The 56,680-nt window shown below is 71.6% G+C and carries 55 protein-coding genes and 1 tRNA gene (1 of these 56 cut by a window edge); 18 read left to right on the top strand and 38 right to left on the bottom strand.

Annotated features, from left to right (window positions below; translation table 11 throughout):
• Positions 1-492: 492 nt before the first annotated feature.
• The 15 genes from tyrS to infC form a co-directional block, all read right to left on the bottom strand.
• Positions 493-1,809, bottom strand: a complete 1,317-nt coding sequence (gene tyrS, locus ACLBWP_RS17995) for a tyrosine--tRNA ligase (protein WP_447656208.1) — start codon at positions 1,807-1,809, stop codon at positions 493-495.
• A 109-nt stretch (positions 1,810-1,918) separates the two neighbouring features.
• Positions 1,919-2,578, bottom strand: coding sequence for a DNA-3-methyladenine glycosylase (locus ACLBWP_RS18000; protein WP_447656209.1), 660 nt, complete (start codon positions 2,576-2,578; stop codon positions 1,919-1,921).
• The gene (argH, locus tag ACLBWP_RS18005) at positions 2,575-4,044 is read right to left on the bottom strand and encodes an argininosuccinate lyase (protein ID WP_447656210.1); all 1,470 of its coding nucleotides are present in this window, start codon (positions 4,042-4,044) and stop codon (positions 2,575-2,577) included. Before argH ends, ACLBWP_RS18000 begins: the two co-directional genes overlap by 4 nt.
• 139 nt (positions 4,045-4,183) lie before the next feature.
• Positions 4,184-5,380: an argininosuccinate synthase gene (locus ACLBWP_RS18010; protein ID WP_243562810.1), complete on the bottom strand. Its 1,197-nt coding sequence runs from the start codon at positions 5,378-5,380 to the stop codon at positions 4,184-4,186.
• 26 nt (positions 5,381-5,406) lie between these two features.
• Positions 5,407-6,333 (bottom strand): ornithine carbamoyltransferase, encoded by a 927-nt coding sequence (gene argF, locus ACLBWP_RS18015; RefSeq protein ID WP_447656211.1) that lies wholly within the window; start codon positions 6,331-6,333, stop codon positions 5,407-5,409.
• Positions 6,330-7,556 (bottom strand): acetylornithine transaminase, encoded by a 1,227-nt coding sequence (locus tag ACLBWP_RS18020; RefSeq protein ID WP_447656212.1) that lies wholly within the window; start codon positions 7,554-7,556, stop codon positions 6,330-6,332. Before ACLBWP_RS18020 ends, argF begins: the two co-directional genes overlap by 4 nt.
• A complete protein-coding gene (gene argB / locus ACLBWP_RS18025) occupies positions 7,553-8,593 on the bottom strand; it encodes an acetylglutamate kinase (RefSeq protein WP_447656213.1) in 1,041 nt (346 codons plus the stop codon). Before argB ends, ACLBWP_RS18020 begins: the two co-directional genes overlap by 4 nt.
• The gene (gene argJ / locus ACLBWP_RS18030; RefSeq protein WP_243562992.1) at positions 8,593-9,744 is read right to left on the bottom strand and encodes a bifunctional glutamate N-acetyltransferase/amino-acid acetyltransferase ArgJ; all 1,152 of its coding nucleotides are present in this window, start codon (positions 9,742-9,744) and stop codon (positions 8,593-8,595) included. The genes argB and argJ overlap by 1 nt, the downstream gene beginning before the upstream one ends.
• Positions 9,745-9,806: 62 nt before the next feature.
• Entirely contained in the window at positions 9,807-10,904 is a 1,098-nt protein-coding gene (locus tag ACLBWP_RS18035) for an N-acetyl-gamma-glutamyl-phosphate reductase (RefSeq protein ID WP_447656214.1), read from the bottom strand.
• A 74-nt stretch (positions 10,905-10,978) separates the two neighbouring features.
• A complete protein-coding gene (pheT, locus tag ACLBWP_RS18040) occupies positions 10,979-13,471 on the bottom strand; it encodes a phenylalanine--tRNA ligase subunit beta (RefSeq protein ID WP_447656215.1) in 2,493 nt (830 codons plus the stop codon).
• Positions 13,471-14,511, bottom strand: a complete 1,041-nt coding sequence (gene pheS / locus ACLBWP_RS18045) for a phenylalanine--tRNA ligase subunit alpha (protein ID WP_447656216.1) — start codon at positions 14,509-14,511, stop codon at positions 13,471-13,473. The genes pheT and pheS overlap by 1 nt, the downstream gene beginning before the upstream one ends.
• Before the next feature lie 90 nt (positions 14,512-14,601).
• The gene (locus ACLBWP_RS18050; RefSeq protein ID WP_243562816.1) at positions 14,602-15,450 is read right to left on the bottom strand and encodes a TrmH family RNA methyltransferase; all 849 of its coding nucleotides are present in this window, start codon (positions 15,448-15,450) and stop codon (positions 14,602-14,604) included.
• A gap of 95 nt (positions 15,451-15,545) precedes the next feature.
• Complete coding sequence (gene rplT, locus ACLBWP_RS18055) at positions 15,546-15,932, bottom strand: 50S ribosomal protein L20 (protein ID WP_243562817.1); 387 nt, start codon at positions 15,930-15,932, stop codon at positions 15,546-15,548.
• 28 nt (positions 15,933-15,960) lie between these two features.
• Complete coding sequence (gene rpmI / locus ACLBWP_RS18060; RefSeq protein ID WP_017887976.1) at positions 15,961-16,155, bottom strand: 50S ribosomal protein L35; 195 nt, start codon at positions 16,153-16,155, stop codon at positions 15,961-15,963.
• A gap of 61 nt (positions 16,156-16,216) precedes the next feature.
• Positions 16,217-16,888 (bottom strand): translation initiation factor IF-3, encoded by a 672-nt coding sequence (gene infC, locus ACLBWP_RS18065; protein ID WP_447656217.1) that lies wholly within the window; start codon positions 16,886-16,888, stop codon positions 16,217-16,219.
• Between the two features lie 284 nt (positions 16,889-17,172).
• Between infC and ACLBWP_RS18070 the strand changes: the two genes are divergently transcribed.
• Positions 17,173-17,538 (top strand): DUF1844 domain-containing protein, encoded by a 366-nt coding sequence (locus ACLBWP_RS18070; protein ID WP_243562819.1) that lies wholly within the window; start codon positions 17,173-17,175, stop codon positions 17,536-17,538.
• A 127-nt stretch (positions 17,539-17,665) separates the two neighbouring features.
• Here the strand turns inward: ACLBWP_RS18070 and ACLBWP_RS18075 are convergent, their stop codons facing one another.
• Positions 17,666-18,967 (bottom strand): maltokinase N-terminal cap-like domain-containing protein, encoded by a 1,302-nt coding sequence (locus ACLBWP_RS18075; RefSeq protein ID WP_447656218.1) that lies wholly within the window; start codon positions 18,965-18,967, stop codon positions 17,666-17,668.
• 136 nt (positions 18,968-19,103) lie between these two features.
• On the opposite strand from ACLBWP_RS18075, the gene ACLBWP_RS18080 reads away from it, so the two are divergent.
• The 3 genes from ACLBWP_RS18080 (at position 19,104) to ACLBWP_RS18090 (ending at position 23,418) form a co-directional block, all read left to right on the top strand.
• Positions 19,104-20,192 (top strand): MaoC/PaaZ C-terminal domain-containing protein, encoded by a 1,089-nt coding sequence (locus ACLBWP_RS18080; protein ID WP_447656219.1) that lies wholly within the window; start codon positions 19,104-19,106, stop codon positions 20,190-20,192.
• A 72-nt stretch (positions 20,193-20,264) separates the two neighbouring features.
• Positions 20,265-22,136, top strand: coding sequence for a glycoside hydrolase family 2 protein (locus ACLBWP_RS18085; protein ID WP_447656220.1), 1,872 nt, complete (start codon positions 20,265-20,267; stop codon positions 22,134-22,136).
• A 64-nt stretch (positions 22,137-22,200) separates the two neighbouring features.
• Positions 22,201-23,418 (top strand): mannosyltransferase family protein, encoded by a 1,218-nt coding sequence (locus ACLBWP_RS18090; RefSeq protein ID WP_447656221.1) that lies wholly within the window; start codon positions 22,201-22,203, stop codon positions 23,416-23,418.
• Between the two features lie 231 nt (positions 23,419-23,649).
• Here the strand turns inward: ACLBWP_RS18090 and ACLBWP_RS18095 are convergent, their stop codons facing one another.
• The 6 genes from ACLBWP_RS18095 to galU all read right to left on the bottom strand — a co-directional run bounded on the left by ACLBWP_RS18095 (position 23,650) and on the right by galU (position 28,303).
• Positions 23,650-24,702, bottom strand: coding sequence for an amidase domain-containing protein (locus ACLBWP_RS18095; protein ID WP_447656222.1), 1,053 nt, complete (start codon positions 24,700-24,702; stop codon positions 23,650-23,652).
• 54 nt (positions 24,703-24,756) lie between these two features.
• Positions 24,757-25,167: a VOC family protein gene (locus ACLBWP_RS18100; RefSeq protein ID WP_447656223.1), complete on the bottom strand. Its 411-nt coding sequence runs from the start codon at positions 25,165-25,167 to the stop codon at positions 24,757-24,759.
• A gap of 150 nt (positions 25,168-25,317) precedes the next feature.
• Positions 25,318-25,393 (bottom strand) — tRNA-Ala (locus ACLBWP_RS18105).
• Positions 25,394-25,444: 51 nt separating this feature from the next.
• Positions 25,445-26,557 carry a hypothetical protein gene (locus tag ACLBWP_RS18110; RefSeq protein ID WP_447656224.1) on the bottom strand — a complete coding sequence of 371 codons (1,113 nt, stop codon included), beginning with the start codon at positions 26,555-26,557 and terminating at the stop codon, positions 25,445-25,447.
• Positions 26,558-26,664: 107 nt separating this feature from the next.
• Positions 26,665-27,324, bottom strand: coding sequence for a GNAT family N-acetyltransferase (locus tag ACLBWP_RS18115; protein ID WP_243562827.1), 660 nt, complete (start codon positions 27,322-27,324; stop codon positions 26,665-26,667).
• A gap of 88 nt (positions 27,325-27,412) precedes the next feature.
• Positions 27,413-28,303, bottom strand: a complete 891-nt coding sequence (gene galU, locus ACLBWP_RS18120; protein ID WP_243562828.1) for a UTP--glucose-1-phosphate uridylyltransferase GalU — start codon at positions 28,301-28,303, stop codon at positions 27,413-27,415.
• A 122-nt stretch (positions 28,304-28,425) separates the two neighbouring features.
• Between galU and ACLBWP_RS18125 the strand changes: the two genes are divergently transcribed.
• From ACLBWP_RS18125 to mscL, 3 genes are all read left to right on the top strand, one after another.
• A complete protein-coding gene (locus tag ACLBWP_RS18125; RefSeq protein WP_243562829.1) occupies positions 28,426-29,010 on the top strand; it encodes a 5-formyltetrahydrofolate cyclo-ligase in 585 nt (194 codons plus the stop codon).
• 1 nt (position 29,011) lies between these two features.
• Entirely contained in the window at positions 29,012-29,377 is a 366-nt protein-coding gene (locus ACLBWP_RS18130; protein ID WP_447656225.1) for an FmdB family zinc ribbon protein, read from the top strand.
• A 73-nt stretch (positions 29,378-29,450) separates the two neighbouring features.
• On the top strand, positions 29,451-29,951 hold the full coding sequence (gene mscL, locus ACLBWP_RS18135; protein ID WP_243562831.1) for a large conductance mechanosensitive channel protein MscL: 501 nt from the start codon (positions 29,451-29,453) through the stop codon (positions 29,949-29,951).
• 108 nt (positions 29,952-30,059) lie between these two features.
• Here the strand turns inward: mscL and ACLBWP_RS18140 are convergent, their stop codons facing one another.
• Positions 30,060-30,650, bottom strand: a complete 591-nt coding sequence (locus ACLBWP_RS18140; protein ID WP_447656226.1) for a CDP-alcohol phosphatidyltransferase family protein — start codon at positions 30,648-30,650, stop codon at positions 30,060-30,062.
• A gap of 310 nt (positions 30,651-30,960) precedes the next feature.
• Entirely contained in the window at positions 30,961-34,641 is a 3,681-nt protein-coding gene (locus tag ACLBWP_RS18145; RefSeq protein WP_447656248.1) for an AAA family ATPase, read from the bottom strand.
• A gap of 316 nt (positions 34,642-34,957) precedes the next feature.
• Here ACLBWP_RS18145 and ACLBWP_RS18150 point away from each other — a divergent pair, with 316 nt between their 5' ends.
• The 4 genes from ACLBWP_RS18150 (at position 34,958) to ACLBWP_RS18165 (ending at position 38,714) form a co-directional block, all read left to right on the top strand.
• Complete coding sequence (locus tag ACLBWP_RS18150) at positions 34,958-35,830, top strand: HpcH/HpaI aldolase/citrate lyase family protein (RefSeq protein ID WP_447656227.1); 873 nt, start codon at positions 34,958-34,960, stop codon at positions 35,828-35,830.
• Positions 35,831-35,839: 9 nt separating this feature from the next.
• Positions 35,840-36,286 carry a DUF6264 family protein gene (locus ACLBWP_RS18155; protein WP_447656228.1) on the top strand — a complete coding sequence of 149 codons (447 nt, stop codon included), beginning with the start codon at positions 35,840-35,842 and terminating at the stop codon, positions 36,284-36,286.
• A 265-nt stretch (positions 36,287-36,551) separates the two neighbouring features.
• Positions 36,552-37,802, top strand: coding sequence for an FAD-dependent oxidoreductase (locus tag ACLBWP_RS18160; protein WP_447656229.1), 1,251 nt, complete (start codon positions 36,552-36,554; stop codon positions 37,800-37,802).
• A 33-nt stretch (positions 37,803-37,835) separates the two neighbouring features.
• Positions 37,836-38,714: an aldo/keto reductase gene (locus tag ACLBWP_RS18165; protein WP_447656230.1), complete on the top strand. Its 879-nt coding sequence runs from the start codon at positions 37,836-37,838 to the stop codon at positions 38,712-38,714.
• Positions 38,715-38,787: 73 nt separating this feature from the next.
• On the opposite strand, the gene ACLBWP_RS18170 is transcribed toward ACLBWP_RS18165, so the two are convergent.
• Positions 38,788-39,252 (bottom strand): hypothetical protein, encoded by a 465-nt coding sequence (locus tag ACLBWP_RS18170; protein ID WP_447656231.1) that lies wholly within the window; start codon positions 39,250-39,252, stop codon positions 38,788-38,790.
• Positions 39,253-39,355: 103 nt separating this feature from the next.
• On the opposite strand from ACLBWP_RS18170, the gene ACLBWP_RS18175 reads away from it, so the two are divergent.
• Positions 39,356-40,333, top strand: a complete 978-nt coding sequence (locus tag ACLBWP_RS18175) for an NAD(P)H-quinone oxidoreductase (protein WP_447656232.1) — start codon at positions 39,356-39,358, stop codon at positions 40,331-40,333.
• 125 nt (positions 40,334-40,458) lie between these two features.
• Here ACLBWP_RS18175 and ACLBWP_RS18180 read toward each other — a convergent pair whose 3' ends face one another.
• From ACLBWP_RS18180 to ACLBWP_RS18210, 7 genes are all read right to left on the bottom strand, one after another.
• Entirely contained in the window at positions 40,459-41,208 is a 750-nt protein-coding gene (locus ACLBWP_RS18180) for an amino acid ABC transporter ATP-binding protein (protein WP_447656233.1), read from the bottom strand.
• A complete protein-coding gene (locus ACLBWP_RS18185; RefSeq protein ID WP_447656234.1) occupies positions 41,205-42,065 on the bottom strand; it encodes an amino acid ABC transporter permease in 861 nt (286 codons plus the stop codon). Before ACLBWP_RS18185 ends, ACLBWP_RS18180 begins: the two co-directional genes overlap by 4 nt.
• A 59-nt stretch (positions 42,066-42,124) precedes the next feature.
• On the bottom strand, positions 42,125-42,979 hold the full coding sequence (locus ACLBWP_RS18190; protein WP_447656235.1) for a transporter substrate-binding domain-containing protein: 855 nt from the start codon (positions 42,977-42,979) through the stop codon (positions 42,125-42,127).
• Positions 42,980-43,106: 127 nt separating this feature from the next.
• Positions 43,107-43,583: a cupin domain-containing protein gene (locus tag ACLBWP_RS18195; protein ID WP_447656236.1), complete on the bottom strand. Its 477-nt coding sequence runs from the start codon at positions 43,581-43,583 to the stop codon at positions 43,107-43,109.
• Positions 43,584-43,619: 36 nt separating this feature from the next.
• Positions 43,620-44,912, bottom strand: coding sequence for an amidohydrolase family protein (locus tag ACLBWP_RS18200; RefSeq protein WP_447656237.1), 1,293 nt, complete (start codon positions 44,910-44,912; stop codon positions 43,620-43,622).
• A complete protein-coding gene (locus ACLBWP_RS18205) occupies positions 44,909-46,615 on the bottom strand; it encodes an adenosylhomocysteinase (RefSeq protein ID WP_447656238.1) in 1,707 nt (568 codons plus the stop codon). Before ACLBWP_RS18205 ends, ACLBWP_RS18200 begins: the two co-directional genes overlap by 4 nt.
• Before the next feature lie 20 nt (positions 46,616-46,635).
• Positions 46,636-47,583, bottom strand: a complete 948-nt coding sequence (locus ACLBWP_RS18210) for a PrsW family intramembrane metalloprotease (protein WP_447656239.1) — start codon at positions 47,581-47,583, stop codon at positions 46,636-46,638.
• Between the two features lie 82 nt (positions 47,584-47,665).
• Between ACLBWP_RS18210 and ACLBWP_RS18215 the strand changes: the two genes are divergently transcribed.
• From ACLBWP_RS18215 to ACLBWP_RS18240, 6 genes are all read left to right on the top strand, one after another.
• A complete protein-coding gene (locus ACLBWP_RS18215; RefSeq protein ID WP_447656240.1) occupies positions 47,666-47,929 on the top strand; it encodes a glutaredoxin family protein in 264 nt (87 codons plus the stop codon).
• A 207-nt stretch (positions 47,930-48,136) separates the two neighbouring features.
• On the top strand, positions 48,137-48,994 hold the full coding sequence (locus tag ACLBWP_RS18220; protein ID WP_447656241.1) for an amidohydrolase family protein: 858 nt from the start codon (positions 48,137-48,139) through the stop codon (positions 48,992-48,994).
• Positions 48,995-49,076: 82 nt separating this feature from the next.
• Positions 49,077-49,925, top strand: a complete 849-nt coding sequence (locus ACLBWP_RS18225) for a fumarylacetoacetate hydrolase family protein (protein WP_447656242.1) — start codon at positions 49,077-49,079, stop codon at positions 49,923-49,925.
• Entirely contained in the window at positions 49,925-50,716 is a 792-nt protein-coding gene (locus ACLBWP_RS18230; protein WP_447656243.1) for an SDR family NAD(P)-dependent oxidoreductase, read from the top strand. The genes ACLBWP_RS18225 and ACLBWP_RS18230 overlap by 1 nt, the downstream gene beginning before the upstream one ends.
• An 82-nt stretch (positions 50,717-50,798) precedes the next feature.
• Complete coding sequence (locus tag ACLBWP_RS18235) at positions 50,799-51,476, top strand: FadR/GntR family transcriptional regulator (protein WP_243562849.1); 678 nt, start codon at positions 50,799-50,801, stop codon at positions 51,474-51,476.
• A 113-nt stretch (positions 51,477-51,589) separates the two neighbouring features.
• Positions 51,590-51,865 (top strand): GlsB/YeaQ/YmgE family stress response membrane protein, encoded by a 276-nt coding sequence (locus ACLBWP_RS18240; RefSeq protein ID WP_243562850.1) that lies wholly within the window; start codon positions 51,590-51,592, stop codon positions 51,863-51,865.
• Between the two features lie 102 nt (positions 51,866-51,967).
• Here the strand turns inward: ACLBWP_RS18240 and ACLBWP_RS18245 are convergent, their stop codons facing one another.
• The 6 genes from ACLBWP_RS18245 to ACLBWP_RS18270 all read right to left on the bottom strand — a co-directional run.
• Positions 51,968-52,918 carry an aldo/keto reductase gene (locus ACLBWP_RS18245; RefSeq protein ID WP_447656244.1) on the bottom strand — a complete coding sequence of 317 codons (951 nt, stop codon included), beginning with the start codon at positions 52,916-52,918 and terminating at the stop codon, positions 51,968-51,970.
• Positions 52,915-53,235 (bottom strand): L-rhamnose mutarotase, encoded by a 321-nt coding sequence (locus ACLBWP_RS18250; protein ID WP_447656245.1) that lies wholly within the window; start codon positions 53,233-53,235, stop codon positions 52,915-52,917. Before ACLBWP_RS18250 ends, ACLBWP_RS18245 begins: the two co-directional genes overlap by 4 nt.
• The gene (locus ACLBWP_RS18255; RefSeq protein WP_447656246.1) at positions 53,235-54,560 is read right to left on the bottom strand and encodes an alpha-L-fucosidase; all 1,326 of its coding nucleotides are present in this window, start codon (positions 54,558-54,560) and stop codon (positions 53,235-53,237) included. The genes ACLBWP_RS18250 and ACLBWP_RS18255 overlap by 1 nt, the downstream gene beginning before the upstream one ends.
• A gap of 23 nt (positions 54,561-54,583) precedes the next feature.
• Complete coding sequence (locus ACLBWP_RS18260) at positions 54,584-55,399, bottom strand: carbohydrate ABC transporter permease (RefSeq protein ID WP_243562854.1); 816 nt, start codon at positions 55,397-55,399, stop codon at positions 54,584-54,586.
• Between the two features lie 94 nt (positions 55,400-55,493).
• Complete coding sequence (locus ACLBWP_RS18265; RefSeq protein WP_243562855.1) at positions 55,494-56,468, bottom strand: carbohydrate ABC transporter permease; 975 nt, start codon at positions 56,466-56,468, stop codon at positions 55,494-55,496.
• Between the two features lie 159 nt (positions 56,469-56,627).
• On the bottom strand, positions 56,628-56,680 hold the end of the coding sequence (locus ACLBWP_RS18270) for an ABC transporter substrate-binding protein (protein ID WP_447656247.1). It continues 1,183 nt past the right edge of the window; the window shows 53 of its 1,236 coding nt (coding positions 1,184-1,236); the start codon falls outside the window, past its right edge; the stop codon is at positions 56,628-56,630.

The following is a 56,680-nucleotide window of genomic DNA, read 5'->3' on the forward strand; positions in this document are numbered from 1 at the left end:
TTGGCATTGACAATGTGCACGCTGTTGAGTTCTCAAGGACCAGACGCACTCCCCACTCGACCCCACGAAGAGGTTCCGCCAGAGAGGCATTCGTTCTTGGTTCGACCACCGATGTTCGTCGACCCAGAGTCTGGGTCAGTGGCTCATCCCGAGGGAGAGAACCGGTGGAGTAGTCATCCTAGGCGTCGGAGCCGTCCAGCGCAAGGCTAGAGCTGATCTCCTGTGGAGGATGGTCCCACTTGAGGGCCGACGTGCTCTGGGCTTTCGCTCCAGCCGCTCCGCCGCACCTTTGGGGTGACGAGAGGAAACATTACGGGCGGGGGCCGGGTAGCGCCAACCCATGCCACATCCCGGGCGTGTCGCATCCTGCAACAGGTCCGAGCACGCAGGCATCAGGCCCGAGCGAGCAGGCACCAGGCCCGGGAACGCGACGACGCCCGGCGCCGCGGTGCGTGGGCACTGCGGGAACCGGGCGTCCTGGACGGGGACGGGTCAGCTCGTGAGGGTCACACCGGCCAGGGTCTTCTTGCCTCGGCGCAACACGACCACTCCCCCGGGCAGAGCGATCTCCGCCAGCACGGCGGTCGGGTCGTCGGCGCGGGTGTTGTTCACGTAGACCCCGCCCTGGTCGATCGCGCGACGGGCCTCGCCGAGGGACTTCACCAACGCGGTGTCGACGAGCGCCTTCGCCAGGTCGGCGTCGGGCGTCAGGGTCACCGACCCGGGGAGTTCCGCGACGGCCGCTCGGAGCGTGGGACCGTCGAGCGCCGCCAGGTCGCCGTTGCCGAACAGGGCCGCCGACGCATCGATCGCCGCCTGGGTCGCGGCGACGCCGTGCACGACGGACGTGACCTCGTACGCCAGTGTCCGCTGCGCTTCGCGCCGGAACGGTTCGTCGGCCACCGCCTGTTCGAGCCGTTCGATCTCGGCACGGCTCAGGAACGTGAACTGCCGCAACCGGGCGATCACGTCGGCATCCGTGGTGTTGAGCCAGAACTGGTACATGGCGTACGGCGAGGTCATGTCGGCGTCGAGCCAGATGGCGTTGCCCTCGCTCTTGCCGAACTTCGTGCCGTCCGAGTTCGTGATCAGCGGCGTCCCCATCGCGTGCACCGTGGCACCCTCGGCACGCCGGATCAGCTCGGTGCCCGACGTCAGGTTGCCCCACTGGTCGGAACCACCCGTCTGCAGCGTGCACCCGTACTGCCGGAACAGCTCGCGGTAGTCCATGCCCTGCAGGATCTGGTAGCTGAACTCGGTGTAGCTGATGCCCGAGTCGGAGTTCAGTCGCGCTGCGACCGCGTCCTTCTTGAGCATCGAGTTCACGCGGAAGTACTTGCCGACGTCGCGCAGGAAGTCGATCGCGGACATCGGCGACGTCCAGTCGAGGTTGTTGACCAGCCGCACACCGTTCTCACCGTCGGGACTGAGGAACCGCGACACCTGCTCCTGCAGCCGACTCACCCAGTTGGCGACGGTCTCGCGGGTGTTCAACGTGCGTTCGGCCGTGGGCCGGGGATCGCCGATCAGGCCGGTCGACCCCCCGACGAGCGCCAGGGGCTTGTGGCCGGCGAGCTGCAACCGACGCATGGTCAGCAGCTGCAGCAGGTTGCCGCAGTGCAGCGACGGTGCCGTCGGGTCGAAGCCGCAGTAGTACGTGATCGGGTCACCGTCGAGGGCCTCTTGCAGCGCGGTCTCGTCGGTCGAGACCTGCACCAGACCACGCCAGCGCAGTTCGTCCCACACCGAGGCGAAGGTGGGGTCGTTCTGCTGGCGCGTCAGGACATCGGGATCGGTATCACTGGACACCCGCCAATCGTAGCGGGGACCCGCCGGACCGGAGGCTCCCTGCACGGTGGGCCCCCGCCGCCGGTTCCGGCGCGACGCGCCAGCGGCGGGCCGGCCGTGCCGGCGGGGATCAGTCGAGGGCGCGTGGGTGCCGTCGGTACGCCGACACCGTCGGCTCGTCCCGCAGGGCGAACCGCCACGGGAAGGCGGTGCCGCCGGCGATGCCGGCCACGCCCGTACGCGGCGTGCGCAGGATCGCGGGGTCGGACGCGAGCTCGTCGAGGACCGCAGCCGGTCCGACGGCACGGAGCCGCGCCTCCAGACCGGGTTCCAGGGTGAGTCGGAACGGTCCGGTGCCGTCGACGATCGACGTGCCGTCGTCCTCGCCCAGGACCGCCCCCGCCGCGCTGCCCAGGTTGCCCGGGCCGCGCGCGAGCTGCACGTCGGACCCCCCTTGGCGTCGGGAGCGTGCGAGCTCGATGCCGTCGACCACCTCGGCCCCGCGCAGCAACGATCCCGACGACGTGCCCTGTGGCGCGCTCACCACGTTGATGCAGGTGTGGATGCCGTACGAGCGGTAGGCGTAGAGCGTGCCCGGCGGACCGAACAGGTGGCGGTTGCGCGGGGTCGGCCCGCGGTGGCCGTGCGAGCCCGGGTCGGTCGCGCCGGAGTACGCCTCGACCTCGGTGATGCGCAGCGTGACGCCCCGGCCGGACAGCGTCGCCCCGAGGAGCGCCGGGGCACTGATCGGCGCGGGTTCGGCCAGCACCCGGAGCAACGCGTCGTTCACCGCGTGAAGGGGGCTCCGGCGGCCAGGTCGTGCACGCGCTGGGTCAGGCCGGCGAGCTGTTCGGCGACCCGGTCCGGTGCGGTGCCGCCGACACCGGTGCGGGACGAGACGCTGCCCTCGATCGTCAGGACGGCGCGCACACCGGGCGTCAGGTGCTCGGAGACCGCGGCGTACTCGTCGTCCGTCGGGTCGTCGAGCTCGATGCCGCGCTGTTCGCAGTACTGCACGAGCGCGCCGGAGACCTCGTGCGCGTCGCGGAACGGCACCCCCTGGCGGACGAGCCACTCGGCGACGTCGGTCGCCAGCGAGAACCCCTGGGGCGCCAGCTCGGCCATCCGGTCGGTGTCGAAGGTCAGCGTCGCGATCATGCCCGTGAACGCCGGCAGCAGGACCTCGAGCGTGCCGACGGAGTCGAAGACGGGCTCCTTGTCCTCTTGCAGGTCGCGGTTGTACGCCAGCGGCAGGCCCTTGAGCGTCGCGAGCAGGCCCGTCAGGTTGCCGATCAACCGACCGGACTTGCCCCGCGCGAGCTCGGCGATGTCGGGGTTCTTCTTCTGCGGCATGATGCTCGACCCGGTCGAGAACGCGTCGTGCAGCCGGACGAAGCCGAACTCCTTGGTGTTCCAGAGGATGATCTCCTCGGCCAGACGCGACACGTCGATGCCGATCTGCGCGAGGACGAACGCGAACTCGGCCACGGTGTCGCGGCCGGCCGTGGCGTCGATGGAGTTCTCGGCGGGTCGGGCGAACCCGAGCTCGTGGGCGATGGCCGTCGGGTCGAGTCCGAGCGAGCTGCCGGCCAGGGCACCGGCGCCGTACGGGCTGACGCCGGCGCGACCGGCCCAGTCGCGCAGCCGTTCGAGGTCGCGCACCAGGGGCCAGGCGTGCGCGAGCAGGTGGTGTGCGAGCAGGACCGGCTGCGCGTGCTGCAGGTGCGTGCGGCCGGGCATGATCGCGCCCGGGTGCTCGCTGGCCTGCTGGCTGATGGCGTCGACGAGGTCGATCACGAGGTGTCCGATGCGCCGACCGTGGTCGAGCATGTGCATCCGGCCGAGGGTCGCGATCTGGTCGTTGCGGCTGCGTCCGGCGCGGAGCTTGCCGCCGAGCGCGGGCCCGACGTCGGCGATGAGCAGCCGTTCGAGCGCGCCGTGGACGTCCTCGTCGGTGTCGTCGGGCTGCAGGGTGCCGTCGGCGTGCGCCGCGTCGAGACGGTCGAGGCCCGCGAGCATCTGCTCGAGCTCGTCGACGGTCAGGTAGCCGGCGGTCTGCAGCGCCCGGGCGTGGGCACGCGAGCCGGCCAGGTCGTACGGCGCGAGCTGCCAGTCGAAGTGGGTGGACCGGGACAGGGCGGCGAGCTCGGGGCTCGGCCCGTCGGCGAACCGGGCGCCCCACAGCGCGCCCTGGTTGGTGCCGTCGGTCTTGGTGTGCTGGGGCTCCGGCCGGGAGGCCCCGCTTGCGTCCGTCATGTCGTCCTGCGTCGTGTCGTGGGCGGTCTGGTTCGTGGGTCGCGCGGAGCGTGGGTCGCGCGGAGCGTGGCGGAAGCGGGTCGGGCCTCCGGACCGGTCCGGACGGCGCGACCAGCGGGTCGCGCCGTCCGGGGTCGGCTCAGTTCGCCAGGTCGCGGCGGGCGGAGATCTTGGACGGCAGCGACCAGATCTCGATGAAGCCCTTGGACAGCGACTGGTCGAACGTGTCACCCGTGTCGTAGGTCGCCAGGTCGAAGTCGTACAGCGACTGCTCACTGCGACGGCCGGTGACGGTCGCGCGTCCACCCTGCAGCTGCAGGCGGATGTCGCCCGACACGTACTGCTGGGTGTCGTCGATGAAGGCGTCGAGGCTGCGCTTGAGCCCGCCGAACCACAGGCCGTCGTAGACCAGGTCGGCCCACTCCGACTCGACACCGCGCTTGTAGCGGTTCACGTCACGCTCGAGGGTCAGGCTCTCGAGTTCCTCGTGCGCGGCGATGAGCGCCATGGCGGCCGGGGCCTCGTAGACCTCGCGCGACTTGATGCCGACCAGGCGGTCCTCGACGACGTCGATGCGACCGACGCCGTGCTTGCCGGCCAGGGCGTTCAGTTCCTGCACGATGCGCAGGACGCTGAAGCGCTGCCCGTCGATCGCGACCGGCACGCCCTGCTCGAAGGTGATGGTGACCTCGTCGGCCTCGCGCGGGATCGCCGGGTCCTGCGTGTAGGCGTAGAGGTCCTCGATCGGTGCGTTCCACGGGTCCTCGAGGAACCCGGTCTCGACCGCGCGACCCCAGACGTTCTGGTCGATCGAGTACGGCGACTTCTTGCTCTGCAGGATCGGCAGGTCGTGCTCTTGCGCGTACACGATCGCCTTGTCGCGGGTCAGCGCGAGGTCACGGACCGGAGCGACGCTGGTCAGGTCGGGGGCGATCGCGGCGACCGCTGCTTCGAAGCGGACCTGGTCGTTGCCCTTGCCGGTGCAGCCGTGCGCGACGCTGTCGGCGCCGAGCTGCTTGGCCGTCAGGGCGAGGTGCTTCGCGATGAGCGGACGGCTCAGCGCGGACACCAGCGGGTAGCGCTTCTGGTACAGCGCGTTCGCCTTGAGCGCCGGCACGAGGTAGTCGTCCGCGAACTCGTCCTTGGCGTCGATGACGACCGACTCCACCGCGCCGCAGTCGAGCGCGCGCTGACGGATGGCGTCCATGTCCTCGCCGCCCTGGCCGACGTCCACCGCCAGCGCGACGACGTCCTTGCCGGTGGCGTCCTTCAGCCATCCGATGCCGACGGAGGTGTCGAGGCCTCCGGAGTACGCCAGTACGACGCGATCTGCCATGGGTCTTCTCCTTGGGGTGGTGGTTGTCAGTTGTTGGCGGCGAGGAGCCAGGCGAGCAGTGCCTTCTGGGCGTGCAGACGGTTCTCTGCCTCGTCCCAGATGATGCTGCGCGGGCCGTCGATGACCTCGGCGGTGACCTCGAAGCCCCGGTCGGCGGGCAGGCAGTGCATGAACACGGCGTCGTCGGCGGCGTGCGCCATCATCGCGTCGTCCACGCGGTAGTCCTTGAACGTGTCGAGTCGCTGCTGCTTCTCGGCTTCCTTGCCCATGGACACCCACGTGTCGGTCACGACGACGTCGGCGCCGGCGACCGCGGCCACCGGATCGGTCACGACCAGGACGGACCCGCCCGTCTCGGCGGCACGGTGCTCGGCGTCCGTCACGACCTGGGCCGCGGGGCTGAACGCGACCGGGCTGCCGACCCGGACGTGCATGCCGGCCGTGGCCGCCGCCAGCAGGTAGGACTGCGCCATGTTGCTCGCGCCGTCGCCGACGAAGGCGATGGTCTGACCTGCCAGCGCACCGCGGTGCTCGCGGATGGTGAGCAGGTCGGCCAGCAGCTGGCACGGGTGGAAGTCGTCGGAGAGCGCGTTGACGACCGGGACCGTGGTGCCCTCGGCCATCTCCTCGAGCCCGGCCTGGCCGTAGGTGCGCCAGACGATCGCCGAGACCATCCGTTCGAGCACGCGGGCCGTGTCGGAGGGGGTCTCCTTGCCGCCGAGCTGGCTGTTCGCCGTCGAGATGATGAGCGGGCTGCCGCCCAGGTCGCTGATGCCGACGTGGAAGGACACCCGCGTGCGGGTCGACGACTTGTCGAAGATCACCGCGACGCTCTGCGGGCCGGCCAGCGGCTTCGCGCCCCAGCGGTCGCGCTTCATCTCGACTGCCAGGTCGAGGACGGCGGACTGCTCCGCCTGGGTCAGGTCGTCGTCACGGAGGAAGTGGCGGGTCATGCGGAGGGCTCCTGGTGGGCGTCCTGGACGGAGGCCATGCTCTGGGCGAGGATCGCGAGGAACTCGTCGATCTCGGCGTCGGTCACGATGAGCGGCGGCGCGATGCGCAGGCTCGACTCGTTCGGGGCGTTCACGATCAGGCCACGCTCGAGCGCGGCCGCGGCGATCGCGGCTGCGACCGGGCGGTGCAGTCCCACGCCGATGAGCAGACCGCTGCCGCGCACCTCTTCGACCAGCGGCGAGCCGATCGCGGCGATGCCGATCCGGATGCGCTCGCCCTTGGTGACGGCCGACTCGACGAGCCCGGCGCGCTCGATCTCCTCGAGCACGGCGTTCGCCACGCGGGTGCCGAGCGGGTTGCCGCCGAACGTCGAGCCGTGCTGGCCGGCCGAGAACAGGTCGGAGGCCCAGCCGAACGTGACGAGCGCCGCGATCGGGAACCCGCCGGCGATGCCCTTGGCCACCGTGATGGCGTCCGGGACGACCCCCTGCTGCTGGAACGCGAACCACGATCCGGTGCGTCCGACACCGGTCTGGATCTCGTCGAGGATCAGCAGCGCGTGGTGCGCTTCGGTCAGACGCCGTGCGGCCGCCAGGAAGCCCTCGGGCAGGTCGACCACGCCGGCCTCGCCCTTGATCGGCTCGATGATGATCGCGGCCACGGTGTCGTCGATGGCGTGCTCGAGTGCTGCGATCGAGGTCTCGATGTGCTCGACACCCGGCAGCATCGGCAGGAAGTCCTCTTGCAGCGCGGGCTTGCCGGTGAGCGCGAGCGCACCCATCGTGCGGCCGTGGAACGCCTGCTGCAGCGCGAGGATCTTGGTCTTGCGCCCGTCGGGGCCCCGGTTCAGCCGGGCGAGCTTGAACGCTGCCTCGTTCGCTTCGGCGCCGGAGTTGCCGAAGTACACGCGGCCCGCGTCGCCCGCGCCCGAGATGCGCTTGAGGCGCTCGGCCAGTTCGAGCTGCGGGGGCGTCGCGAAGTAGTTCGAGACGTGCACGAGCTTGGCGGCCTGGTCGGCGATCGCGTCGACCAGGACCGGGTGGGCGTGCCCGAGCGAGTTGACGGCGATGCCCGCCAGGAAGTCGAGGTACTCGTTGCCGTCGACGTCCCAGACGCGGCAGCCCTGGCCGCGCTCGAGCATGATCTTCGGCGGTGTCAGGGATCGCATGAGCGACGCCCCGAACCGGTCGTTCCAGGTTGCGGTCTGCGTCTCGGTGGTCACCGTGCGGTCCCCTTCGTGTCGATGGTGTCAGCGTTTTGCGGGTCGTTCGGGTGCTGGATCGGGCTGGCTGGGCCGCGTCGGCCGATCTCGGCGTGGGTGTTCTGGTTCTCGGTGCGTCGGCTCGGGTCCGGGATCACCTCGGTGCCCGCGCCGCGGAGCGTGAAGACCTCGAGCAGGATCGAGTGCGGGATCCGGCCGTCGATGATCGTGGCGCCGCCGACCCCGCCGACCACGGCGTCGAGGCAGGCGGTCATCTTCGGGATCATCCCCGACTCGAGCGAGGGCAGGAGTGCCCGGAGCTCCTCGACCGCGATCAGGTCGATGATCGAGTCGCGGTCGGGCCAGTTGCGGTACAGCCCGGGCACGTCGGTCAGCATCATGAGCTTCGACGCCCCGAGCGCGATCGCCAGGGCCGCGGCCGCCGCGTCGGCGTTCACGTTGAGCGCCTGGTCCGGGTGGGCGTCATCGACGGCGATGCTCGACACGACGGGGATCTGGTTCGCCCGGATCGCCGCCAGGACCCCGGACGGGTCGACATGGGTGATGTCGCCGACGTGGCCCAGGTCGAAGTGCTCGCCGTCCACGACGACGCCCTTCTTCTCGCCGGTGAACAGCGACCCGCCGTCGCCGGACACCCCGACGCCGATGCCCGAGCCGTGCTCGTTCATCAGGTCGACGATCTCGCGGTTGACCTCGCCGGCCAAGACGTCACGCACGACCGTGATCGCCTCGGTCGTGGTGACGCGGTACCCGCCGCGGAACTCGGACTGGATGCCCTGCTCCTTGAGCGCAGCCGAGATCTGCGGCCCGCCGCCGTGCACCACGACCGGGTGCAGGCCGGCGTAGCGCAGGTAGACCATGTCCTCGGCGAAGGCCCGCTTGAGGTCGTCGTTCACCATCGCGTTGCCGCCGAACTTGACGACGACGATCTTGCCCGAGAACCGCTTCAGCCACGGCAGGGACTCGATGAGAGTCGCGGCCTTGACGGCGGCGAACTCGTGTTCTTCCTGTTTCGACAGGGCGTCTCCGGCGCTCATCAGCTGGAGTACGCGCTGTTCTCGTGGACGTAGTCGTGCGTCAGGTCGTTCGTCAGGATGGTCGCCGCGTACGGCCCCACCCCGAGGTCGATCAGCACGTCTGTGTCACGCGGAGTCAGGTCGACCTGGTCGCTCGGACGGTCGGGGGCGCCGGCGTGGCAGACCCGCACGCCGTTCATCGAGACGTCGACCGCGTACGGGTCGAACTCCGCGTCGGTGGTGCCGATCGCGGCCAGGACCCGACCCCAGTTGGGGTCGTTGCCGAAGACGGCTGCCTTGAACAGGTTGTTGCGCGCGACACTGCGGCCCACGGTGACCGCGTCGTCCTCGGAGGCGGCACCGACCACGTGGATCGCGATGTCGTGGCTGGCACCCTCGGCGTCCTGCTGCAGCTGGCGGGCCAGGTCGGCGCACACGACGGTCAGGGCTTCTTGGAAGTCGCCGACCTCGGGGGTGGTGCCCGAGGCGCCGGACGACATCAGCACGACGGTGTCGTTCGTCGACATGCAGCCGTCCGAGTCGACCCGGTCGAAGGTCACCCGGGTGGCCGCACGGAGTGCCTGGTCGAGTTCGTCGGAGCTGAGCAGCGCGTCGGTGGTGATCACGACGAGCATCGTGGCCAGACCCGGGGCGAGCATGCCCGCGCCCTTGGCCATGCCGCCGACGGTCCAGCCGTCCTCGGTCACCTCGGACTGCTTGGCGCGGGTGTCCGTCGTCATGATCGCGGTCGCAGCGTCCGGTCCGCCGGTGTCCGACAGGGCGTCCGTGGTCAGGGCCACCCCGTGCAGCACGTGGTCGCGGAAGGTCTGGTCACCGACGCCGATGAGTCCGGTGGAGCACACGACGACGTCGCCGGCCCCGATGCCGAGGGACTCGCCCACGGCCTCGGCGGTCAGGTGCGTGGTCTGGAACCCGAACGGCCCGGTGAAGCAGTTGGCCCCGCCCGAGTTCAGGAAGACGGCTCGCGCGACACCGTCACCGACGACCTGGCGCGACCAGATGACGGGATGGGCCTGCGCGCGGTTGCTGGTGAACACCGCAGCGACCGCCGCCTGCGGGCCGTCGTTCACGACGAGCGCCACGTCCGGGGTGCCGCTCGCCTTGAGCCCGGCGGTCGCGCCGGCAGCGCGGAAGCCCGCCGCTGCGGTCACGCCCTGTGTGCCATTGACGGACTGGAGGCTCGTGGGCACGTCGGCCCTGTTCGTTGCGTCGGTCACGGTGCGACTCCGTCCACGCTGAGGCCGAGGGTCTCGGGCAGGCCGAGTGCGATGTTGGCGGACTGCACCGCAGCGCCGCCGGTTCCCTTGGCGAGGTTGTCGAGGGCCGTGATCGCCACGACCCGGCCCGCTGCTTCGTCGACGGCGATGCCGACGAGCGCGGTGTTCGCCCCGATGGTGTCGGCCACCCGGGGGAACTCGCCCTCGGGCAGCAGGTGGACGAAGGGCTCGTCGGCGTAGGCCTGTTCCCAGGCGAGCCGCACGTCGCGCGCGCTGACCCCCGGCGCGAGCTTCGCCGTCGTCGTCGCCAGGATCCCCCGCGCCATCGGGACGAGCACCGGCGTGAACGAGATCGTCACGTCCGAGGCACCCGCGGCCCGCAGGTTCTGCTGGATCTCCGGGACGTGCCGGTGGGTGCCGCCGACCGCGTAGGCGCTGGCGGAGCCCATGACCTCGGCGGCCAGGTACGTCGGCGCGAGCTTCCTGCCGGCACCCGAGGGGCCCACGCTGAGCACGGCGACGATGTCGTCGGACTGCACCAGGCCGGCCTGGATGCCCGGTTGGATGCCGAGTGTGACGGCGGTCACGTTGCACCCGGGCACCGCGATGCGCTTGGTCGTGGCGAGTTCGGCCCGCTGCCGGCTCTGGGCCACGATGTCGTCGACGTCGCGCCACTCGTCGGCGGAACCCGGAGTCGGTGCCGCGTGCAGGAGCTCGGGCAGGCCGTAGGTCCATGCGCCGAACCAGTCGCCCCCGTAGAACGCTTCCCACGCAGCCGGGTCGGTCAGCCGGTGGTCGGCACCGCAGTCGACGACCAGGGTGTCCGCGTCGAGCTCGGCGGTGATCGCCCCGGACTGGCCGTGCGGCAGGGCGAGGAAGACCACGTCGTGCCCGCGCAGCGTGTCCGCCGTGGTCTCGACCAGCGTCAGGTGCGCCAACGAGCGGAGGTGGGGCTGCGTCGCGATGAGCGGCTGCCCGGCGTTCGAGAACGCGGTCACCGTCCGGACGTCGAACTCGGGATGCGCCGACAGGATGCGCAGCAGCTCACCGCCTGCGTAGCCGCTGGCTCCCGCCACGGCGACGGATACGGACATGGGATTCCACCTTTGGTCGGACGATTCGTCGAGGATCGGAGGCGGCGGCCCCGTGCGGTGCTGTCCCAGGGGGATCAGTCGCGCAGGGTCGCCCCGAATCGCTCGCCGGCACGTCGGACGGCGCCGTCACGGGCCACGGAGGCCTCGGCAGCGGTCAGGGTGCGGTCCGTGGCACGGAAGCGCAGCGCGAACGTCAGGGACTTCTGTCCCTCGTCCACGCCGGAGCCCCGGTAGTCATCCACGAGGCGAGCATACTCCAACAGCTCTCCGGCGCCAGAGCGCACCTCGTGCAGCACGTCGCCCGCGGGGACGTCGACCCCGACCACCAGGGACAGGTCCTGCGTGGCCGCGGGGTAGGTGACGATCGGTGCGACGGAGACCGACTCGGGGACGGCGGCGATGACCGCGTCGAGGTCGATCTCGACGACGGCGACCACCCGCGGCAGGTCCGATGCGGCAGCCAGTTCGGGCAGCAGTTCGCCCGCGACACCGACCACCGTGCCGTCGACGAGCAACGCGGCAGCGCGGCCCGGGTGCAGCGACGGGTGCGACGTCTGCGCGACGGTCAGCTCGGTGCCTGCGGCCCACGCGATCGTGCGTGCCACGTCGAGGGCGTCCGCGATGCCGAACGGTTCGGGCAGGACCCCCGGCTGCTTGACGAGACGGTGCCCGAGGAGCAGTGCCGACACGTGGAACGGCTGGGCGGGCAGGGCCGCGTCGAGGCCGGACAGCACCTCGGCGCCCGGGTGCGCGGCACCTGCGGGCACCTGCGCCGTGCCGAGTTCGGCATCGGCGACCGGCAGGAACACCCGCGAGGTCTCGTACACCGCCACGTCGACCAGCCCGCGCGAGGTGTTGCGTCGCGCGACGTCGACCAGGGCCGGCAGGCCGCTGCGGCGGAGCAGGTTCTGCTCGCTGTCCAACGCGTTCGCGAGCACGACGGCCGGCCCGCCAGCCGGGTCGATGCCCGGGTAGGCGGCGGTCGTCATCGCCGAGACGAACGGCGCCGTGACGACCTCGACCAGACCCGCGGCAGCCAGTGCGGCCGCGACACGACGGCGCGCCTGCTGGTGGGCGGTGAGGCCGCGCCCGGGAGGGGCGACCGGCAGCACGCTCGGGATGCGGTGGTACCCGACGATGCGCGCGACCTCTTCGACCAGGGTCGTGTCGTCCGTCAGGTCCGGGCGCCAGGTGGGCGGGGTGACCGTGAGCTGCTCGCCGTCCGCCTGCACCGTGGCGCCGATGGCACGCAGCGTGTCGACCACCTCGGACTCGGTGTACTCGACGCCGACCAGCTCGGCCGGACGCGACAGGCGCATCGACACCGGGGGGCGACCCGTGGTGTCGACGAGCGTGGAGCCGAGGGCGTCCGCCGTGCCGCCAGCGAGCTCGACGAGCAGCTCGACGGCCCGGTCGGCAGCGGCTTCCGCCACCAGCGGGTCCACCCCGCGCTCGAAGCGCTTGGACGCCTCGCTCGGCAGCTTGTGTCGCCGTGCGGTCCGGGCGATCGACACCTGGTCGAAGCCGGCGGCCTCGATCAGGACGTCGGTGGTGCTGGCGGTGATCTCCGTGCGCGCACCGCCCATCACGCCGGCCAGGCCGACGGGACCGTCGTCGTCGGTGATGACGAGGTCTTCCGGGTCGAGCGTGCGGGTGACGTCGTCGAGCGTCGCCAGGGTCTCGCCGGCGGCAGCGCGACGGACACCGAGTCCGCCGGAGACCGTGTCGAGGTCGTACCCGTGCAGCGGCTGGCCGAGCTCGAACATGACGTAGTTGGTGATGTCGACGGGGAGCGAGATCGAGCGGACGCCCACCAGCGACAGGCGCGACACCATCCACGCCGGTGTCGGGCGTGCTGCGTCGATGCCGCGGACCACGCGGGTCACGAAGGTGCTGGACCCCGCGCGACCGCGGATGGGCGCGTCGTCCGTGATGGTCACGTCGAACCCGCTGGCGTCGTGACGGGGCACGCGGTCAGCCGGGTCGTGGAACGACGCACCGGTGGCGTGCGCGTACTCACGCGCGACACCACGCAGGCTCATCGCGTAGCCGCGGTCCGGCGTCACGTTGATCTCGACCGCGGCGTCGTCGAGGCCCAGGAGCGCGATGGCGTCTTGACCGACGTCGGGGTCCATGCCGAGGTCGGCGAACCGCAGGATGCCGTCGTGCTCGTCGCCGAGCCCGAGTTCGCGCGCCGAGGCGATCATGCCGTCGGACACGTGCCCGTAGGTCTTGCGTGCGGCGATCGGGAACGGCCCGGGCAACACGGCGCCGGGCAGCGTCACGACGACCTTGTCGCCGACGTCGAAGTTGTGCGCGCCGCAGACGATGCCGCGGGGTTCGGCTTCGCCGACGTCCACCTGGCACCAGTTGATGGTCTTGCCGTTCTTCTGCGGCTCGGGGACGCGTTCGAGCACCCGACCGACCACGACGGGTCCGGTCAGGTCGAAGGTGTGGACCGCTTCTTCCTCGAAGCCGACCGAGACGAGCGCCGCATGGACGTGCTCGAGCGTGACGTCGTCGGGCAGGTCGACGGATTCGCCGAGCCAGCGGAGTGGGACGCGCATCAGACCACCGTTCCGAACTGCTGCGAGAAGCGGAGGTCGCCCTCGAGGAAGTCACGCATGTCATTCAGGCCGTTGCGGAACTGCAGCGTCCGCTCGATGCCCATGCCGAAGGCGAAGCCCTGGTACTCGTCCGGGTCGATGCCCGCCGACCGCAGGACGTTCGGGTTGACCATGCCGCAGCCACCCCACTCGACCCACCGTGCGCCGCCCTTGGCGTTCGGCTGCCAGACGTCCATCTCGGCGCTGGGCTCGGTGAAGGGGAAGTAGTTCGGGCGGAGCCGGATCTGCGCTTCGGCGCCGAACATCTGGCGCGCGAAGTGCTCGAGCGTGCCGCGCAGGTGCGCCATCGTCAGGCCCTTGTCGATCGCGATGCCCTCGACCTGGGTGAAGACCGGCAGGTGCGTGGCGTCGAGCTCGTCGGCGCGGTAGACCCGGCCCGGTGCGATGACGTAGAGCGGCAGCTCGCGCGACAACAGCGACCGCACCTGCACCGGCGAGGTGTGCGTGCGCATGACCATGTGCCGGTCGACGGGCTCGACGAAGATCGTGTCGGCCATCGCCCGCGCGGGGTGGTCGGGGTCGAAGTTCAGCGCGTCGAAGTTGAACCACTCGTGCTCGAGCTCGGGGCCTTCTGCCACTTCCCATCCCATGCCGACGAAGATGTCGGCGACGGTCTCGTTGAGCAGCGACAGCGGGTGCCGCGAACCGGGCGTCCGGGTGGACGGCAGGGCGGTGACGTCGACGCGCTCGGCGTCGAGTCGGGCGCGTTCTTCGGCCTGGGCGAGCACGGACTCCTGCTCGGCGACCGCACCGTTGACCCGTCCGCGCGCCTGTCCGACGAGCTTGCCCGCCTGCGCCTTCTGCTCTGGCGGAACACTGCGCATCGAGGCGTTCATGCGCGCGAGCGTCGACTGCTCACCCGTGTGCTCGGCCCTGGCCTGCTTGAGCTCGGCGACCGTCGTGGCGGCACGGACGGCGGCGAGGGCCGCGTCGACCGCGTCGGCGACGGCCGATTCGCTGATCTCGAGAGGTTCTGACACGGTACCCAAGCCTACCGGCCCCTGGGATACCGCCGTCCTGTACTGCACGGACGGTGGAGCGACGGCGACCGCGCCCCTGCTGTGGAGGAGTCAGGCCGAGCGGAGCGCGAACGCCGACTCGTACAGACACACCGACGCCGCGGTCGCCAGGTTCATCGACTCGGCCGCGCCGTAGATCGGCACCTTGACCGCGCGGTCGACGGACGCCAGGTCCTCGTCCGTCAGCCCGCGGGCCTCGTTGCCGAACACCCACGCCGTCGGCCCGTCCAGCAGCCCCTCGGCCCGGACCGCCGGCAGGTCGTCGCCCGACACGTCGGCCGCCAGCACCGTGTAGCCCGCGGCCTTGGCCCGCGCGACGGCGTCCTGCAGCGAGACGCCGACGGACACCGGCACGTGGAACAGCGAACCCGTGGTCGACCGGACGACCTTGGGGTTGTAGGGGTCGACGCTCCGCCCGGTCAGGACGACCGCATCGGCGCCGGCGGAGTCGGCGGCACGGATGATCGTGCCGGCGTTGCCCGGGTCGCGCACCTCTTCGAGGATCGCGACCAGTCCCGGCAACGGACGGTTCGTTGCGGGGTCGACCCGGGCCTCCAGGCCGGTTGCACCGGGGTCGGGGAAGACCTGCCGCACCGACGTCGGGAACTGCTGGCAGACGGCGACGACGCCCTGCGGCGTGACCGTGTCGGCCATCGCGGCGAGGACCTGCTCGGTCACGAACCAGGTGTCGACGGGCGCGTCCCCGAGGTCGTAGCGCTCGGCCGCGGTCGGCGTGACGTAGAGCTCGCGCAGCAGTTCGGGCGCGTACGCGATCGCCTCGCGCACGGCCTGGGGCCCTTCGAGCAGGAACAGCCCCGTCTCGGCGCGGACGTCCTTCTTGGACAGGGCAGCAACGGCCTTGACGCGTCCGGCACGGGGGTTCTCGAGGAGATCAGTCACGGCACCAGTGTCGCAGCACGTCGGGGGCTCCGCGTGCCCGCATGCACGAAGCCCCCGTTCCGCGGACGGAACAGGGGCTTCGGTGGACGCGATGACTACGCGGCGGCCTTGGGGGCCGAGGTGTCGGCCGGCAGGGCCTTCTTGGCGGTCTCGACGAGCGCGGCGAAGGTGTCGGCGTTGTTGACCGCGAGGTCGGCCAGGATGCGACGGTCGACCTCGACGCCGGCCAGGTTGAGACCCTGGATCAGGCGGTTGTAGGTCAGGCCGTTGGCACGGGACGCAGCGTTGATGCGCTGGATCCACAGGCGACGGAACTCGCCCTTCTTGGCGTGACGGTCACGGTAGGCATAGACGAGGGAGTGGGTGACCTGCTCCTTCGCCTTGCGGTACAGACGCGAACGCTGGCCGCGGTAGCCCTCGGCGCGCTCGAGGATGACGCGGCGCTTCTTGGCGGCGTTGACCGCTCTCTTCACTCTTGCCATTGCAGTGTTCCTTTACGAATCCGGGGGCTCAGTGGCCGAGGAGCTTCTTGACGTTCTTCGCGTCACCCTTGGAGAGGACCTGGTCCTCGTTGAGGCGGGCCTTGCGCTTGGACGACTTGACCTCGAGGTTGTGACGCATACCGGCCTGCTGCTTCATGATCTTGCCGGTGCCGGTGACCTTGAAGCGCTTCTTCGACCCGGAGTGGGTCTTCTGCTTGGGCATGGTGGTGCCTTTCCGTGGGATGGATGGGGAGCCGCGTCGTTGCGGTGGTGGTCGGGAGGACCTATTCGGCCGCGGACTCGGCGGTGGCCGGTTCCTGCGACTCGGCCGGGGCCGCGTCGTCCGGCTTCGCCTTGGTGGCGTGCTCGGTCGCCCGGCGCTCGGCCTTCTCGGCTGCGCGCTTGGCGTTCTGCTCGCCCTTGACGTCGGACTTGTTCTTGAGCGGAGCGATGATCATCGTCATGTTCCGGCCGTCCTGCGTGGGTCGGGACTCGACGACGCCGAACTCGGCGATCTCCTCCGCGAACTTCTGCAGCAGTCGGACACCCTGTTCCGGACGCGACTGCTCGCGGCCACGGAAGAGGATCATCGCCTTCACCTTGTCGCCACCGAGGAGGAACCCCTCAGCGCGCTTGCGCTTCGTCTCGTAGTCGTGCACGTCGATCTTCAGGCGGAAACGGACCTCTTTCAGGTCGGTGTTCACCTGGTTGCGGCGGGCTTCCTTGGCCTTCTGAGCGGCTTCGTACTTGAACTTGCCGTAGTCCATGATCTTGGCCACGGGCGGCTTCGAGTTCGGCGCGACCTCGACCAGATCCAGCTCGGCTTCCTGCGCGAGGCGCAGTGCGACGGCGATGGGGACAACGCCGACCTGCTCGCCCTGGGGTCCGACAAGACGGACCTCGGGGACGCGGATACGGTCGTTGGTACGGGGATCGGGAATGCGGAGCTCCTTCAATCAGTGGTGGCCGTCCGGGGCGTTTGCCTGGACGACGGCACGAGAGGAGATCTGACGCACGGATCGAGACCCGTTCGGCAGCCGCCCGACTCCTGCTCGTGACTGCAGCAGGACTGTCGGACGCTGACGCCCGACGGAGCGGTGGTGACCCGGTAGCCTGGTGGTTCGTGGCCGCGGGTGGGAGTGACTCCTCTTCGTGATGCTGTCAGGAGTCCGGACCGATCCAGAGGAACGATCAGGGCGCACGGCAGCATCTGCCGCGTCGAGTCTAGCAGAGGAGCACCGTGACCGACACCCCATCCACCGACCCCACGACCGCCGACGCCGTCGACGACGCCGCTCGGGACATCTCCGAGGTGCCCGCGGTCGAGCTGATCAACACCGTCGCGGTGCACCTGCTCAGCGCCGCGGCCGTCAAGGTCGGCCTGGCCGACGACCCCGAGCAGCAGACCGACCTGGACGAGGCGCGCAAGCTGATCACCGCCCTGGCCGGGTTGGTCACCGCTGCGGCGACCGAGATCGGCGACCAGCACGCCCGTCCGCTGCGCGACGGTCTGCGCTCGGTGCAGCTCGCTTTCCGCGAGGCCTCGGCCATCCCCGATGCGCCCGGCGCGGGACCCGGCGAGAAGTACACCGGACCGGTCAACTGACCTGACGGACCGACTGGCGCGGCCCGCTCAGCGGTGACGCGCCAGCGTCACGCGGGCCGCGCCGACCGAGCCTGCGAGGGAGGTGTGGCGGCGTCGCCACGGGCCTCCAGTCCGTCAGGGGTCGGGTCTACCGCGTCGCGAGCCGCTCGACGGCGGCCACCGGGATGCCGACCCAGGTCGGCCGGTTCCGGGCCTCGTAGACGACCTCGTACACGGCCTTGTCGAGCTCGAAGGCGTCGAGCACCGCGCGGTGCGACCGCACGTCCGCCCCGATGCCGCGGGCGTAGCCGTCCAGGAACGCCTCGCGGGCCTCGTGCGCCCAGGCCGCGGCGTCCACGGGGTCGGGGTCGTGGGCCAGCGCGCCGGCGACGTAGTCGAACGAGCGCAGCATGCCGGCGACGTCACGCAGGGGGACGTCGGGCAGCGAGCGCTCGTGCAGGGGGCGGAGCGGTTCGCCCTCGAAGTCGAGGAACACCCAGCCGCGGGGCTCCGGTGCGGAGAGCACCTGCCCGAGGTGCAGGTCGCCGTGGATGCGCTGCAGGTCGGGCCACCGGGCGTCGGCGGCACGCGCGTAGACGGCGCGGACGGCGTCGGCGTGCTCGGCGATCTCCGGGACCTCGGCCGCGGCCGTCTCGAGGCGCTGCAGCATCGTCGTGCGGGCCTGCTCGATCCGCTCGGCGGTGGCGGGTTCGGTCGGCATCGCGCCGGCCAGGGTGACGTGCACCTCGGCGAGCGCCGCACCGAGGCGGTCCGCTCCGGCGGCGAACGAGTCACCGCGGCGGGCGTCCTCGAGCGCGACGCGCCAGGCGTCGTCGAGCCCGGGCAGGAACTCCTGGGCGAACGCCAGGTGGCCGCTGGCGGTGCCGTCCGGGCGGCCGGTGTCGGGCCAGACACCGCGCAGGGCGCCGAAGACACGGGGCACACGGGCTGACCCGGCGGCCGAGAGCGCCTGCTGCGTCGTGACGTCGGGGTTGTCGCCGTGGTGCAGCACGCGGAAGACCTTGACGATGACGGTGCCGTTGTCCTCGGTGTCGCAGATGATCGAGGTGTTGGACTGCTCGCCACGCAGCACCCGGGCGCTGCGGACCGTCCCCATCGGCGCGAGGGACTCCGCACCGTGGTCGATCGCCCCGAGCAGCCACCGCGCGTACGCGGGGTCGTGCGGACCGTCGTACGAGGGCAGCACGTCGGCGTCGGCGTCGTCCGTGGTGATGCGGGCGTGCTCGAGCTCGGGGACGGGCTGCTCGTGCTCGGTGACGGGCACCTGGTACAGCACGGAGCCGGTCGACGCGTCGTCGATGACGAAGCGGGTGAGCACCCGGGCCTCGTCGGTGCGCTCGTCGAGTTCGGCGATCGTGCGGAGGGCGGGGACACCCCCCTTCGATGCGTACCAGCGTTGCCGGGAGATCCACTGCGCGACGTCGGTCATGGATCAGGAGGCTACGCGAGGGCGGAGCGCCGAGTCTCAGGCTCTCCCTCCTCCACAGTCAGTCGAGACCGTCGAGCGGTCCACAGTCCGGCCCGTGCCGCCGTCCCGCCGGATGCCCGAGACGACACTGATCCGCATGGAGACCACCACCCTCGACCCCCTGGCCGACCCACGACGGACCTGGCGGATCCCGGACGACCGGCGACTGCCCGTGCTCGAGCACCACGCCGACGACGTCCGTCGTCTGCCCGCTGTCACGGTCCGCGAGACCCTGTGGGACACACCCGACCGGGCCCTGGCGTTCGCGGGCATCGAGCTGCTGCGGGCGGAGCCGGACGACGACGCCCCCGGCTCCGACGGGTGGAGCGTCGATCGCGGCCAGGGCCCGACGCCGGTCGACGGTCCGCGCGACCGGCCCCCGCGAGACCCGGTCGAGCGGGTGCTGCGCGGGCGGGCGCTCGAGGTCGTCCGGATCCGCGAGACGACGACCACGCTCCTGCGGGCCCACGGGCGCGACGGCCGGTTGCACGCGGAGCTGGCGGACGTCCGCGTGGACGAGGGCGATCCGGGGACGACCATGCTGCGCAGTGCCCGGTGGTGGGCGCTGACCGACGACGGCGCCCCGTCGTCGGTCCTCCGGGCGATCGAGCGTGCGGTCACCGAGGCGGCGGACGACGACGGCCGCGGTCCGGACGACCCGGTCCCGACCCTGGCCCCGGTCAGGCGCCCGGCGCCGACGGATGCATCGGGTCGGTGCGAGGATGAACGCGTGCCGCACTACCTCGAGGACCTCGCCGCCGGACAGACCTTCACGACCCCGGGTCGCACCATCACCGAAGCGGACGTGGTGTCCTTCGCCTCGTGGACGAACGACAACAACCAGGTGCACACCGATGTGGAGTTCGCGTCGCGCACACGCTACGGCCGGCGGATCGTGCACGGCATGCTCGGAGCGTCGCTCTGCGTGGGCCTCATCGCCCGCACCGGGGTGTTCGAGGGCTCGGCGGTGGCCCTGCTCGGCATCGACCAGTGGCGCTTCACGGCTCCGGTGTTCATCGGCGACACCGTGACGTGCCAGGTCGAGGTGCTGTCCACCCGCCTGACCAGCTCCGGCACGACCGGGATCGTCGAGCGGATGGTGACGCTGCGCAACCAGCACGACGAGGTCGTCCAGCACGGCCGGATGGACGTCATGGTGCTGACCCGCGCGGCCGCCATCGCCTGAGGCACAGGTCGGGTCGACGACAATCGACGGCACCCTCTTTACAACGATGTACACAGTTGCCAGCATGGAGGCATGAGCATGCTCGACGGCATCGTCGCCGCCCCCACCAGCACCCCGGACCGGACCCTGCCGCGCGCGAGCCGCCAGGACGGCTCGTACCCCCGCCCCCAGATGCTCCGTCCGGACTGGGCCGACCTGGACGGCACGTGGTCGTTCCGGAACGACGGCGACGACCCGGCCTGGCGCTCGGGCTTCCCCGACGCCCGCGACATCGTCGTGCCGTTCCCGCCCGAGTCGGTCGCGTCGGGCATCGACGAGCCCGGCTTCCACCCGGTGGTCTGGTACTCGCGCACCCTGTCGCGCGCTGACATCGACGCCGCCGGCTCCGGCCCCGCGGCGCCCAGGCTCGTGCTGCACTTCGGTGCGGTCGACTACCGCGCGACGGTCTGGATCGACGGTGTGCTGATCGGCACACACGAGGGCGGCCACACCCCCTTCTCGTTCGACGTGACCCAGGCGCTGACCCTGGGGGCGACCGAGGGGGACCTGCACACGCTGGTCGTCCGCGCCGAGGACGACCCGCACGACCTGACGCAGCCCCGCGGCAAGCAGGACTGGCACGAGGACGCCCACGCGATCTGGTACCGCCGCACGACCGGCATCTGGCAGACCGTCTGGCTCGAAGCCGTCCCGGCGGTGGCGGTCGAGCACCTGCGGTGGACGAACCTCGACCAGGCGACGCTGCGTCTCACCGTCCGTCTGCACGGCGTCCGGACCGGCGGCGAGCGCCTGCGTGTCGAAGCCGTGTGGCACGACGACGACCGGGTCGAGCACCTGGCGACGGTGGAGTCGACGATCGGCGACACCGCGACCGAGTTCGACGTGCTCGTCCCCGTCGCGCGCCAGGCGAACGGGCAGGCGCAGGACGAACTCTTCTGGACGCCCGACACCCCGCGCCTGGTCGATGCGACCGTCACCCTGCTCGGCCCGGGCGGCGCGGTCGTGGACACCGTCGCGTCGTACTTCGGCGTCCGCACGGTCGGCATCGACGGTCCGCGGTTCCTGCTGAACGGTCACGCGCAGGACGTCCGGAGTGTGCTCAACCAGGGCTACTGGCCGGACTCGCACCTGGCGGCGCCCTCGCGACAGGCGCTCCGGCGCGAGGTCGAGCTCATCAAGGAACTCGGGTTCAACGCCGCGCGGAACCACCAGAAGATCGAGGACCCGCGATTCCTGTACTGGGCCGACCGCCTGGGACTGATGGTGTGGGGCGAGACTGCGGGCGCGTACGAGTTCTCGCCCCGCGCGGTGCACCGGCTGATGCGCGAGTGGATGGATGCCGTCGAGCGTGACGCCTCGCACCCGTCGATCATCACCTGGGTCCCGGTGAACGAGAGCTGGGGTGTGCAGGAGATCCGGACGAACGCGGCGCAGCAGGCCTACGCCCGCTCGCTCGCCGACGTCACGCGGGCGCTCGACCCGACCCGACCCGTGGTGTCGAACGACGGGTGGGAGCACGTGTCCTCGGACATCATCACGATCCACGACTACGAGGGCGTCGGCGAACGACTGGCGCGCACGTACGCGGACGATGTCGCACGCTCCGCGCTCGTCGGCGGGATCGGTCCGGCCGACCGCCGGGTCCTGGTCGGCGGCGCCCAGGACCACGGCCAGCCGGTCATGCTGACGGAGTTCGGCGGCGTGGACTACCAGCCGGGTGGACGCCGCGAGGACGGTTGGGGCTACACCTCGGCGACCGACGGGGACGACTGGGTCGAGCGCATCACCGCGCTGTACGACGCGGTCCGCGCGAGTTCGTTCCTGGTCGGCTCGTGCTGGACGCAGCTGACCGACACCATGCAGGAGACGAACGGACTGCTGAACGCCGACCGCACCCCGAAGGTGCCGATCGAGCAGATCCGGCGCGCGGTCACGGGGCACTAGCAGCCACCAGGCCCGTGCCGGCACACACGCGAGGTCACGGTCGGTGGTCTGAGAGGATCAGGCCGTGACGAGCGTGTCGGAGTCGAGCCGGGCCTCCCGTGCGGACCGCACGCGACGGACGCTCCTGCACGGCCCGCACAGCCGCTGGACGGCGCCGCTGGCGATCTGGGCGGCCTCGCGCGTCGTCAGCACCGTGCTGCTGGCGACGGTGTTCGTGCTGGCGACCGCGAACGGGTGGCATTTCGCCTCGCACCGCCAGGATCCGTCGTTCTTCACGTTCTCGGGGTCGTGGGACGCGTCGTTCTACCGGACCATCGCCGAACACGGGTACCCGAGCTCGTTGCCGACCGATGCCGCCGGGCACGTGCAGCCGAACCCGTGGGCGTTCCTGCCGGTGTTCCCCGCGGTGGTACGGGCGCTCATGACGGTCACGGGCGGGTCGTTCTGGGTCGTCGGCGTGGTCGTGTCGACGCTCGCGGGGGCCGCCGCGTGCATCGTGCTGTACCGGCTGGTGCTGGCGGTGGGGTGCTCGCACCGGGCGCGGTGGGCGACGGCGCTGTTCGCGTTCGCGCCGACGGGGTTCCTGCTGCAGGTCGCCTACGCCGAGTCGACACTGCTGCTGCTGGTGTTCGCGGGGCTGCTGGCGCTGGTCCGGCGTCGGTACTGGCTGGTCGGTGTGTTCGGCGTCGTCGCGGCCTTCACGAAACCCGGGGTGCTGGCGCTGGCCGTCGCGCTCGCGGTGCACCTGGTCGTGCGGTGGGCGCGGGAACGTCGGGCGATGCCCGTGCGGGACGCGGTCACGATCGCCGTCGTCGGGGTGGTCGTCGCCGCTGCCGGGCTGGCGTGGCCGGTCGTCGCCTCGGTCGTGACGGGCCGACCGGATGCCTACCTGGACACGGAACTGTCCTGGTGGGTCGGGTACGTCGGACGGCAGCACTTCGCCCCGCTCACGCCGTGGTTCGTGATGGCCGGGACGTGGCTCGGACCGGTCGGCATCGGCCTGGTCGTCGTCGTGCTGCTCGGTGCGGTGTGGTTCTTCCGGCGACGGGACGTCCGCGCGCTCGGGCCGGAGGTGCTCGGGTTCACGGCCTCGTACGCGCTGTACCTGGTCGCGGTGTTCCTGCCGCAGCAGAGCCTGCCGCGACTGCTGCTGCCGATGGCGCCGCTGCTCGGGTCGGACGTGTTCGTGCGGACGCGGCGGCGGGCGGTGACGTGGCTGCTCGTCGGGGTCGGGCTGCAGCCGGTGGCGATCGTGCTGCTCTGGTTCCTCGGGTACCCCTGACGCGGGCGGCCGGTCAGTGCCGGTGCCGGTGCCGGTGCCGGTGCCAGTGCCAGTGCCAGCGCGGGTTCGCACCCCCTGGACGACATCGCGCCCCGGTGCGAGGGGGCGCAGTGTCCGCAGAGGGGTGCGAACCGACCAAGGCGGCGGCCGACGAACGCCCGCCGCCGCTGCCGGGCGCCGCAGCCGGGAGCCGCCGCAGCCAACCGGCGCGGCCAACCGGCGCGGCAGCCGCTACGCGTCGAACGTGTGGAACCAGGCCGTGCCGCCGGGGTGCTGCACGGTGATCATCTCGTCGAGGTCGCGGTACGGGCCGTCCTGGTTGTGGCTCGCCGACTTGATGCGGATCGTGCCGTCCGGTTCCGTGAAGACCTCGGACACGATCGTGGTGTGGTCCGGCGAGTCGTTGTGGTTCCAGTCGAAGAACACGATGTCGCCGACCTTCACCTTGTCGCGCTCGTCACTCGACCGGCGCGTCAGCCCGAACGTCGCCGCGTTGGCGTCGAGCCACGGGTCCATCGCCGGACAGTACGTCCACGTCGCGGAGTGCGCCGCCCCGCCGGAGCGGCTGTACCAGTCGTCGCGCTGCTGCCAGCCGCGGGCGATGAGCGTCTGGCTGACGTAGTTCGCGCAGTCGCCGCCGATCGGGTTCATGGTGCCGTACTCGGCGAGGTTGTAGTCCTTCCAGTGCTGCATCGCGTACGCCAGCTGCCGGTCGACGTCGGTCAGGGCGGCGTAGGCGAGCGAGGTCGTCGCCAGCGCGGTCGATGCCGCCGGGACAGCCGGAGCGGTCGGTGTCGGCGTGGAGGACGCGGAGTCCTGCGTGGTGCCGCTCTGCCCGTCGTTGGCAGCACTGCCGTTGCCGTCCGAGCTCTGGTTCGCGGACGCGGTCGGCGTCAGCTCGGAGTCGAACAGCGCAACGTCGGCCGAGCCGGCGGTGTACATCGCCTGGTGCGGCGCGGTGAAGGTGACCTTCGTCGCCGTCGACTTGACGTCGCGCGCGACGATGCCGCCGACCGTCACGCCGCGCACCGCACCGAGCGCCGTCCCGGTCACCGTGACGGTCACCCCGCCGGCGAGCGGCACCTGTGCCGGTGCGAGCGAGGCCGCACGAGCGGCAGCGGAGGACGCGGACGATCCCGTCGACGAACCGGCAGCGGTTCCGGACGACGACGTGCCCGAGGCCGCCGGAGCGTCCGAGGCCTTCGAACACGCGGCAGCCGCCAGCCCCACTCCGGCGACTCCGGCGAGCGACAGCAGGGAACGGCGCGTGAAGGAAGCAGTCATGACCGACCCAGCGTACGTGACCCGGTCCGACAGACCGAGATCGCCGAGCCCGTGTCAGGCGCCCGTGACGTTCACCAGCCAGGTCACGCCGAACCGGTCGGTCAGCATGCCGAACTCGTCGCCCCACGGTGCCTTGGTGAGCGGCTCGAGGACGGTCCCGCCCTCGGACAGCCCGGCGAAGAACCGGCGCAGGTCGTCCGCGTCGTCGCCGGACAGCGACACCGAGATGTTGCTCGTCGACGAGTACTGCATGCTGCTCGGGGTGTCCGAACCCATGATCAGGTAGCCGTTCGGCGTCTTGAGCTGCCCGTGCATGATCTTGTCGGCGTCGGCCGGGTCGTTCGACGCGTGCATCTCGGCGAAGGTGCCCAGGTGCAGGTCACCGCCGAACACCGACTGGTAGAACTCCATGGCCTGGCGGGCGTCGTCGCGGAAGCCGAGGTAGGGGTTGAGGCGCGAGGTCATGGCGAACTCCTTCGTCCGGTCCGGGGCGGGTGGTCCCGGTGCTCGTCGCCATCGTGACAGTGCGCGACGACGGAAGCAACGGATCGCTGCGACGAACCCGTCAACGACGAAGGCCACCCGAGCGGGTGGCCTTCGTCGAGCTGTGCTTCCTGGTGGAGCTAAGGGGATTCGAACCCCTGACCTTCTCATTGCGAACGAGACGCGCTACCAACTGCGCCATAGCCCCAAGTGCTCGACCACACTAGCACCAGCCTCAGGCCGATCCGAAATCGACGCCTCAGACCGCGCGGCGCCGACGCATGATCGCGTCGAGGTCCGCCTGCTGGTAGTCGTCGTCGCCGATGACCCCCATGCCGGCCCATCGGCTCGGGGCCGACGGGGCGTCCGAGTCGGCAGGAGCAGACGACGATGCGGACGCCGCACGGGTCGCGGGAGCAGCCGGTCCGGACGCGCGCAGTCCGAGCCGCTCGGCCAGTCGACCCTGGTCGTGGGCGGACAGCGACGCGACCGCCTCTTCGACGTCGGGGCGCATCCGCGACACCGTCGCCAGCGCCGGGTCGGACTCCCCCGCGCGGATGGCGGCGGCCTCGGCGTCGGCCTCGGCCTTCGCCGCGGCGACGCGCTCCTTCAGCCGCGCCGCGAGTTCGGCGGACGACTCCGGCGACGCAGCGGGGGCGGTCGGCCGTTCGACGTACAGGGGCTTCGGCACACGTGCAGGCGTCCAGGTCCGGTCCGCGTCGGCGTCCGGCGTGGCCTGGTCGCCGGAGAGCGGCGGGGCCGGGTCGGTCCACGCGGTGGCCGGACGGGAGGCCCGGGGCGCGCTCGGCGTCGATGCTGCGGCCCGCGCCTTCCGCGCCTGGGCGACCTGGTGCAGCTGCGCCAGGACCGCTGCGGACGCACCCGCAGCGACGAGCCCGGCGACGGCGACCAGCCACGCGGCGGGTGCGACGACGAGCACCACGAGCGCGACGACCAGCCCGGCGGCGCCGAGCATCGTCGCGCCGAGCCGCGAACGGCGCATGCGCATGGCGGTCAGCGCGGGCATCGACGACGCCCGCTCGAGCGCGGGGGCCTGCTCCGCGAGTCGGCGGGTGATCTCACGCTGTCGGGCGGCTTCGTGCGCGCGGACGATGGCGGACCGCTTGGCCTCTTCGGACTTCGCCACACGTTGCGCCTCGGCGAGGGACCGGGCGTTCATCTCGATGCGGACCTCGTCCGGCAGTTCGGCGGTCTGCGCCAGGATCCGCAGGGTCTGCTGCAGGCGGATCGCGTTCCGTTCGGTCGCCAGGTACTGGCGTCGGGCTGCCCATGCGGGCATCAGGTACACGACCCAGAGCACCGCGGCGACGAGCAGCACGACGCCACCACCCCACGACCCGATACCTGCCATGGGGAGAGGCTAGGGGCGCGGCTTCCCGCGGCCCGTGATTGCGGGACGCGTGTTGCGCGAGTCGTGAGCGGATCGGCGGGGCCGAGCCGGGCCTCCAGACCGATCGCTCAGGCGCGCGGACCCGTGATGATCGGCATCGCCGCTTCGTCGCGGGCGGCGAGCGGCACGCTCCCGACGCCCGGCGGGACGGCGCCACGCACCCAGCGCTCGAGGACGCCCTCGCGGACCTCTTCGGCGACCAGGCCGAAGCAGAAGTGGTCGCGCCAGTCGCCGTTGATGTGGATGTACCGGCGACGCAGGCCCTCGTACCGGAACCCGAGCTTCTCGACCACGCGCAGCGACGGGGCGTTCTCCGGGCGGATGCAGATCTCGATCCGGTGGATGCCGACGGACCGGAAGCAGTGGTCGGTGGCCAGGGCGACCGCGATCGGCGTGACGTTGTGACCCGCGGCGCTCTCGACCACCCAGTACCCGATCGAGGCGCTGGCCAGCGAGCCGTAGGTGACGCCGGAGACGTTGAGCTGCCCGACGAACCGGCCGTCGAGCTCCATCGCGAACGGCAGTCCGAGTCCCGCGCGGGCGTTGGCCTGCAGCGCCCGGATGCTGCCGCGGACGTCGGTGGAGACCGTGCCGGAGGGGTTCGTGGCCTCCCACGTGCGCAGCCAGGACCGGTTGGTCGCGAGGGCAGCGTCGAGGTCGCGACCGTCGCGGAGCCGGAGGGGGCGGATGGTGACCCGTCCGTGGGACAGGGTCGGGATGGTCGTCATCGGGCGGTTCCTCCGGTGTCCCGGTGATCACCGAGACGGGTGTCCCGCACGGGCCCGGTGGTCCGGTCCCGTGCGGGATTGGGTCGACTCATTCGCCCGCGTTGAACTCCTTGAGCCACGACTTCAGGTCGGGTCCGAGGTCCGCGCGGTCCGAGGCGAGCTGCACGATCGCCTTGATGTAGTCGAGTTTGTCACCGGTGTCGTACCGACGTCCACGGAACACGACGCCGTACACGCCGCCGGTCCACTCCTCGGCGCTCGCCATCTTCATGAGCGCGTCGGTGAGCTGGATCTCGCCGCCCTTGCCGGGCTCCTGCTTCTCGAGGACGTCGAAGACCTCGGGGCGGATGACGTAGCGGCCGATGATCGCCAGGTTGGACGGCGCTTCGCCCTGGGCCGGCTTCTCGACCAGGCCGGTGATCTTCACGACGTCGTCGGTGTCGGTCGGCTCGACCGTGGCGATGCCGTACAGGTGGGTCTGCGACTCGGGGACCTCGAGCAGGGCGACGACGGTCGCGTTCTTCTCGCCCTGGACCTCGATCATGCGCTTGAGCAGCGGGTCACGGGCGTCGATGATGTCGTCGCCGAGCAGGACCGCGAAGGGCTCACGACCGACGTGCATCTTGGCGCGGAGCACCGCGTGGCCGAGGCCCAGCGGGTCACCCTGGCGCACGTAGTGCATGTCGGCCAGGTCGGTGGACTGGTTGACCTTCTGCAGCTTCTCGTGGTCGCCCTTCTTGCGGAGGGTCTCCTCGAGCTCGGACACGTGGTCGAAGTGGTTCTCGAGCGCGTTCTTGTTGCGCCCGGTGATCATCAGCACGTCGGTGAGACCGGCGTCGACCGCTTCTTCCACCACGTACTGGATGGCTGGCTTGTCGACGACGGGGAGCATCTCCTTCGGCATCGCCTTGGTCGCGGGGAGGAAGCGCGTGCCCAGCCCTGCCGCTGGGATCACCGCCTTGGAAATCTGGAAGCCCATGCCCCAGACCGTATCCGATGGGCTCCGCCAGGTCATGTCGCCGGAACGGAGGACACCGAGTTGCGCGCGGGTCTGGCGGCTTCCCGCAGGGACCGGACCTGGCGCTCGTTAGACTCCTGCGCATGATCCCCGATCTCGGCAACGAGAAGCGAGCGCTGCGGGCCGAGCTCCGGCAGCGGCGACGAACCCGGACCACCACCGAACGCGACACCGACACCCAGGCCCTCACCCGGACGCTGCAGCGCTTCGCCGAGGAGCGCCAGGTCGAGTCGATCGCGCTGTACCTGTCGGCGTCGGACGAACCGAACGTGCGCCCCTTCCTGGACTGGGCGCACGAGCAGGGCATCCGCGTGCTGCTGCCCGTCACCCGCGAGGACGGCCTGCTCGACTGGGCGGTCGGCGACGGGTCGAGCGAGCACGAGGGACTGTTCGGGATGCCCGAGGTCGTCGGCGAGGTGCTGTCCCCGTTGGCGATCAACGACGTCGACGCGATCCTGACACCGGCGGCCGCCGTGGGGCACGACGGCGTCCGGATGGGCTGGGGCCGGGGCTACTACGACAAGACCCTCGGGTCCATGGCGAAGCGCCCGCCCGTCTATGCTGTGATCTTCGACGCGGAGTACCTGGACCAGGTCCCGCGCGAACCCCACGACGAACCCGTGGACGGCATCATCACGCCGTCGCGCATCATCACGTTCCGGAGCTGACGTGCCCACCTACTCGTACCGCTGCACCGAGTGCGACACCGCGTTCGACATCAAGCAGTCGTTCTCCGACGCCACGCTCACCGAGTGCCCCACGTGCGGTGGTGTGCTGCGCAAGGTGTTCTCGCCCGTCGGGGTGACGTTCAACGGCGGTGGGTTCTACCGGACGGACTCCCGCCCGAAGCCGGCGTCCGAGGGTTCCGGCTCCGGCTCGTCAGGCTCCGGCTCCGGCTCGTCCGGCTCCGGCTCGTCCGGCTCCGGCTCGTCCGGCTCCGGCTCGTCCGGCTCCGGCTCGTCCGGCGGCGCGTCGTCGACACCCGCGAAGTCCGGCAGCAAGCCGAGCAAGCCCAGCACGCCCGCCGCATCCTGACCAGGACTCCGCTCCAGCGGTAGGTTGAGGCCGTCGCCGACCGGCGGCCGTCCCGACCCGGAAGGAGACCCGCATGAAGGGCTTCAAGGAGTTCCTGCTCCGCGGCAACGTGATCGACCTGGCCGTCGCAGTCGTCATCGGTGCTGCGTTCACCGCGATCGTCACGGCCATCGTGAGCTCGCTCATCAACCCCTTGATCGGTGCGGTCTTCAACGCGTCGAGCCTGGACAAGGCGCTGATCTGGGAGATCCCGACCGTGTCCGGCGGCAGCGCGAAGATCCTGTTCGGTGCGATCATCGGCGCGGTGATCAACTTCGTCATCGTGGCGGCGGTCGTGTACTTCGCGCTCGTGGTCCCGGTGAACCACCTGAAGAAGGTCGCGTTCGAGCGGGTCAAGAACGACGAGGAGCAGACGCCGCAGGACGTCCCGCCGACCGACGTCGAGGTGCTGCTCGAGATCCGCGACTTGCTCCGATCGCAGAACGGCGTGACCGCGAACGCCGGCGGCGGCGCGCACGTCGCTCCGTCGGACGCTCCCGAGGGTCCCGGGATCGCCGGCACGACCAAGCTCTAGTCAGCCTCGGTCGTCGGCGGATAACCTCGCACAACCGAAAGCCGTCGGCGCTATGTTTTCACGTGGCGCCGACGGCTTTCGGTTGTGCGAACGGCCGGGGCCGCGGCGCTACGCCAGCGCGGAACGCGCCGTCCGGCGCTTGCGGACCATCGCGGCGACGTACTGCGCACCGGCGAGCAGGTGCCCGGCGGTGCCGAGCCACACGAAGACGAGCGCGGTGATGCGGATCCAGGAGTGCTCCGACGCCCAGGCAGTGGACGAGAACAGCAGCACGGGCAGCCCCACGAACAGCAGCGCCGAGCGGATCTTGCCCGTCCACGACACGTCGAGGTCCGGGTCGCCGCCGAACCACACGCTCGACAGCACCGCGAGCACGACGTCGACCGCGACGACCAGCACGACGACGATCCACGGCAGCAGGCCGACGAGCACGAGTGACAGCACGATCGCGATGATCGCCAGCCGGTCGGCGATCGGGTCGAGCACCTTGCCGAGCTTGGAGCCCTGGTCGAACCTGCGGGCGATGAAGCCGTCCGCCCAGTCGGAGACCCCCAGCACCACGAGCGACACGAGCGCCCACCCGGGGTGACCCTGCAGGACCAGCACCACGTAGACCGGGATGAGCAGGAACCGCACCATCGTGATGAGGTTCGGCCAGGTCTGCCAGTCGGGGCGCTGGCGCACTGCGGGGAGGGTCATCACGTGCTTTCGTCGAGGTCGGACCTCCAGGGTACCTACCCCCAGTGGGGAGGCCGGTCGCCCAGCAGCCGTGCGTCGTTCTCGCCGCGGTCGTGCCGCGCCGGTTCCGGGGCCGGGGCGGGGTCGGAACCCGGCACAGGCTCGGTGGTGACGCGCCTGTGGACGCGAGTGGGGCCTCCCGTCCGGTGGGGGGTTCCGGACACCCGCTCAGGAGGCTCGGGTGCGGCCGCGTCGTCGGCCCGCGTCCACGTGCCCACCAGGTGGTCCGTGTCCGGCGTGACCGGTCCGGCGGGCCGGGAGGCCCGCCGACTCATCGGCGCGCTGGGATCGGTGGTATCGAGATCTCTTGCGTCGCGCCGCGGTCGACGCCGAGCACCGCCGCGACCGTGTTCGCCACGCGGTCCGGGTCGGAGAACAGCTGGAAGGCGTGCACGCGCACGTAGTGCCAGCCGAGTCGGCGGAGCACCTCGGGACGCAGCCGCAGCGACTCGCGCAGGGACCCCTGCACGAGCGACGCGTCGGTCTCGATCGTGACGCAGACCCCGCCGTGTGCCGCGACCAGGCCGAGCTTGCCGCGGTGGCCCAGGGCGACCGGGATGCCACGCATCTCGAGTCGGCGTGCCAGGTCCACCAGCAGCGGGTCGGAGTCGTCCGGCACGTACTCGGCGGTGGTGCGGGCGCGGACCTCGGCCAGGATCTCGGCCAGCGCGACGGTGCCGTGGCCCATGCGCTCGGCCTCGATGTCGGACGGCTGGAAGCACGTGACGATCACCATCGAGCGACGGGCGCGCGTCATCGCGACGGCCAGCAGTCGCACGCCGCCGGGCTTGCCGAGCGGACCGAAGTCGCGCAGGACACGGCCGTGCGGGGTGCGGCCGTAGCCGATCGAGAACACGACGCGGTCACGGCTCTGCGCCACGGACTGCTCGAGCGTGGCGACGATGAACGGCTCGGCACGGTCGCCGATGACGAACTCGGTCAGGTCCTTGTGGCCCTGGGCGGCGGTCAGCACGGCCTGTTCGACGCGCACGGCGTGCTTGGCCGACGCGGTGATCACCATGAGCGACTCGGTCGGGCGGGTGCGGGCGTGGTCGATGACCAGGCGGACGACACGGTCCACCTCGGCGTCGACGCTCTCGACCGCGCCGGACTCGGGATCGGGCACGGCCTTGCCGTCGCTGACGTAGTCGAGTGCGATCGAGCCGTGGCCGAGGAACGAGCCGGCCCACGGCAGGGACTCGATCCGGCCGCCGTAGAAGCGTCGGTTGACCAGCTCGGCCAGGTCCTCGCCGCCGGCGCGGTACGACGTGGTCAGGGACAGCGTCGGCAGGAGCGTCGACAGCTTCGCCAGGGCCGAGTCGGCGTGCAGGGCGTCGAGGGTCTCCTCGTCGACCTGCAGGGCGCGGTGCGCGGGATCGACGGCGATGCGGAACGGTGACGGCGTCTGCGTGACGGGGTCGCCGAACACGACGGTCTGCCGTGCGCGGCGGACGGCGTCGACGGTCTCGGCGATCGTGACCGCTCCGGCGTCGACCAGGATCACCGTGTCGAAGGGCATGGTGTCGGCGATCTGCGGGACCTCGTACGGGCTCGCGAGCCAGACGGGTGCGATCGCTCGCGACAGGTGCGGGGCGGAGTCCTGCAGCAGGCGCGACGTGATGGCGCCGTCCTTGAGCTGGCTCTTGAGCGCCGCCGCTTCTTCCGGCCAGTCGACGAGGCCGACCTTCCAGTTCTCGGCGAGCTGCCACGCCAGGCCCTGTGAGACGCCGGCCGCGTGCGCGTCGTCGACCAGGCGGAAGTCGGCCTCGACCCGGTCGAGCATGTCGGTGTTCGCCCCGAGCAGTGCCCGGTCGGACTCGAGCATGGTCTCGAGCGCGGACTGCCACCACGCCAGCTCGAGCTCGGCGGGGACCTGCGTGTCCGGCACGTGCCGGTTCGCCAGGTCGGTGATCAGGGGCTGCAGCTGCAGGTCGCGCAGGGTCTGCATGAGCTCGGTGCGCTCCTGCAGGTTGTGCAGCACGTCGGACTCGGCGGCCAGGGACCCGATGTACGGCAGCAGGTCGTCGACGGGCATGTTCGCGAGCTGCTCGTCGCGGGCCGTGCGACCGAGGGGCTCGTCGAGGCGTGCCAGGTCCTCGACCACGTTCGAGAACAGCACCTGCACGTCCGCGATGCCCGTGGGGACCTCGGGTGCGACGCCGGCGGCGACGTAGCGCTGCCAGAGCACGCGCTGCTGCTGCACGCGGGTCAGTGCCTCGTGCAGGTCGGACACGTGCACGCCGGGACGGACGTACTCGCGCGCCAGCTTCTTGAGCCGACGCCGGTTGGTCGAGGACATCGGGGCACCCTCGCCGCGCGGGGCGGTCGCCGCGACGAGCTCGGACACCGAACGGTCGAACACGACGGGCAGGAAGCGGTCGAGGGTGTCGCGGATCTCGGTGAGCAGGCGCAGGTAGATGCCGAGCTCGTTGATGGTCGTGAACTGGCGCATGCGCGTCGTCGCGATGAGCTCGTGCGCGCGCTGCAGCAGCGTCGGCAGTGCCCCGCCGTGCAGCTCCTGCGCGATCGCGTGGGCGCGGTGGGCACCGTCGCTCGAGGCGAACTTCGCGCCGTACCAGGGCGAGTCGTCCGGTCCGTAGCGGAACTCGCCGAGGTTGGCGGCACTGACCATCGTCTCGGCGACGCGGGAGCGCCCGGTGACCATGGCGCTGACCGACTGCTTCGACAGGCGCGCGGTGGTCGACGGCGGGACCGGCAGCAGGGACAGGCGTGAGAGTTCGACCAGGCAGTCGAGCACGCTGACGCGGAAGTCGGGATCGGTGCGGGTCAGACCGCCGCGGTAGTCGGTCAGGACCTTGCGCAGGCGCACCAGGGCGTCGTCGACCTCGCGCAGGTTCGGCCGCGAGGCCTTCTCGTTGCGGGCGATGGCGCGCACGACGTCGCGACGCAGGGTGGCGGGTGTCACGGCGACGCCGGGCAGCTGGACCTCGCCGAAGCGGGCGGCGATCCCGCGCAGCGTGGCACGACGGGGGCTGACGACCAGGACGCGCTTGTTCGCGGCGACCAGGCCACCGAGCGCGTTGACGATCGTCTGGGTGCCGCCGGTGCCGGGCAGGGTCTTCACGACGATCGAGTTGCCGGCCGTGATCTGCGCGATCACGTTCTCCTGCTCGTCGTCCGCGTCGAGCAGCAGCGTGTCGGTGTCCGGGCTGCGCTCGTCCGAGGGGGTCTGCTCGACCGGGTGGTAGGACTGCTCGACCTGCCACTTGGCGCTCGGGTTGCCGGCGAGTGCGTCGAGCACCGGGTGCGACAGGTCCTTCGTGTCCTCGACCAGGCCGGAGGCGACCTCGGCGAACGTCGACACGACCAGGCGGGCGTGCACCGAGAACCCGGGGATGTGCGCGGTCAGGGATCGCAGACGGTCGATGACCGGGTTCGGTGTGAACGAGCCGTCCTGTCGCGCCAGCGCCACGAAGGCCTGGGCGTCGAGGGTCACGCCGAACTGCTCGCGCAGGGCATCGGCGAGCCCCGCGTTCAGCACGGGTTCGCCGAGCAGCCGGACCTCGAAGTCGCGGCCGTGGCGACGGATCGCGAGCGGGCGGAGCAGGACCGGGCCGCGGAACTGCTCGTCGCCGGCCTTCCAGTCAGCCATGCCGATGCCCAGGTGCGCGGCGTCGATGCCGCGCACGGTGGCCAGTTCGGTGCCCTTGGCCTCGACGTGGCCGGCCGCGATCCGGGCGGCGCGCAGGGCGACCTCGTCGCGGATCAGGCTCGACAGCAGCGTGGTCTTGCCGGTGATGAACTGGGCCAGACCACCGGGATGGGTCGTGGACAGCTCGATGCGGGCGCGAGGGTGGTCCGCGAAGTGCACGAGCGGGCTGGAGCCACCGACGCCGGAGAGCTGCGCGCGCCAGGCGTCCCAGACGGGCTCGGCGGCGTTGGTGGCGGTCAGCCGCGGGTCACCCAGGCTGATCGCGTGCGGGCTCGTCATCTGCAGCTCCGGGCGGAGCACGTCGGAGTCGTCCGGGCTGTCGGTCGTGGCGTCGGGAGTGCTCGTCGTCTCGTCCTGCTCGTCGCGGTGGTCATCGCGCGCACCGGCCTGGTGCGCATCGCCCCCGGGCGCGCGGTTCTGGCCGGCCGGGACGTCGTCGTTCACGTCGCCCTCGCCGTCCGTCACCCTGTCCGCACGCCACACAACGCCCACTGTAGGCGGAAGCGCCCCGGCACTCTGGCAATGACCCGAGGTTTCCGGCAATCCGGCCGCCCGGTGGTGCATCCGCCGACGCCGACTGTGGTACCAACGTGGCATGGCCATCGACGACCGCTCCGCCCCGCCCACCACCGCTGTGTCACGGCGTCGATCGGTCCCCGCCGAGATCTCACGCTCGTGGCTGCTGGTGTCCGGTACCGCGTCCGAACGCTTCGAACCGTCGACCCGGTCGCGCGCCGACCAGGTGATCCTGGACATCGAGGACGCGGTCGACCCGGCGATGAAGCCCTCCGCCCGCTCGACGGTGGCCGAGTGGCTGACCGGGGGCGGCGACGCCTGGGTGCGGATCAACGACGTCACGACCGACTTCTGGGCGGACGACGTCGAAGAACTGCGCGGTCTCCCCGGGCTGCAGGGCGTCATGCTCGCGAAGACCGAGAGCCCGGCCCAGGTCACCGACACGTGGCACCGGCTCGGTGGACAGACCCCCGTGATCGCCCTGGTCGAGTCGGCCGTGGGGATCGAGGAGGCGACGAGCATCGCCAAGGCGCAGGGTGCGTTCCGCCTGGCCTTCGGCAGCGGCGACTACCGCCGCGACACCGGCACCTCGGCCGACACGCTGGCGATGGCGTACCCGCGGTCGAAGCTCGTCGTCGCATCCCGCGTGGGCAACCTGCCCGGCCCGATCGACGGTCCGACCGTCGGCTCGTCGCACCCGATCCTGCGCGAGCAGTCGCAGGTCGCGGTGTCCCTCGGCCTGACCGGCAAGCTCTGCCTGGACACCGAGCAGCTGCCCGTCATCAACGAGGTCATCTCCCCCACGCCCACCGACGTCGCCTGGGCGCAGGACTTCCTCGACGACTTCGAGGCCCGGGGCCGCGTGATCCGCGACGGGTCCGACCTGCCGCGCCTGGGTCGCGCGCAGAAGATCCAGCGCCTGGCCGAGGCCTTCGGCGTCGAAGCACGATAGGGGACCCACATGACCTGGTCAGCACCGGAACCCGGCCCGCAGTCCTCGCCCTCGGCGTGGGAGCGCGGCGGCACGACGCTGTTCCCGCCCGGCAAGTTGGCGGACCGCATCTCCACGGTGCTGCTGCTGGTGTTCGGCGCGCTCCTGACGGTCGTCGCCGCGGTCGTCGCCGTGATCGCGACGATCTCCGCCACCGCGTCGTGTGACGCGGCCGCGGGGTGCTCCCCCGGCGGGTTCTTCGGCGGGGCGGCGATCGCCGTCGGCGGCGCGTTCGTGATCGGCGCCGCGACGGTCGTGCTGGCGGTCGGCGCGTGGATCCGTCGGCGCCGTTCGTGGTGGATCGCGGCGATCGGGTTCGTGCTCGCGGTGGCGTGCATCACGTGGGGCGGGGTCGTGTTCGCCGGGGCCGCCGACGGTGCCGCCTCGACGGGGTCGAGCAGCAGCACGACGGCCTGACGCGGTCGGTGCGGCCCTGGGGCCGGTGCGCACCGGACGGGAGGCGCGGTGCGGCGCCGCCACGGGCCTCCCGTCCGGTGGCTGGTCGCGTTCTGTCGCTGCGCCCGCGCCGAGTGGTCACGTCCTGTCGCTCGGGCGGCGCCCGAGCGACAGGACGTGACCGGTCGGCGGACCTGAGCGGGGTGTTGCGACCGGTCAGCCTCCGACGGAACGTGACCGGTGGGCGGCCGGAGCACGGCTCGGGCTGCGGCGTACGCTCGGCGGCATGGTGCGGGTGAGCCGGACGGGCGTCGCGATCGTGGGTGGTGGGCCCGCCGGGGTCGTCCTCGGACTGCTGGTGGCCCGGGCCGGGATCGCCGTCCGCGTGATCGAGAAGCACGACGACTTCAACCGGGACTTCCGCGGCGACACCGTGCACGCCTCCACGATCCGTCTGCTCGACGAACTCGGCCTGGGTGCGGCGTTCCGGGCGCTGCCGCAGTCGCGGCTCGACGACTTCTCGCTCCCCCGGGGCGACGGCAGCACCGTGCTGCTCGGGGACTTCTCGCGGCTGCGCCCCCCGTACGACCACGTGGCGATGGTGCCGCAGTGGGACCTGCTGGCGATGCTGGTCGACGCGGCACGACACGAGCCGTCGTTCGACATCGTGATGGGACGGGCGGCGACGGACCTGATCGTCGAGAACGGCCTGGTCGTCGGCGTCCACCTGCACCCGTCCCGGGGCACGGGTGAGCCGGAAGAGCTCCGCGCCGACGTCGTCATCGCGTGCGACGGCCGCGGGTCGGTGCTGCGGGCGGCGGCCGGTCTGCACCCGGCGGCGTTCCCGGTGCCCTTCGACACGTGGTGGTTCCGGTTGCCGAAGCGTCCGGGCGACGCCGACAGCGCGCTCGTGCCCGCGTTCGACGACACCGACGTCGTGCTGAGCTTCCCGCGGCCGGACTACCACCAGGTCGCCTACTTCGCGCCGAAGGGCTCGGATGCGCGGCTGCGTGCCGAGGGCCTGGCGGCGTTCCGCGCCCGGATCGCGCGCATCCGACCGGACTTCGCGGACCGCGTCGACACGATCGCGTCGATGGACGACGTGCACGTGCTCGACGTCCGGATGGACCGACTGTCGCGGTGGTGGCGCCCGGGGCTGCTCTGCATCGGGGACGCCGCCCACGCGATGTCGCCGGCGGGCGGTGTCGGGATCAACCTGGCGGTGCAGGACGCCGTCGCCACGGCCGCCGTCCTCGGGCCGGCGCTCGTCGGGGGTGTGCGGGGACGGGCACTCGACCACGCCCTCGCGGCGGTGCAACGGCGACGGAAGCCCCCGGCGATGGTCGTGCAGGCAGCGCAGCGGTTCCTGCACCGGGTGGTCTTCGAGCGGGCGTTCGCGGGGAACCTGCAGGACGGACCACCGCGCGTGCCCGTGTTCCTGGCCGAGCACGTGCCCCCGGTGCGTGGACTGTACGCGCGGGGCATCGCCTTCGGCCCCCGGCCGGAGCACGCGCCGGCCTGGGCGCGCCGAGCCTGAACGTCGCCGGACGGGCCAGCGCATGCTGGGCACATGAAGCAGCGAATGATCGGCGACACCGACGTCAGCGCGATCGGTCTCGGCGGGATGCCCATGTCCATCGAAGGTCGACCCGACGAACGGCGGTCGATCGCCACGATCCACGCCGCCCTCGAAGCGGGCGTGACCCTCATCGACACCGCGGACGCGTACCACCTGGCCGCCCACGACGAGGTCGGACACAACGAGGAACTCATCGGCCGCGCGGTGCGGGAGTACCACGGCGTCGCGGACGACGTCCTCATCGCGACGAAGGGCGGGCACCTGCGGCCCGAGGCCGGCGCATGGGCACAGAACGGCGACCCGGCGTACCTGAAGCAGGCGGCCAAGGCGTCGGCGAAGCGCCTGGGCGTCGAGGCGATCGGGCTGTACCAGTTCCACCGTCCGGACCCCGCCGTGCCGTACGCCGACTCGATCGGGGCGCTCGCCGAGCTGCTCGACGAGGGCGTCATCCGGATGGCGGGCATCTCGAACGCCGCCGTGGACCAGATCCGGCAGGCCAACGAGGTGCTGGACGGCCGCCTGGTGTCGGTGCAGAACCAGTACTCGCCGAAGTTCCGCTCGAGCGAGGCCGAGCTCGAGCTCTGCGACGAGATGAGCATCGCGTTCCTGCCGTGGAGCCCCCTGGGCGGCATCGCCGGCGCATCGGACCTCGGCACGACCTACCAGGACTTCGCCACCGTGGCGCGGGCCCACGGGGTCACCCCGCAGGTGGTCGCCCTGGCATGGGAGCTGGCGAAGAGCGACGTGGTCATCCCGATCCCGGGTGCCTCGCGCCCGCAGTCGATCCTCGACTCGGTGACCGCGGCGACGGTCCGGCTGCGCCCCGAGGAGATCGACCGGCTCGACCGCTCGCTGGCCACGGCGGGCTGAGCAGCACACGGACCAGAGACGGACGGGCGCCGGGGATCTTCCCGGCGCCCGTCCTGGTGCAGGACAGAACCGGTCAGCTGCAGAGCGACGAGTAGGCGTCGATGGCCGACTGCGCCCGAGCGCCGGCCTGCGCGAACGCCGGGTCGTCCAGCCCCGACACACCGCGCAGGGTCTCGGCTGCGGCCGTCCACTCGTCCTCGACGGTCTGCACGGCAGCATGGACCTGGTCGTTCGTGACGTCTGCGTTGGCCGAGCGCAGCTCGCCGACGAACGCGGTCAGCCGGTCGGCCATCGCACTCGGCTCGGTGGGTCGCCCACTCGCGGTCAAGGAGTCCGTCGCCTGTGCGATGTCCGACTCGACGCTCGCGCACGCCTCGGCGGTCGTCTGCGCCGGTGCGCTCGACTCCGCCGGCGCGGTCGCCCGGGTCGTGCCCGACGCGGACGGTGCATCCGCGGACGACGCTGCGTCGCCGCCGGAACACCCGGACAGCAGGGCGACGGCGAGCAGTGCGGTGGTGATGGTCAGGGTCTTCTGCATGGTCTCCCCCAGGTTCGGTGCAGTAGTACCCCAGGAACGGTACACATGCACGGACGGACAGCGTGCGTCGCGAGTGCCGAACGCAGGCGCGTAGCGTCGAGGGATGCACGCCATCACCTTCGACGCCCCCGGCGACGAGCACGTCCTGACCCTCTCCGAGCTTCCCGACCCCACGCCGGCCGACGGCGAGGCCCTGGTCGAGGTCGCCGCCGCCGGCGTCAACAACGCCGACCTGCAGCAGCGCCAGGGGCACTACCCGCCGCCGCCCGGCGCGTCGGACGTCCTCGGCCTCGAGGTGTCCGGCACGATCCGGGCGCTCGGCCCGGGCGTCACGGGCTGGGCCGTCGGCGACCGGGTCTGTGCCCTGCTCGCCGGTGGCGGGTACGCCTCGATGGCCGTCGTCCCCGCGTCGCAGCTGCTGCCCGTGCCCGACGGGCTCGACCTGGTGCAGGCCGCGGCGCTGCCCGAAGCCGCCTGCACAGTGTACTCGAACATCGGCATGCTCGCCGGGCTGCGCCCCGGGCAGACGCTGCTGGTGCACGGCGGCACGGGCGGCATGGGCTCGCACGCCGTGCTGTGGGCGAAGGCGCTCGGTGCGCGCGTCATCGCGACGTCGGGTGGGGAGCGCAAGGTCGCGGCGTCCCGCGCGCTCGGTGCGGACCTGGTGATCGACCACCGCACCGAGGACTTCGTCGCCCGTGCCCGCGAGTTCACCGACGGCGCCGGGGTCGACGTCGTGCTCGACGTGGTCGGGCCCGCGTACCTGCAGCGGAACCTCGAGGTGCTCGCGAAGAACGGGCACCTGGCCGTGATCGCGGCGGGCAGCGGCTCCGAGGCCGCGCTGCCCTTCGGCCTGATGATGCAGCAGCGCGCCACCATCAGCGGCACCACGTTGCGTGCACGGCCGCTGGCCGAGAAGGCCGCGATCGTCGCCGCGGTGCGCGAACACGTCTGGCCCTTCGTCGAGGACGGCAGCGTCCGCCCGGTGGTCGACGCGGTGCTGCCGCTCGCCCAGGCGGGCGATGCGCACCGGCGGATCGCGAGCGGTGACGTCATCGGCAAGCTGCTGCTGACGCCGTAGTCCGCACGGTCTGGAGGCCCGGTGCCGGTCCGTCGGGCCGGCACCGGGCCTCCAGGCGGTCGCGTCGCGCCCCGGTGCGGACATCGCGCCCCTGCCTGCGCGGGCGCGACGTCCGCACAGGGGTGCTACGCGCCGACGCGCGCCAGGAACTCGACCAGCGCCGGGTGCTGCGGGGCGTCGAGCACCGCGGACGGCGGTCCCTGCTCGACGACCTCGCCGCGGTGCAGGAAGACGATGCGGTCGGCGACGTTCCGCGCGAACTGCATCTCGTGCGTGGTCATCAGGATCGTCGAGCCCTGCTGGCGCAGCTCGCGCACCAGGTCGAGGACCTCGCCGACGAGCATCGGGTCGAGTGCACTCGTGACCTCGTCGAGCAGCAGCAGCTCGGGGTCGGACGCGATCGCCCGCACGATCGCCACGCGCTGCTGCTGCCCGCCGGACAGCCGGTCCGGGTACGCGCCCGCGAAGTCGCCCAGACCGATGCGGTCGAGCAGTCGTCGGGCGGTCGTCTCGGCGGCGGCGCGGCCGACGCCGTGCACCCGGCGCGACGCGAGCGTGACGTTGTCGAGCACGGTCATGTGCGGGAACAGGTTGAACTGCTGGAACACGACGCCGATGCGGGCGCGGGTGGCGTCGACGTCGACCCGGGGGTCCGACACGTCGATGCCCTGCAGCAGGACCTGGCCGTCGTCGATGCCCTCGAGCAGGTTCACGGTCTTGAGCAGCGTCGACTTGCCCGAGCCCGAGGCGCCGATCACGCAGATCACCTGGTGGCGCTCGAGCGTCAGGTCGATGCCGCGCAGCACCTGGTGCTCGCCGAACGCCTTGCGGAGGCCCCGGAGCTCCAGGACAGGGACGTCGGTCTGCGCGGTCATACGGTGCCGCCGATCTGTTCGCGGCGCTGTTGGCGCCCGGCGATGGCGTCCGTGACGCGGATGAGCGGCAGGCTGATCACGACGAACAGCAGGCCTGCCACCAGGTACGGGGTGAAGTTGTAGGTCTCGGCCTGGGCGATCTGCGCACTCCGGACCGCGTCGACGGCACCGAGGATCGACACCAGGCCGACGTCCTTCTGCATCGAGACGAAGTCGTTCATGAGCGCGGGCGTGACCTTGCGGACGGCCTGCGGCAGGACGACCAGCCGCAGCGTCTGGGTGTGGGACAGGCCGAGGGACCGGGCGGCCAGGCGCTGGGAGGGGTGGACGGCCTCCATGCCGGCGCGCAGCACCTCGGCCACGTACGACGAGTACGTCAGCACGATCGCGATCGTGCCCCAGAACTCCGGCGCCAGCCGGGGGAAGACCCCCAGGCCCGGCAGCCCGAAGCCGACCAGGTACAGCACGATGATCAGGGGCAGACCACGGAACAGGTCGGTGTACCCGGTGGCGAGCATCCGCAGCGGGAAGAACACCGGGCTCTGCAGGCCGCGCACGACCGCCAGCAGCGTGCCGAACACCGCGACGCCGATCGACGCGAAGAACAGGATCCGGACGTTCAGCCACAGCCCGAGCAGGATGTCCGGGAACGTCGAGGCCGCGACGCCCGGGTCGAAGAACGACTGCTGGACGGCGGCCCAGCCGGGGGTGTTCACGACGCCGAAGTACACGACGGCCGCCACGACCAGCGTCGACGCGACCGACGCCAGGACCGCCCGGCGGCCGCGCTGCCGACGGTAGATCCGGCGCTCGAGCTCGACCGGGCTGGGCGGGACCGGTGCCGACGCGTCGGTCACGGGCGCTCCAGCTCCGGCTCCTGCTCCTGCTCCTGCTCCTGCGGGGACGGACACGCGCGCTACTTCAGGACCGGGGTGTTCGTCGCGGACGACAGCCACTGCTTCTGCAGCGCCGCGAGCGTGCCGTCGTCGTCGAGCGCCTTCAGGGCCTTGTCGACCTTGGCGGTCAGGGGCGAGTCCTTCGGCAGCACGAAGCCGAACTGGTCGCCCTTTCCGTCGGCGGGGAACTGCGCCGAGACCGAACCGTCGTCGAGCTGCGCGCCGGACATGGTGAACGCAGTGGGCAGGTCGGTGACGATCGCGTCGATCTGGCCGGACTTGAGCGCCAGGACGGCGTCGTCGTTCGAGTTGAAGACCTGCGGGGTGACGCCGAGCACCTGCTTGACGCTGGCGATGCTCGTCGACCCGGCGGCCACCCCGATGGTGTCCCGCTTGAGCGCGGCGACGGTGGTGTCGTCCTTCGCCTTGGACTTGGCGGTCGTCACGACGGCCTGCGTGGTCGTGTAGTACGGCGACGACATGTCCACGGCCTTCTTGCGCTGCGACGAGATCGAGAACTGCTGCAGGTTGAGGTCCCAGTCCTTCGGGCCCGGAGCCACCGCGCTGTCGAAGGTGCTGCGCTTCCACACCACGTCGGACTTCGCGTAGCCCATCTGCTTCGCGACGGCGTAGGCCACGGCGGACTCGAAGCCCTTGCCGGACTGCGGCTTGTTGTCCTCGACCCAGGGCGAGTACGCGGGCTGCCCGGTCGCGATCGTGAGCTTGCCGTCGGTGACGGTGCCGTCCGAGCCCGTGCTGCCGCCGGCCGAGCAGGCGGTGAGCGCGAGGGCAGCGACGAGGGTGGTCGCGAGGGCGAGGGAGAGACGGAACGATCGAGTCACGGTCGGGCCTTCGTGCTGGGGGTGTGGGGGCAAGGACGAATTGTACCGGCAGGTGGGATACCAGCACGTGTCGGGCGTCGCGCGACGTCGCACGCGGGGGTGGGCGCGGGGGCGGTCGAGGGAGGGGGACGGGGCGGGGCGTGGGCGGGGCGCGCGGGCCTCAGGCCAGGGTGAAGTCCTCGAACGAGAAGCCGGGCGACACCAGGCAGCTCAGCAGCACCTCGCCGTCGCCGGGGAGCGTGCGCTGCCAGACCCCGCCGCGTACGAACGCCTGCGCGTCGTTCACCCGGTCGCGCCCGGCGTCCGGCCCGAGGGTGATCGTCGCGCCCGGCTCCGGGGACTCCCCCGACCCGCCGAGCTGCAGGTCGACGGTGTCCGGCCCGTGCCACATCCAGATCTCGTCGCTCGTGACCCGGTGCCACGCCGATGCCTCGCCCGGGGGCAGCAGGAAGTGGATGAGTGTCGCCGCGGGCCGCTCGCCACCGCGCACCTGCACCGTCGCGGGCGACGTCCAGGTGCGGACGTACCAGCCGCCCTCGGGGTGGGGTTCCATGCCGAGCGCTGCTGCCCGCTTCGGGACGTCGAGCCACTCGATGAGCTCGCCGTCGACCGTCCGTCGCGCCATCTGTCCGTTCATCCGACCATCATCCCGCGCGGACAGCATGGTCTGCGATCACCGGGCGACCAGCACGCCGTCCTGGGCGCGGACCCGCCCGCGCACCACCGTCGCGACGGCCCGCCCGGCACCGTCCTCGACGAGTTCGGCGAGCGCGTCGGGCACGGTCCGAGCGTCGACGTCGAACACGGCCAGGTCTGCCCGGGCCCCGACGGCCAGGTGCCCGATCCGGTCCGGGCCCACCGCCAGCCCCATCGCGTGCGCTCCGCCGAGCGTCGCCGCCGCCAGCAGCCGCTCGTGCAGGTCGTGGTCGCCGTACCCCTGCGCGCGGGCGATCCGGTGCAGCGCGGTGACGTCGGCCATCAGGTCGAGCGACGGGGACGAGGACAGTGAGTCCGTGCCGATCGCGACGGGGCTGCCTTCGCGCAGGTAGTCGGCGACGGGTGGCGGGTCGAGTCCGATGACGGCGTTCGAGCGTGGGCAGAGCGCGACCGCGGTCCCCCGGGCACGCAGCAGCGCGCGGTCGGCGGCCGTCATGTAGACGCCGTGCGCGATGTGGCAGTCGGGTCCGAGCACACCGAGCCGGTCGACGAACGAGGTCGCGCTCGCGCCGAACCCGAGCGCGCGCATGGCCCGGAACGACGGCACGTTCGCCAGGTGCCAGTCGGTGCCGTGCTCGAGCGACGAGGCGAGTCGTTCGCCCTCGAAGGCGGCCTCGCCGAGGTGCAGGTGCAGCCGCAGGCCACGCTGGCGGACGATGTCCGGCAGCTCGAGCAGCGGGGCGACGTCGAGGGAGTACGGCGCGTGCGGGGACAGGCCGGCGCCGGGGCTGGTCGGGATGCGCGCGAGCTCGTCGAGCACCTGGTCGCGCCCGTGTTCCTGCCACGCCGCGTTCTCCCAGTCCATCACCTCCCAGTAGGCGATCCCGCCCAGACCGGCGTCCTGCAGGGCCGTCGCTGCCTCGATGTCGGTGACGATGTCCGCGATGCTCGTCACCCCGGCGGCGATCGACTGCGCGGCGCCGGCCGCCGCCTCGGCGCGCCAGTCGTGCTCGCCCGCGTAGACGTCGTTGAACGCGCTGGCCCAGTCCTCGAATCCCCGGTACTGGCCGCGCCCGACACTGGCCATGCCGGTGTACTGCAGGTGCGAGTGCGCGTTCACGAGCCCGGGCAGCAGCGCCCCACGCCAGCGTCGTTCGGTCCACGTCGAGCCGTCGAGCTGGTCGACCACCCACGAGCGCTCGCCGACGTGCAGGATCCGGCCGTCGCGCACCGCCACGGCGCCGTCGGCGATGGGTGGCGCGGTCATCGGGACGACGATGCGGGCCGAGTGGACGGTCGTCTCGCTCATGCGGGGGCTCCGAAGCGGGTCGTCCGGACGTCCGGCTGGCGGTCGGCAGGCTGCGCGGCGACCGGGACGGGAGGCTCCGCTCGGCTGCCGAACGCGGCCAGCGCCGCGCGGGCGGTCGCCTCGTCCACCGCGGGGTCGACGGGCACGACGGCCCGGTCGAGTTCGTCGCCGCGCTCGAGCAGCATCCGGACGGCGCCGAGCTGCACCGCGAACGACAGGTCAATGATCTCGATCGGGTTGCCCTCGGCGGCGGTGATGTTGATGCACCCGCCGTCGTCGAGCACCAGGACGCCCCGCTCGGACCCGGGGAAGGTGAAGCGCTCGGCCTTCCGCCCCACGACGACCCGCTCGGCCCCTGCGGCGAGCGAGGCGTCGATCGCGACCTCCTGGTCGACGCCGCCCGCGACCGCGACGACCGCATCGGCAGCGCAGGCGCGGAGCACCTCGACCGTGATCGTGTCCGCGACCCCCGTCGCACTCATCACCAGGTCGGCATCGCGGACGGCCTCGATCAGCGGCGCGACGGCGTGTCCGGCGAACCGGGCCTGCAGCGCACGCACCGGGTCGGTCTCGGCGACCGCCACATGGAAGCCGAGCGCACGGAGGACCAGGGCGACCCCCTCGCCCACGTGACCGTACCCGGCGACGACCGCCGAGCCTCCTGGCCGGACCGTGTGCGTACCGGACGGCAGCGCGTCGACCAGGTCGAGCACCGCGAACACCGTCGACTGCCCCGTGCCGTACCGGTTGTCGAAGAAGGTCTTGGTGCGGGCGTCGTTCACGGCGACCACGGGGATGCCGAGCTGTCCCCGGTCGGCCAGCACACGCAGGGCGGTCAGGCCGCTCGTGGTCTCTTCGGCCGCGCCGAGCATCGTCGGCAGCAGGTCCGGGCGCTCCTGGTGGGCGAGCCGGATGACGTGCGCGCCGTCGTCGAGCAGGACGTGCGGCCGCGTGTCGAGCATCGCGAGCGCCAGGGCCTTCTGCTCGTCCAGCGTCGCGGTGCTGTCGGCGAAGACGGGCAGGCCGGTCCGGCGGAGCACTGCGGCCACCGCGTCGTCGGTCTCGTCGGCGTGGGCGTAGACGACGACGTCGGCGCCGGCTTCGCGCAGCAGCAGGGACAGCACGGCGGTCTTCGGCTCGAGCACCATCGCGACGCCGATCCGGGTGCCGCGCAGCAGTCCCTGGTCGCGCAGCTCGGCGGCGACCGCGCGGGAGACCGGCATCGCGCGACGGGCCCAGCGCAGGCGGGCCTCGGCGGCGGGGTCGTCCTCGGGCTCGCGGCCTGTCGACACCAGGAACACGTCGTCCGAGGTCATCGGGACGCCGAGCACGCCGGGGCGCACGGGGGTGACGGGACCGAAGGCGTCCTCGTCGACGGCGGGCTGGTGGCGTCCGGCGTCGATGACCACGAGCGTGTGGCCGCGAGGCTGGTCCGCTGCCGCCGGCACCGCGATCGCGCTCTGCACCGCGGTCGCGCTCTGCTCCGGCGTGCCGAGACACCAGAGGTGGTCGATGCGCTCGTCTGCTGCTGCGGCGCGGGCACCCAGGGCGGTCAGCAGTGCGTCGAGGGCTGCGGCGTCGCGCGGGTCGCCGCCGATGATGCGGAACCGACGGGCCGCGATGAGCAGGTTGGTCGTGCGGGCCAGGTGCCGGACCGCTGCCGAGGCCCATGCCAACGTGTCGGGGTCGGGGCGCAGCGGCATGGCACCAGCGTAGGGGCGGGTCAGCGCAATGCGCGGGGCGGCGGTGCGTCGTACCAGCCCGGGACCCGGGGCTGCGGGGACGCGGCTCGGGCCCGTCGGCGGAAGTGCACCTGCACGCCGATGAGCACCGCGACGCCGATCGCCGAGACGACGGCGAGTCCGACCAGGTAGAGCGTCGTGACCAGCCCGGCGACCGAGGACGGCACCGCACCGTTCTGCGCGGCGGACAGCGGGGTGCCGGTCAGGACGAACGCCAGCACGGTCGAGATCGTCGAGTTCGAGTCGTACAGCGCGTGCAGCACCGACACCACCACGTAGGTCACCGGCACGGCCCAGGTCCAGCGGAAGCGCGGTCGGCCGTGTGCGACGCCGAACAGCACCGCCCCCAGGATCGCGGTCCACAGCACGTGTCCCACGGGCGACAGGATCGCGCGGAGCACCTCGGTCTGCAGCAGCGACGCCAGGTCGATCCCGCGCGTGGTGATCGCGGCGTTGAAGGCGTAGCCCGCCGACTCGAACGCGGCGAACCCGGCCCCCACCGTCGCACCGAGCAGCGCCCCCTGTCGCGCGGTCTTGGGCTGGACGCGCCACCCGACGACGACGAGCAGCACGCCCTTCACGAGTTCCTCGGCCAGACCCACCGCCAGGTACACCAGCGCGCCCTGCCGCAGGTTCGACTCGAGCAGCGACGCCCCGAGCACGCCGAGGATCCCGCCGACGAAGAACGCGGTGACGAGCTGCATCGTGCTCACGGTGCCGGTCACCCGTTCGATGACGAAGAGCACGACCGTGAACGGCACGAGGAAGCTGCCGAGCAGGATGATCGTCGGCACGAGGTTGGTGTTGCTCGTGTACACGGTCACGATGATCGTGACGACCCACAGCGCGAACCCGACCAGCAGGGTCTTCCACCACCAGCCGTGGCGGTGGTGCGGGTGGTCCACGGGGACGTCGGCGATCGTGCTCATGCACCCAGGATGCTCGCCGGTGCGGCCGCTGTTCCGAGCCGGGACGGGAATGTCCTGGTGGTGTCCGACGTACTCTCTCAGCATGACCGACATGACGTTCGACCAGGTGACCATGTTCGGCGCTGACTGGTGCCGCGACTGCCGGCGCTCGAAGGCGCTGCTCGACGGGCTCGGGATCGACTACACGTACGTCGACGTCGAGCAGGACCTGTCGGCGGCCGAGCGTGCCGAGGCGATCAGCGGGCGCAAGAACATCCCCGTCGTGGTGCTGCCGAACGGCAAGCACTTCGTGGAGCCCTCGGACGCCGAGCTGCGTGCCGAGCTCGAGGCGTCCGGCATCGTCTGAGCCGGGCGCCGGCTGCCGCTTGCCGGCTGCCGCTGTCCGGGGCGTGCGGGCGCCGAGTCTCGGCCCCGCGGACACGCTGCGGCCGCCGTCCGCCGCAGAGTGTCCGGTACGCCGAGTCTCGGCACGCCCACCACTGCCCCAGAGGCCCGCGCGCGCTGATCGGCCCGCACCCGGGCAGACGTCGGATGGGTCCGGCATGATGGCGGCGTGATCCTCGACGCGCACCACCACCTCTGGGACCCCGCCGACCGCGACTACGCCTGGATGGACGACTCCGTCGCGCCCATCCGCCGCCGGTTCGACGTGGACGACCTGCGCGCAGCCGTCGACGGCACCGACGTGCAGGCCACGATCGCCGTGCAGGCCGTGCACGACCCCGCCGAGACCGCGTGGTTGCTGTCGCAGCCCGCCCCCGTGGCCGGCGTCGTCGGATGGGTCGACCTGACCGCGCCGGACGTCGTCGAGCAGCTGGCGGCCCTGGTCGACCTGGAACGACCTGGTGGCCCGCGCCTGGTCGGCATCCGGCACCTGGCGCACGACGAGCCCGACCGCGACTGGCTCGCCCGCGACGACGTGATCGCCGGGGTGCGGGTCCTCGCCGCTGCCGGGATGCCGTTCGACCTGCTGGTCCGCGACCGCGAACACGCCGCAGCGGTGACCCTGGTCGACGCGGTCCCCGACGGCGTCTTCGTCCTCGACCACGCCGGCAAGCCCGACATCGCGCACGACGACACCGACGTGCGCATCGCGTGGCGTGCCCGGATGGACGACCTGGCTGCGCGTCCCAACGTGCTGTGCAAGGTCTCCGGCCTGGTGACCGAAGCGGGTGCGGACTGGCGCGACCGGCCCGTCGCCCACTACGCCCGCCAGGTGGTCGAGGCCTTCGGCCCGGACCGCTCGCTGTTCGGGTCGGACTGGCCGGTCTCGACCCTGCAGGGCGAGTACGCCGAGGTGCTCCGCACGGCAACCGACGCACTGGCGGACCTGTCGGACGGCGAACGCGACGCCGTCTTCCACCGGACGGCCGAGCGGGTCTACCTTGCCGCGGTCCCACCGCAGACATAGGATGTCTGCGCGGTCACGGCGACCGCGCAGCGGCTGAACGGTCGCATGCGCTGCGACGCAGCAGCGCGGAGAGCGAGGAACGATGCGGTTCGCACGACTCGGCCCGGCCGGTGGGGAGATCCCCGTGGCCATCGACGCCGACGGTCGGACACACGACCTCCGACCGGTCACCATCGACATCGACGGCGGTTTCCTGGCGGACGACCCGGTCGGCCGCGTGCAGCGGGCACTCGATGCCGGCGAGCTGTCCGTCCTGCCCGACGCCGACACCCTGCGCCGCGGCGCCCCCGTCGTCCGTCCCGGCAAGGTCGTCTGCATCGGCCTGAACTACCGCGACCACGCTGCCGAGACCGGCGCGGACATCCCGACCGAGCCGATCGTGTTCATGAAGGACCCGATGACGGTGATCGGCCCCGACGACCAGGTGCTGGTCCCCCGCAAGAGCACGAAGACCGACTGGGAGATCGAGCTCGCCATCGTGATCGGCACGACCGCCCGCTACTGCGAGTCCGAGGACGAGGCCGCCACGCACATCGCCGGCTACACCATCGCGAACGACGTCTCGGAGCGGGAGTTCCAGATCGAGCGCGGCGGGCAGTGGGACAAGGGCAAGTCCTGCGAGACGTTCAACCCGCTCGGCCCGTGGCTGGTCACCGCCGACGCGATCGATCCGGCAGCGCTGGGACTGCGGCTGACCGTCAACGGCGAGGTGCGCCAGGACGGCTCCACCGCCGACATGATCTTCCACCCCGCCGAGATCGTGCACTACTTGTCGCAGTTCATGGTCCTGTACCCGGGCGACGTCATCAGCACCGGCACTCCCGCTGGTGTCGCGCTCGGCAGTGGCGCCCCGTACCTGCAGCCCGGCGACGTCGTCGAGCTCACCGCCGACGGCCTGGGGTCCCAGCGCCAGACGATGGGTGCCGCCTGATGGCCGCCGCACCGTCCACGCCCGCCACCGCGGCCACGCCCGCGGTGCCGGGTCAGTCCCACCACGGCCTGCGCGCCGTCGTCACCGGCGGCGCCTCCGGCATCGGCGCCGCGATCGCCGTCGCCCTGCGTGACCGTGGGGCGACCGTCGCCGTCCTCGACCTGCGGCCCTCGGCCGACTTCCCGTCCTTCACGTGCGACGTCAGCGACGACGCCTCGGTCCGTGCGGCCGTGGCAGCAGCCGCCGACGCCCTGGGCGGGATCGACGTCCTGGTGAACAACGCCGGCATCGGCGCCCAGGGCACCGTCGAGGACAACCCGGACGACGAGTGGCGCCGGGTCTACGAGGTCAACGTGCTCGGGGCGGTCCGGCTGTCCCGCGCCTGCCTGCCGTTCCTGCGGGAGTCGGGCGCAGCCTCCATCGTGAACACCTGCTCGATCGCCGCGACCGCCGGGCTGCCCCAGCGCGCGCTGTACTCCGCCACCAAGGGCGCGATCGCCGCGTTGACGCGCGCGATGGCCGCCGACCACCTGCGCGAGGGCATCCGTGTCAACGCGGTCAACCCGGGCACCGCGGACACCCCGTGGGTCGGCCGGCTGCTCGAGTCCGCCGACGACCCCGCGGCCGAGCGCGCCGCGCTCGAGGCACGGCAGCCGCACGGCCGACTCGTCGCCCCGGAAGAGGTCGCCGAGGCCGTCGCATACCTGACGAGCCCCCTGGCCGCGTCGACCACGGGCGTCGACCTGGCCGTCGACGGGGGGATGCAGGCGCTGCGGCTCCGACCCGCCTGATGGCCGGCTGCCGCGTCCAGGAGGACCGGTGCGGATATCGTCGTCAGGTCCGGTACCAGCCGGCGCAGGAAGAGGGCATCGCATGGCTTCGCTGACCGACGACGCGATCGCGCGCATCCAGCAGATGATCGTGTCCGGCGAACTGACGCCCGGGCAGCGGCTGCCGCCGGAGAAGGAACTGAGCGAGTCGCTCGGGCTGTCGCGGAACAGCCTGCGCGAAGCGGTGAAGGCGCTCGAGCTCATCCGCGTGCTCGACGTCCGGCGCGGCGACGGCACCTACGTCACGTCGCTCGAACCCTCGGTGCTGCTCGAGGCGGTGTCCTTCGTCGTGGACATGCACCACGACCGATCGCTGGTCGACCTGCTCGAGGTGCGGCGCATCCTGGAGCCGGCGTCCGCGGTGCTGGCCACGGCGAGGGCATCGGAGCAGCAGATCGACGAGCTCGCGACGCTGATGGCGAGCGTGGACGACGCCACCGGGGTCGAGGAACTGGTCGCGCACGACCTGCTCTTCCACTCCACGATCGCGGGCATCGGCGGCAACCAGTACCTGTCGGGGCTGCTCGACGCCCTGTCGAGCAAGACCGTGCGCGTGCGGGTGTGGCGCGGGCTGACGCAGAACGGCTCGGTGCAGCGCACGCTCGACGAGCACGCGGCCATCGTCGACGCGATCCGCCGCCGCGACCCGCAGCTCGTGCAGGCCCTGGTCGTGGCGCACGTCGAGGGCGTCGAACGGTGGCTGCGGCGGTCGCTCGACTGACGATCGGGGTACACGCGGTGTGAGCGCGGTCAGCCGCCACCGGGTTCACTCAGGGACTGGCCCGGAGCCGACACCCGTCGGCAGCAATCCGGACGCATCACCAGGAGGACACCGTGCTCGGTCTCATCGTCAGCTTGATCATCGTCGGACTGATCGCCGGTGCGCTCGCGCGCCTGATCGTCCCCGGGAAGCAGAGCATCTCGATCCTCATGACCATCGTCCTCGGCATCGTCGGGTCGTTCGTCGGCGGGTTCCTCGGGTTCCTGATCTTCCAGCACGACCCGATGGACGGCTTCTTCCAGCCGGCCGGCATCATCGGCTCGGTCATCGGCGCCATCATCGTGCTGCTGCTCTACACGCGCTTCGCCGGTCGCGGCGCGCGCAACTAGGGTTCGCCCCTCGGCGCGGATCGCGCCCGCACAAGAACAACGCGCCCCGTCTCGACGGGGCGCGTTGTTCGTTGTGGGGTGCGACGCTCCCCGCGCTGGCGGTCAGCTCGCGAGCAGGCCCTCGGCGCGCAGGTCGTGCCACAGCGCCTCGGGGACCACCGCGGCGGCACGGGCGGCGTTCTCGCGCACCTGTTCCGCCGACTGCGCTCCGACCGCGACGGCACGGACGGCCGCCGCACGACGGGGGAAGGCCAGCGCGGCCTCGGGGAGCGTGACCCCGTGCCGCGCACACACCGCGGCGAGCGCACGGGCCCGGTCCAGCAGCTCCGCCGGCGCGGGGGCGTAGTCGTACGTGGTGTCCTCGGCGGGCAGCGGACGGCTCAGCAGCCCGGAGTTGTAGACCCCGACCGCGACGACGTCCACGCCGCGCTCGGCACAGGTGGCGACGAGCTCGGCTGCGGGCTGTTCGAGCAGCGTGTACCGGCCCGCGAGCATCACCACGTCGCACAGCCCCGTGTCGACCGCTGCCGTCAGTGCGGCGACCGAGTTCGACCCGACGCCGACCGCCCGCACGACGCCCTCGTCCCGCAGCGCGGCGAGCGTCGGCAGCGCCTGGGTCAGCCCGGCGTGCAGGTCGTACACGTCGGGGTCGTGCAGGTAGGCGACGTCGACGTGGTCGAGCCCGAGGCGGCCGAGGGACTCGTCGAGCGAGCGGCGCACCCCGTCGGGGGACGGATCCCACTGCCGGACCAGGTCGTTCGGCACCGCGAACCCGTCGTCGTCCGTGCCGTCACCCGGTCCGGGCACCAGCCGACGTCCGACCTTCGTGGACAGCGCGTAGGCATCCCGGGGCCGGTCGGCGAGTGCCGCGCCGAGCCGTCGTTCGCTCAGCCCGAGGCCGTAGTGCGGGGCCGTGTCGAAGCCGCGCACGCCGACGTCCCACGCCGCGTCGACCGTGGCGCGCGCGTCGTCGTCGGACACCTCGCGCAGCAGGTTCCCGATCCCCGCGCCGCCGAACCAGAACGGTCCGCGGTCGAACTCGACGTCGCTCATGCCTGCCCTTCGAGCGTCCACACCAGCGGCACGCCGTCGTCGTTCCCCGAGTAGTCGTCGTCGGCCTCGAGCAGCGGGTTGATCACGGCCTGCCAGTCGGCGTTCACCGGGTCGTCCGCCAGCGCCCGACGCATGGCACGGTGGTCCTCGACCTCGATCAGGTGGATCAGGTCCTGGCCGTCGCGCCAGATGCTCCAGTTCGCCACCCCGGCGGCACGCAGGCGTTCCACCAGGGCGTCCGGGATGGCAGCGTGTGCCTGCTCGTAGTCGTCCTCGCGCCCGGCCCGCAGGCGGGTGCGCGACAGGATCCGCTGCATCAGTCGCGCAGGAAGAGCTCGACGACGGGCAGCGCGACGTCGGGTCGCTGGATCGGCAGCGTGAGCGTCAGCGTCCCCGCGGGCTGGCCGCCGAGTCCGGTGGTCAGTGCCCGGACCGAGGGGTCGATCGAGCGGAAGAACACCTCGGACGCGTCGTTCAGCAGCTGGGCGTACTCGACGCGTCCCGCCAGCCCCGCCAGGTGCACGTGCTCGAACGGCCAGGCGAACAGGTGCAGGTACAGCCGGTTGCCGTTCTGCGTGTAGACGGCGTTCGGCGGTGCCTGGAACTCCGAGGGGCCGGCGCCGTACACCGAGCGGCCGTGCTGGTGCATCCACGCCCCGAAGCCGTCGAGCGTCGCACGCGAGACCCCGTCGAACTCGCCCCGGCCGGTCGGGCCGATGTTGAGCAGCATGTTCCCGTTGTTCGACACCCCGTCGACGAGCATGCGGACCAGCAGGTCGACGCTCTTGACGTTCTGGTTGTCGCGGTCGTAGCCCCACGAGCCGTTGAGCGTCTGGCACGCCTCCCACGGCACCTGGACGCCGTCGACCTCCATGGGCTTGTCCGGCTGGTACTGCTCGGGCGTGACGATGTCGCCCGGGATGTCGAGCCGGTCGTTCACGATGATGCCGGGCTGCAGGCGACGCGTCAGCGCCAGCAGCTCCTCGCTCCCCCAGTCCTCGCGGCCCTTGCCGCCCCAGACGTCGTGGTGGTCGTCCTCGCGGTACGAGAAGTCGTAGAACAGGTAGTCGACCTGGCCGTAGTCGGTCAGCAGCTCGGTGACCTGCCCGTGCAGGTACTCGCGGTAGCGGGCCATGTCGCGGCCCTCGTCGAGCGCGGCGATCGCCTGGTCGCCGTCGTTCCGCCGCGGGTGGTGCCCGTCGATCGTGAAGTCCGGGTGGTGCCAGTCGATCAGCGAGTGGTAGAAGCCGACCTTGAGCCCCTCGGCGCGGACGGCGACGACGAACTCACGGACGATGTCGCGGCCGAAGGGCGTGTTCGTGGACTTGTAGTCGGTCAGCGCGGAGTCCCACAGGCAGAAGCCCTCGTGGTGCTTCGTGGTGAGCACGACGTACTTCATGCCCGCCAGTCGTGCCCGACGCGCCCAGTCGGCGGCGTCGAACAGGTCCGGGTCGAAGTGGTCGAAGTACCGCTGGTAGGCGTCCTCGGTGATGTACTCGCGGTTCTTGATCCACTCGTGCCGGGCCGGCAGCGCGTACAGGCCCCAGTGGATGAACATGCCGAAGCGGTCGTGGGTGAACCAGGCGGGCAGGCCGGACGGGTCGGTCGCGGTCTGCGGCTGGGCCGGTGCGGTGGTGGTCACGGTGTTCCTTTCACGGGGGGCGACTACCGGCCACCGAGGCCGGAGGTGACGATGCCCTTGACGAGGTGCTTCTGCAGCAGGATCAGCAGGATGACCGTCGGCAGCATCGAGATCACCGATGCGGCCATGACGAGGTTCCACTCGCTGCCCTGCTGTCCGAAGAACTGCTGCAGGCCGAGGGGGATGGTGCCGTGCGCCTCGACGTCGTTGACGACGACGAGCGGCCACAGGAACGAGTTCCAGTAGGAGATGAACGAGAAGACGGCCAGGACGGCGAGCGTCGGCCGGGCGAGCGGCAGCATCACCGAGAAGAAGGTCCGGACGGGGCCGGCGCCGTCGACCCGGGCCGCGTCGTCGAGCTCCTGCGGGATGGTGAGGAAGAACTGCCGGACCAGGAACGCGCCCAGCGCGGTGAACGCCCACGGGATGATGAGCGCCTTGAAGGTGTCGACCCACCCGAGGCCCTGCATCATCACGTACATCGGGATGACCAGGACGTCCTGCGGGATCATCAGCGTCGCCAGGAACAGGACGAACACGCCGTTCCGACCGCGCCACCGGAGCCGCGAGAACGCGTACCCGGACAGCACCGCGACGGCGACGTTGATGGCGGTGCCGACGGCGGCGACGAACACACCGTTCAGGATGAACCGCGCGAAGGGCAGGTACGTGAACGCCTGCACGTAGTTGTCCCACTCGAGCGACCGCCCCCACAGCGTCGGCGGGGTGGTGAACACCTGGTCGGCGGGCTTCAGGCTCGTCGCCACCATGTACACCAGCGGCGAGACGAACAGCAGCGCCACCAGGCACAGCAGCACGTACCCGATCGCACGTCGCACGCGACCAGGGCGGGGCGCCGGCCGCGTCCGGGCGAGCGACCTGGGGTTGACCGTCCGGTTCGCCGTGGTGGCACCGAGGCCACTCCGCACCGCTTCACTCATAGTGCACCCACCGCTTCTGCCCGAGGAACTGCACGGCCGTCACGCCGAGGATGATGACGAACAGCACCCAGGCGCCGGCGGACGCCAGCCCGAGCTGCTGGTTCTGGAAGCCCGTGTTGTAGATGTACTGCACCAGGGTCTCGGTGGCGGTGCCGGGTCCGCCCTTGGTCAGGACGAAGGGCTGCACGAAGACCTGGAAGGACGTGATGAGGGTCATCATCGCGGCGAAGAACACCGACGGCGAGATGAGCGGGAACTTGATCGCCCAGAACATCTGCCACGCGTTGGCCCCGTCGAGCTCGGCGGCCTCGAGCTGGTTCTCCGGCACCGAGTCGAGCGCGGCCGAGAAGATCAGCATGTTGTAGCCGAAGCCCTGCCACACGCTCATCGTGACGATGGCGAGCATCGCCCAGTGCTCGTCGGCCAGGAAGTTCGGGGCGTGCACGCCGAGGGTCGACTGCAGTGACGCGTCGATGGCACCACCGGGCTGGTACAGCATGCGCCAGACCACGACGTTGGCGACGATCGGCGTGATGGTCGGGATGAAGAACAGCACGCGGAACACGTGGCGTCCGCGGATCCGCGGGGTCAGCCACGCGGCGAGCCCGAGCGACACGACCAGGTTGAGCGGCACGTAGAGCACCACGAACAGCACGGTGTTCAGCGTGACGGTCCGGAAGACCGGGTCGCTGAAGAGCTTCGTGTAGTTCTGCAGGCCGGCGAACGACCGGTCCCCGAGCGTCGGCCAGTTCATGAAGCTCACGACGAGCGAGGCGAGGATCGGGAACGCCGTGAAGACGACGAGCCCGAGCGAGTGGGGTGCGGCGAACGCGGCGCCCCACCAGGAGCGGCGCCCGACCTCGACGGCGGCGCCGTCCCGCTGCTTCGGCCCGGTGGTCCCGGCCGCGACCGCGGTCGCGACCGCGGGGACGGCCGATGCGGCCGGTGGGTCCTGGATGGTGGTCATGCGACGACCTCCTGATCGTTCGCGCGGTCCTGGGGGTGGGTGGTGTCGGACTGGAGGCGCGGGGCGGGGTCGCCCCCGACTCCGCAGGCTCCGTCGGCGCGGCCCGCGCAACGCTTCGCGTCGCTCTGAGCGGGCCGCGCCCGTCCGTCACCGGGTCGGTCACTGGGTGCCGAGCTGGCTGGCGATCGAGGACATGGTCTCCTTGCCGGTGG

This window comes from Microbacterium sp. M1A1_1b (assembly GCF_053345565.1).

Bases quoted from the DNA above. Each gene is read 5' to 3' on its own strand.
- ACLBWP_RS18230 (WP_447656243.1), top strand. From the start codon at position 49,925: ATGGCCGCCGCACCGTCCACGCCCGCCACCGCGGCCACGCCCGCGGTG.
- ACLBWP_RS18145 (WP_447656248.1), bottom strand. From the start codon at position 34,641: ATGACGAGCCCGCACGCGATCAGCCTGGGTGACCCGCGGCTGACCGCC.
- ACLBWP_RS18225 (WP_447656242.1), top strand. From the start codon at position 49,077: ATGCGGTTCGCACGACTCGGCCCGGCCGGTGGGGAGATCCCCGTGGCC.
- ACLBWP_RS18165 (WP_447656230.1), top strand. From the start codon at position 37,836: ATGAAGCAGCGAATGATCGGCGACACCGACGTCAGCGCGATCGGTCTC.
- ACLBWP_RS18250 (WP_447656245.1), bottom strand. From the start codon at position 53,235: ATGCAGCGGATCCTGTCGCGCACCCGCCTGCGGGCCGGGCGCGAGGAC.
- ACLBWP_RS18245 (WP_447656244.1), bottom strand. From the start codon at position 52,918: ATGAGCGACGTCGAGTTCGACCGCGGACCGTTCTGGTTCGGCGGCGCG.
- ACLBWP_RS18035 (WP_447656214.1), bottom strand. From the start codon at position 10,904: ATGTCCGTATCCGTCGCCGTGGCGGGAGCCAGCGGCTACGCAGGCGGT.
- mscL (WP_243562831.1), top strand. From the start codon at position 29,451: ATGAAGGGCTTCAAGGAGTTCCTGCTCCGCGGCAACGTGATCGACCTG.
- ACLBWP_RS18150 (WP_447656227.1), top strand. From the start codon at position 34,958: ATGGCCATCGACGACCGCTCCGCCCCGCCCACCACCGCTGTGTCACGG.
- ACLBWP_RS18095 (WP_447656222.1), bottom strand. From the start codon at position 24,702: ATGACTGCTTCCTTCACGCGCCGTTCCCTGCTGTCGCTCGCCGGAGTC.
- ACLBWP_RS18210 (WP_447656239.1), bottom strand. From the start codon at position 47,583: ATGAGCACGATCGCCGACGTCCCCGTGGACCACCCGCACCACCGCCAC.
- ACLBWP_RS18080 (WP_447656219.1), top strand. From the start codon at position 19,104: ATGGAGACCACCACCCTCGACCCCCTGGCCGACCCACGACGGACCTGG.
- ACLBWP_RS18085 (WP_447656220.1), top strand. From the start codon at position 20,265: ATGAGCATGCTCGACGGCATCGTCGCCGCCCCCACCAGCACCCCGGAC.
- argH (WP_447656210.1), bottom strand. From the start codon at position 4,044: ATGACGGACGCAAGCGGGGCCTCCCGGCCGGAGCCCCAGCACACCAAG.
- ACLBWP_RS18075 (WP_447656218.1), bottom strand. From the start codon at position 18,967: ATGACCGACGTCGCGCAGTGGATCTCCCGGCAACGCTGGTACGCATCG.
- ACLBWP_RS18010 (WP_243562810.1), bottom strand. From the start codon at position 5,380: ATGGCAGATCGCGTCGTACTGGCGTACTCCGGAGGCCTCGACACCTCC.
- ACLBWP_RS18155 (WP_447656228.1), top strand. From the start codon at position 35,840: ATGACCTGGTCAGCACCGGAACCCGGCCCGCAGTCCTCGCCCTCGGCG.
- ACLBWP_RS18195 (WP_447656236.1), bottom strand. From the start codon at position 43,583: ATGAACGGACAGATGGCGCGACGGACGGTCGACGGCGAGCTCATCGAG.
- ACLBWP_RS18170 (WP_447656231.1), bottom strand. From the start codon at position 39,252: ATGCAGAAGACCCTGACCATCACCACCGCACTGCTCGCCGTCGCCCTG.
- ACLBWP_RS18200 (WP_447656237.1), bottom strand. From the start codon at position 44,912: ATGAGCGAGACGACCGTCCACTCGGCCCGCATCGTCGTCCCGATGACC.
- rplT (WP_243562817.1), bottom strand. From the start codon at position 15,932: ATGGCAAGAGTGAAGAGAGCGGTCAACGCCGCCAAGAAGCGCCGCGTC.
- argF (WP_447656211.1), bottom strand. From the start codon at position 6,333: ATGACCCGCCACTTCCTCCGTGACGACGACCTGACCCAGGCGGAGCAG.
- ACLBWP_RS18215 (WP_447656240.1), top strand. From the start codon at position 47,666: ATGACCGACATGACGTTCGACCAGGTGACCATGTTCGGCGCTGACTGG.
- ACLBWP_RS18180 (WP_447656233.1), bottom strand. From the start codon at position 41,208: ATGACCGCGCAGACCGACGTCCCTGTCCTGGAGCTCCGGGGCCTCCGC.
- ACLBWP_RS18160 (WP_447656229.1), top strand. From the start codon at position 36,552: ATGGTGCGGGTGAGCCGGACGGGCGTCGCGATCGTGGGTGGTGGGCCC.
- ACLBWP_RS18235 (WP_243562849.1), top strand. From the start codon at position 50,799: ATGGCTTCGCTGACCGACGACGCGATCGCGCGCATCCAGCAGATGATC.
- ACLBWP_RS18205 (WP_447656238.1), bottom strand. From the start codon at position 46,615: ATGCCGCTGCGCCCCGACCCCGACACGTTGGCATGGGCCTCGGCAGCG.
- ACLBWP_RS18110 (WP_447656224.1), bottom strand. From the start codon at position 26,557: ATGGCAGGTATCGGGTCGTGGGGTGGTGGCGTCGTGCTGCTCGTCGCC.
- ACLBWP_RS18140 (WP_447656226.1), bottom strand. From the start codon at position 30,650: ATGACCCTCCCCGCAGTGCGCCAGCGCCCCGACTGGCAGACCTGGCCG.
- pheT (WP_447656215.1), bottom strand. From the start codon at position 13,471: ATGCGCGTCCCACTCCGCTGGCTCGGCGAATCCGTCGACCTGCCCGAC.
- ACLBWP_RS18125 (WP_243562829.1), top strand. From the start codon at position 28,426: ATGATCCCCGATCTCGGCAACGAGAAGCGAGCGCTGCGGGCCGAGCTC.
- argB (WP_447656213.1), bottom strand. From the start codon at position 8,593: ATGAGCGCCGGAGACGCCCTGTCGAAACAGGAAGAACACGAGTTCGCC.
- ACLBWP_RS18100 (WP_447656223.1), bottom strand. From the start codon at position 25,167: ATGACCTCGCGCCTCAACCCCTACCTCGGCTTCCGCGACGACGCCCGC.
- galU (WP_243562828.1), bottom strand. From the start codon at position 28,303: ATGGGCTTCCAGATTTCCAAGGCGGTGATCCCAGCGGCAGGGCTGGGC.
- rpmI (WP_017887976.1), bottom strand. From the start codon at position 16,155: ATGCCCAAGCAGAAGACCCACTCCGGGTCGAAGAAGCGCTTCAAGGTC.
- ACLBWP_RS18115 (WP_243562827.1), bottom strand. From the start codon at position 27,324: ATGACGACCATCCCGACCCTGTCCCACGGACGGGTCACCATCCGCCCC.
- ACLBWP_RS18175 (WP_447656232.1), top strand. From the start codon at position 39,356: ATGCACGCCATCACCTTCGACGCCCCCGGCGACGAGCACGTCCTGACC.
- ACLBWP_RS18265 (WP_243562855.1), bottom strand. From the start codon at position 56,468: ATGACCACCATCCAGGACCCACCGGCCGCATCGGCCGTCCCCGCGGTC.